Annotated in this window: 51 protein-coding genes, 1 pseudogene and 1 CRISPR repeat array (1 of these 53 running past the window's edge); of the genes and pseudogenes, 32 read left to right on the top strand and 20 right to left on the bottom strand. The window is 71.4% G+C overall.

Features of this window, described 5'->3' with window-relative positions:
- A protein-coding gene (locus ACFYL4_RS05710) for an acyl-CoA dehydrogenase (RefSeq protein WP_357762613.1) crosses the window boundary here: on the top strand, positions 1-701 show its 3' end. The gene continues 1,117 nt to the left of window position 1, outside the view; 701 of the gene's 1,818 nt are visible here — the last part of the coding sequence; its start codon lies beyond the left edge, outside the window; it ends in the stop codon at positions 699-701.
- 146 nt (positions 702-847) lie between these two features.
- Here ACFYL4_RS05710 and ACFYL4_RS05705 read toward each other — a convergent pair whose 3' ends face one another.
- Both ACFYL4_RS05705 and ACFYL4_RS05700 read right to left on the bottom strand, forming a co-directional pair.
- Complete coding sequence (locus tag ACFYL4_RS05705; protein ID WP_387516715.1) at positions 848-1,999, bottom strand: sporulation protein; 1,152 nt, start codon at positions 1,997-1,999, stop codon at positions 848-850.
- A 128-nt stretch (positions 2,000-2,127) separates the two neighbouring features.
- Positions 2,128-3,420, bottom strand: a complete 1,293-nt coding sequence (locus ACFYL4_RS05700) for an MFS transporter (protein ID WP_387516713.1) — start codon at positions 3,418-3,420, stop codon at positions 2,128-2,130.
- A 587-nt stretch (positions 3,421-4,007) separates the two neighbouring features.
- Between ACFYL4_RS05700 and ACFYL4_RS05695 the strand changes: the two genes are divergently transcribed.
- From ACFYL4_RS05695 to ACFYL4_RS05625, 15 genes and pseudogenes are all read left to right on the top strand, one after another.
- Positions 4,008-4,379 (top strand): hypothetical protein, encoded by a 372-nt coding sequence (locus ACFYL4_RS05695; protein WP_357762622.1) that lies wholly within the window; start codon positions 4,008-4,010, stop codon positions 4,377-4,379.
- Positions 4,380-4,881: 502 nt separating this feature from the next.
- Positions 4,882-6,969, top strand: a complete 2,088-nt coding sequence (locus tag ACFYL4_RS05690) for a protein kinase (protein ID WP_387516711.1) — start codon at positions 4,882-4,884, stop codon at positions 6,967-6,969.
- 16 nt (positions 6,970-6,985) lie between these two features.
- Complete coding sequence (locus tag ACFYL4_RS05685) at positions 6,986-9,043, top strand: WD40 repeat domain-containing serine/threonine protein kinase (protein WP_387516709.1); 2,058 nt, start codon at positions 6,986-6,988, stop codon at positions 9,041-9,043.
- Positions 9,044-9,184: 141 nt separating this feature from the next.
- The gene (locus ACFYL4_RS05680) at positions 9,185-11,254 is read left to right on the top strand and encodes a tyrosine protein kinase (RefSeq protein ID WP_387516708.1); all 2,070 of its coding nucleotides are present in this window, start codon (positions 9,185-9,187) and stop codon (positions 11,252-11,254) included.
- Positions 11,254-12,675, top strand: a complete 1,422-nt coding sequence (locus ACFYL4_RS05675; protein ID WP_387516706.1) for a PQQ-binding-like beta-propeller repeat protein — start codon at positions 11,254-11,256, stop codon at positions 12,673-12,675. The genes ACFYL4_RS05680 and ACFYL4_RS05675 overlap by 1 nt, the downstream gene beginning before the upstream one ends.
- A gap of 146 nt (positions 12,676-12,821) precedes the next feature.
- Positions 12,822-14,870 carry a WD40 repeat domain-containing serine/threonine protein kinase gene (locus ACFYL4_RS05670; RefSeq protein ID WP_387516704.1) on the top strand — a complete coding sequence of 683 codons (2,049 nt, stop codon included), beginning with the start codon at positions 12,822-12,824 and terminating at the stop codon, positions 14,868-14,870.
- Between the two features lie 7 nt (positions 14,871-14,877).
- A complete protein-coding gene (locus ACFYL4_RS05665) occupies positions 14,878-17,259 on the top strand; it encodes a WD40 repeat domain-containing serine/threonine protein kinase (RefSeq protein WP_387516702.1) in 2,382 nt (793 codons plus the stop codon).
- A gap of 32 nt (positions 17,260-17,291) precedes the next feature.
- Positions 17,292-19,604, top strand: coding sequence for a tyrosine protein kinase (locus ACFYL4_RS05660; protein WP_387516699.1), 2,313 nt, complete (start codon positions 17,292-17,294; stop codon positions 19,602-19,604).
- A 329-nt stretch (positions 19,605-19,933) separates the two neighbouring features.
- The gene (locus tag ACFYL4_RS05655; RefSeq protein WP_387516697.1) at positions 19,934-20,773 is read left to right on the top strand and encodes a helix-turn-helix domain-containing protein; all 840 of its coding nucleotides are present in this window, start codon (positions 19,934-19,936) and stop codon (positions 20,771-20,773) included.
- 158 nt (positions 20,774-20,931) lie between these two features.
- Positions 20,932-21,021 (top strand): putative RiPP precursor, encoded by a 90-nt coding sequence (locus tag ACFYL4_RS05650; RefSeq protein ID WP_387516695.1) that lies wholly within the window; start codon positions 20,932-20,934, stop codon positions 21,019-21,021.
- Between the two features lie 24 nt (positions 21,022-21,045).
- Positions 21,046-21,246: pseudogene (locus ACFYL4_RS05645) on the top strand (lasso peptide biosynthesis B2 protein); the annotation flags it as partial.
- 22 nt (positions 21,247-21,268) lie between these two features.
- A complete protein-coding gene (locus ACFYL4_RS05640) occupies positions 21,269-22,300 on the top strand; it encodes a protein-L-isoaspartate O-methyltransferase (protein WP_387516693.1) in 1,032 nt (343 codons plus the stop codon).
- A gap of 154 nt (positions 22,301-22,454) precedes the next feature.
- Positions 22,455-22,928, top strand: a complete 474-nt coding sequence (locus ACFYL4_RS05635) for a GerW family sporulation protein (RefSeq protein WP_387516691.1) — start codon at positions 22,455-22,457, stop codon at positions 22,926-22,928.
- 99 nt (positions 22,929-23,027) lie between these two features.
- On the top strand, positions 23,028-23,960 hold the full coding sequence (locus tag ACFYL4_RS05630; RefSeq protein ID WP_357762656.1) for an AEC family transporter: 933 nt from the start codon (positions 23,028-23,030) through the stop codon (positions 23,958-23,960).
- A 284-nt stretch (positions 23,961-24,244) separates the two neighbouring features.
- Entirely contained in the window at positions 24,245-26,218 is a 1,974-nt protein-coding gene (locus tag ACFYL4_RS05625; protein ID WP_387516689.1) for a serine hydrolase domain-containing protein, read from the top strand.
- Between the two features lie 286 nt (positions 26,219-26,504).
- Here the strand turns inward: ACFYL4_RS05625 and ACFYL4_RS05620 are convergent, their stop codons facing one another.
- From ACFYL4_RS05620 to pdhA, 3 genes are read right to left on the bottom strand one after another with little or no spacing between them, the layout of a single operon-like run.
- Positions 26,505-27,950 (bottom strand): dihydrolipoamide acetyltransferase family protein, encoded by a 1,446-nt coding sequence (locus tag ACFYL4_RS05620; RefSeq protein WP_387516687.1) that lies wholly within the window; start codon positions 27,948-27,950, stop codon positions 26,505-26,507.
- Positions 27,951-27,969: 19 nt separating this feature from the next.
- Entirely contained in the window at positions 27,970-28,950 is a 981-nt protein-coding gene (locus ACFYL4_RS05615) for an alpha-ketoacid dehydrogenase subunit beta (protein WP_387516685.1), read from the bottom strand.
- A gap of 3 nt (positions 28,951-28,953) precedes the next feature.
- The gene (gene pdhA / locus ACFYL4_RS05610) at positions 28,954-30,069 is read right to left on the bottom strand and encodes a pyruvate dehydrogenase (acetyl-transferring) E1 component subunit alpha (protein WP_387516683.1); all 1,116 of its coding nucleotides are present in this window, start codon (positions 30,067-30,069) and stop codon (positions 28,954-28,956) included.
- Positions 30,070-30,589: 520 nt separating this feature from the next.
- Between pdhA and ACFYL4_RS05605 the strand changes: the two genes are divergently transcribed.
- Positions 30,590-31,813: a CPBP family intramembrane glutamic endopeptidase gene (locus ACFYL4_RS05605; RefSeq protein ID WP_387516681.1), complete on the top strand. Its 1,224-nt coding sequence runs from the start codon at positions 30,590-30,592 to the stop codon at positions 31,811-31,813.
- 368 nt (positions 31,814-32,181) lie between these two features.
- On the opposite strand, the gene ACFYL4_RS05600 is transcribed toward ACFYL4_RS05605, so the two are convergent.
- Complete coding sequence (locus tag ACFYL4_RS05600) at positions 32,182-32,808, bottom strand: sigma-70 family RNA polymerase sigma factor (RefSeq protein WP_387516679.1); 627 nt, start codon at positions 32,806-32,808, stop codon at positions 32,182-32,184.
- A 277-nt stretch (positions 32,809-33,085) separates the two neighbouring features.
- Here ACFYL4_RS05600 and purS point away from each other — a divergent pair, with 277 nt between their 5' ends.
- The 5 genes from purS to purL all read left to right on the top strand — a co-directional run bounded on the left by purS (position 33,086) and on the right by purL (position 38,110).
- On the top strand, positions 33,086-33,328 hold the full coding sequence (gene purS / locus ACFYL4_RS05595) for a phosphoribosylformylglycinamidine synthase subunit PurS (RefSeq protein WP_357762686.1): 243 nt from the start codon (positions 33,086-33,088) through the stop codon (positions 33,326-33,328).
- 353 nt (positions 33,329-33,681) lie between these two features.
- Entirely contained in the window at positions 33,682-34,161 is a 480-nt protein-coding gene (locus tag ACFYL4_RS05590) for an ATP-binding protein (RefSeq protein ID WP_357762689.1), read from the top strand.
- A 309-nt stretch (positions 34,162-34,470) separates the two neighbouring features.
- A complete protein-coding gene (gene purQ / locus ACFYL4_RS05585; protein WP_357762692.1) occupies positions 34,471-35,160 on the top strand; it encodes a phosphoribosylformylglycinamidine synthase subunit PurQ in 690 nt (229 codons plus the stop codon).
- Positions 35,161-35,202: 42 nt separating this feature from the next.
- A complete protein-coding gene (locus ACFYL4_RS05580) occupies positions 35,203-35,733 on the top strand; it encodes a hypothetical protein (RefSeq protein ID WP_357762695.1) in 531 nt (176 codons plus the stop codon).
- A gap of 82 nt (positions 35,734-35,815) precedes the next feature.
- Positions 35,816-38,110: a phosphoribosylformylglycinamidine synthase subunit PurL gene (gene purL / locus ACFYL4_RS05575; protein ID WP_387516676.1), complete on the top strand. Its 2,295-nt coding sequence runs from the start codon at positions 35,816-35,818 to the stop codon at positions 38,108-38,110.
- A gap of 181 nt (positions 38,111-38,291) precedes the next feature.
- Here purL and ACFYL4_RS05570 read toward each other — a convergent pair whose 3' ends face one another.
- From ACFYL4_RS05570 to ACFYL4_RS05545, 6 genes are all read right to left on the bottom strand, one after another.
- A complete protein-coding gene (locus ACFYL4_RS05570; RefSeq protein ID WP_357762701.1) occupies positions 38,292-38,612 on the bottom strand; it encodes a helix-turn-helix transcriptional regulator in 321 nt (106 codons plus the stop codon).
- Positions 38,605-38,880, bottom strand: a complete 276-nt coding sequence (locus ACFYL4_RS05565) for a type II toxin-antitoxin system RelE/ParE family toxin (RefSeq protein WP_387516674.1) — start codon at positions 38,878-38,880, stop codon at positions 38,605-38,607. The genes ACFYL4_RS05570 and ACFYL4_RS05565 overlap by 8 nt, the downstream gene beginning before the upstream one ends.
- 115 nt (positions 38,881-38,995) lie before the next feature.
- On the bottom strand, positions 38,996-39,190 hold the full coding sequence (locus ACFYL4_RS05560) for a DUF397 domain-containing protein (protein ID WP_387516672.1): 195 nt from the start codon (positions 39,188-39,190) through the stop codon (positions 38,996-38,998).
- Between the two features lie 211 nt (positions 39,191-39,401).
- Positions 39,402-39,593 (bottom strand): DUF397 domain-containing protein, encoded by a 192-nt coding sequence (locus ACFYL4_RS05555; RefSeq protein ID WP_387516670.1) that lies wholly within the window; start codon positions 39,591-39,593, stop codon positions 39,402-39,404.
- A 228-nt stretch (positions 39,594-39,821) separates the two neighbouring features.
- Positions 39,822-40,022, bottom strand: coding sequence for a DUF397 domain-containing protein (locus tag ACFYL4_RS05550; protein WP_387516668.1), 201 nt, complete (start codon positions 40,020-40,022; stop codon positions 39,822-39,824).
- Positions 40,019-40,759, bottom strand: coding sequence for a DUF5753 domain-containing protein (locus ACFYL4_RS05545; RefSeq protein WP_387516666.1), 741 nt, complete (start codon positions 40,757-40,759; stop codon positions 40,019-40,021). The genes ACFYL4_RS05550 and ACFYL4_RS05545 overlap by 4 nt, the downstream gene beginning before the upstream one ends.
- A gap of 761 nt (positions 40,760-41,520) precedes the next feature.
- On the opposite strand from ACFYL4_RS05545, the gene ACFYL4_RS05540 reads away from it, so the two are divergent.
- From ACFYL4_RS05540 to ACFYL4_RS05510, 7 genes are all read left to right on the top strand, one after another.
- Complete coding sequence (locus tag ACFYL4_RS05540; RefSeq protein ID WP_387516664.1) at positions 41,521-42,063, top strand: ATP-binding protein; 543 nt, start codon at positions 41,521-41,523, stop codon at positions 42,061-42,063.
- Positions 42,063-42,383, top strand: coding sequence for a hypothetical protein (locus ACFYL4_RS05535; protein WP_387516662.1), 321 nt, complete (start codon positions 42,063-42,065; stop codon positions 42,381-42,383). Before ACFYL4_RS05540 ends, ACFYL4_RS05535 begins: the two co-directional genes overlap by 1 nt.
- Positions 42,384-42,482: 99 nt before the next feature.
- Complete coding sequence (locus ACFYL4_RS05530; protein WP_387516660.1) at positions 42,483-43,025, top strand: ATP-binding protein; 543 nt, start codon at positions 42,483-42,485, stop codon at positions 43,023-43,025.
- Between the two features lie 137 nt (positions 43,026-43,162).
- Positions 43,163-43,513: a hypothetical protein gene (locus tag ACFYL4_RS05525; RefSeq protein WP_357762724.1), complete on the top strand. Its 351-nt coding sequence runs from the start codon at positions 43,163-43,165 to the stop codon at positions 43,511-43,513.
- Between the two features lie 343 nt (positions 43,514-43,856).
- Positions 43,857-44,151: direct repeats of the CRISPR family, unit length 28 nt; unit sequence CTGCTCCCCGCGCACGCGGGGATGGACC.
- Between the two features lie 224 nt (positions 44,152-44,375).
- Positions 44,376-44,684 (top strand): type II toxin-antitoxin system prevent-host-death family antitoxin, encoded by a 309-nt coding sequence (locus tag ACFYL4_RS05520; RefSeq protein WP_387516658.1) that lies wholly within the window; start codon positions 44,376-44,378, stop codon positions 44,682-44,684.
- A 77-nt stretch (positions 44,685-44,761) separates the two neighbouring features.
- The gene (locus ACFYL4_RS05515) at positions 44,762-44,950 is read left to right on the top strand and encodes a type II toxin-antitoxin system RelE/ParE family toxin (RefSeq protein WP_387517166.1); all 189 of its coding nucleotides are present in this window, start codon (positions 44,762-44,764) and stop codon (positions 44,948-44,950) included.
- Between the two features lie 126 nt (positions 44,951-45,076).
- Entirely contained in the window at positions 45,077-45,325 is a 249-nt protein-coding gene (locus ACFYL4_RS05510; protein ID WP_387516656.1) for a hypothetical protein, read from the top strand.
- Between the two features lie 136 nt (positions 45,326-45,461).
- Here the strand turns inward: ACFYL4_RS05510 and ACFYL4_RS05505 are convergent, their stop codons facing one another.
- The 8 genes from ACFYL4_RS05505 to ACFYL4_RS05470 form a co-directional block, all read right to left on the bottom strand.
- Entirely contained in the window at positions 45,462-45,863 is a 402-nt protein-coding gene (locus ACFYL4_RS05505) for a hypothetical protein (protein WP_387516654.1), read from the bottom strand.
- On the bottom strand, positions 45,860-46,177 hold the full coding sequence (locus tag ACFYL4_RS05500; protein ID WP_387516652.1) for a hypothetical protein: 318 nt from the start codon (positions 46,175-46,177) through the stop codon (positions 45,860-45,862). Before ACFYL4_RS05500 ends, ACFYL4_RS05505 begins: the two co-directional genes overlap by 4 nt.
- A 154-nt stretch (positions 46,178-46,331) precedes the next feature.
- Positions 46,332-47,303, bottom strand: a complete 972-nt coding sequence (locus tag ACFYL4_RS05495; RefSeq protein ID WP_387516650.1) for a glycine betaine ABC transporter substrate-binding protein — start codon at positions 47,301-47,303, stop codon at positions 46,332-46,334.
- Positions 47,296-49,263 carry an ABC transporter permease gene (locus tag ACFYL4_RS05490; protein ID WP_387516648.1) on the bottom strand — a complete coding sequence of 656 codons (1,968 nt, stop codon included), beginning with the start codon at positions 49,261-49,263 and terminating at the stop codon, positions 47,296-47,298. Before ACFYL4_RS05490 ends, ACFYL4_RS05495 begins: the two co-directional genes overlap by 8 nt.
- A 1-nt stretch (position 49,264) precedes the next feature.
- Positions 49,265-50,431: a glycine betaine/L-proline ABC transporter ATP-binding protein gene (locus tag ACFYL4_RS05485; RefSeq protein ID WP_387516646.1), complete on the bottom strand. Its 1,167-nt coding sequence runs from the start codon at positions 50,429-50,431 to the stop codon at positions 49,265-49,267.
- On the bottom strand, positions 50,428-52,005 hold the full coding sequence (locus ACFYL4_RS05480) for a GMC family oxidoreductase (protein ID WP_387516644.1): 1,578 nt from the start codon (positions 52,003-52,005) through the stop codon (positions 50,428-50,430). The genes ACFYL4_RS05485 and ACFYL4_RS05480 overlap by 4 nt, the downstream gene beginning before the upstream one ends.
- A 306-nt stretch (positions 52,006-52,311) precedes the next feature.
- Entirely contained in the window at positions 52,312-53,838 is a 1,527-nt protein-coding gene (locus ACFYL4_RS05475; protein ID WP_357762751.1) for an aldehyde dehydrogenase family protein, read from the bottom strand.
- Positions 53,839-54,351: 513 nt separating this feature from the next.
- Entirely contained in the window at positions 54,352-55,299 is a 948-nt protein-coding gene (locus ACFYL4_RS05470; protein WP_387516642.1) for an alpha/beta fold hydrolase, read from the bottom strand.
- 180 nt (positions 55,300-55,479) lie between these two features.
- Here ACFYL4_RS05470 and ACFYL4_RS05465 point away from each other — a divergent pair, with 180 nt between their 5' ends.
- The 3 genes from ACFYL4_RS05465 to ACFYL4_RS05455 form a co-directional block, all read left to right on the top strand.
- The gene (locus ACFYL4_RS05465; RefSeq protein WP_387516641.1) at positions 55,480-56,619 is read left to right on the top strand and encodes a sensor histidine kinase; all 1,140 of its coding nucleotides are present in this window, start codon (positions 55,480-55,482) and stop codon (positions 56,617-56,619) included.
- Complete coding sequence (locus ACFYL4_RS05460; RefSeq protein WP_387516639.1) at positions 56,616-57,269, top strand: response regulator; 654 nt, start codon at positions 56,616-56,618, stop codon at positions 57,267-57,269. The genes ACFYL4_RS05465 and ACFYL4_RS05460 overlap by 4 nt, the downstream gene beginning before the upstream one ends.
- Before the next feature lie 45 nt (positions 57,270-57,314).
- Positions 57,315-57,671, top strand: a 357-nt coding sequence (locus ACFYL4_RS05455) for a helix-turn-helix domain-containing protein (RefSeq protein WP_387516637.1), incomplete at its 3' end; no start/stop codon positions are given.

Here is a 57,671-nt window from a genome sequence, read left to right as displayed (position 1 = left end):
CGATCCAGATCGCCCACGCCAAGGGCGAGGACGCCACCGCGCTGGAGGCCATGAACGACCTCCTGCTGCCCATCGTCAAGGGCGTGGGCTCGGAGCGCTCCTACGCGCTGCTCGCCGAGTCCCTCCAGACCCTCGGTGGCTCCGGGTTCCTCCAGGAGTACCCGATCGAGCAGTACATCCGTGACGCCAAGATCGACACGCTGTACGAGGGCACCACGGCGATCCAGGCCCAGGACTTCTTCTTCCGCAAGATCGTGAAGAACGGCGGCCAGGCCATCGGCACGCTGTCCGCCGAGATCAAGGCCTTCGCCGAGAGCGAGGCGGGCAACGGCCAGCTCAAGGAGGAGCGCGCGCTCCTGCTGGGCGCCCTCGGCCAGGTCGAGAAGATCGTCGAGATCATGGTCGGCCACGCGATGGGTTCCGCCGAGGACTCCCGCGAGCTGTACAAGGTCGGCCTGAACTCCGTCCGCCTGCTGTTCGCCTTCGGTGACGTCGTGCTCGCCTGGCTGCTGCTCCGCCAGGCCGAGATCGCGCTGAACAGCGTCGACGGCGCCAGCGACGACGACAAGAACTTCTACACCGGCAAGATCGCCGCCGCGCGCTTCTTCGCCGAGCAGTTCCTGCCGCGCGTGGAGTCGGAGCTGAAGATCGCCCAGAACGTGAACCTGGGTCTCATGGAGGTCCCCGAAGAGGCCTTCTAGGCTTCCGAAGCGGGTGAGGGGCGGGACGAGCCATCGTCCCGCCCCTTCTCCTTGTTCCGGGGCGGCCCGGCTCCCTCCGTCACCTCTCGCGCGCGCCCGCGCGCGAGAGGACAAGGCAAGAGGGAACGCGCCCGGCGGCCCCCGCCCTACCTCTGGGTGCTCGGGGAGGCGCCCGAACCGACACGGTCCGTCAGGAGCCGTACCTCGGGTTCCGACCGCCACGGCGCGAACCGGCCGACCAGGTCGTCCAGATAGTCCCGGGCCCGCTGGCTGGCCACGCGACCGAGGATGTCCACGCTGGTGTGCGCGGCGGGCAGGGCGGCCTCCAGATCCCGGGCCTGGACGTGCGCGGAGGAGACCACGGCCATACGGATGCCGTAGGAGCGGGCGAACCGGTCGGCGGGCATGGTCGCCTCCTCGTTCCACCGCAACGCCTCGGCGGGGCGGCCGAGGTCACGGTGGATCTCCACGGCGTCGGCCGCCAGGCGGGCCCGGGTGTGGAAGTCGATCCAGGTCGGATCGTCCCCGGTGCGGGAGTCGGCCCGCTCCAGCAGCCGTTCGGAGACGGCCAGCGCCTGGCCCGCCGCTTTCGGAGACCGGGCACGAGCGTGCACGCGGGCCTCGACGAGGTAGAGGAACGCTCGCACCCGGGGCGGACTGTGCCGGGTGGCGGAGGTGGCGGCGTCGATCATGTCCAGGGCGTCGTCGTGGTAGTCGCGCAGGCACGCCTGCAACGCCATGCACGAGAGGACGTAGCCGCCCAAGGCGACGTCTCCGGCGGCTCGCGACATCCTTAGCGCCTGGATGAACTGGCGTTGGGCACGGGGGTGGTGGCCGGCGTCGAAGTCGGCCCACCCGGCCAGGCGCCCCAGCACCGCGGTGGCGGCGAACAGCTCCTTGCCGACGGCATCGGTGTAGGTGCCGCCGAGCATGGGCGAGGCCACGTCACGCAGGCACACCGCGACCGCCGACACCCCGGCGCTGGCGCCCCCGAATCGGGAGTCGGTGTGACGGGCCTGCTCCGCGAGTTCGCTCAACTCCGTGATGTCGGCGCGGCCGATACGCCGCCCACCGGTGTGGGCGGAGGCGTCGTCGGTGTTCTGGGAGAGCCAACGCAGGGTGGGCGGGCCGAAGGCGGCGGCGCTGAAGGCGGTGGCGGTGAGGAAGTGACGGCGGTCCATGCTGCTCCAGAAGGTACCCGCCGTCTGGAGGGCGGCGGATAGTGATCGTGGGAAGGCCAGCCCCACATGATCGTCAATCGGTTCGGCGGCGGCCAGACCGATCTCGGACAGGGTCACCCGTCGGCCCGTCCACGGGCTTGGGGAACAGGGTCTCGCCCCACGAGGTCACGGAGGGGGTGTTGGCCCCCTCCCCGCGCAGGGGCGGCGCCAACACCCCTACCGCCGCCGTGGTCCCTTCGCCGGGACTACTGGGCCGTGTGGCGGGCGCGGCGGCGGATGAACACGGCCAGCACGCAGCTCGACAACAGCGTCGCGACCGCCATCGGGGTGAACGCCCACTGGTAGGCCGTCGGCCCCTCCGGCACGGCCTGGAGGATCGCCCCGGCCGCCACCGTGCAGACCACGGCCGTGGTGAAGCCGCTCATGTTCACCAACCCCGACGCCACCCCGGTGCGGCTCGCCGGGATGCCGTCACGGGCGAAGTCGAAGGAGACGGTGGGCGCCATGGTCTGCCCCAGGGCGCTCACCGCCAGCACCGCGACCCCCACCGCCACCGGGACTCCGCCGGGCCACACCACGAGCAGTAGCCACCCCGCCGTCAGCGTGCCGCTCAGGGCGAGGGCGAAGTACACCCGCACCCCGGGCCAGCGGCCGACGAGCACGCCCGCGACGGGCGCCAGCCACAGCGCACCGGCGGCCAGTCCCGTGAGGGTGAGGGCCGCGGTGCCCTCGGACAGCCCCAGGCCGCCCACGAGGAAGGGGTAGCCCCACAGCACCATCATCATCGTGAACGGCGCCATGACGGCCGCGTGGTGCGCCATGCCGATCCGGGGCCCGTCCGCCCTCAGCGCCTCCCTGAGCGCCTCCCAGACGGAGATGGGGTCGGCCACCGTGGACCGCCCCGCGGCTCCTGCCGGACGGTCACGGACGACCAGGAGCACCATCAGGGCCATGAGCACCGTGATGCTGGCCGTGGCGAGGAAGGCGGCCTCCCACCCGATCCCGTCGAGCGCCCAGGCCAGCGGGGCCGCGCTGGCCACCTGGCCGGTACCGCCGACGACCCCGGTCAGTCCACTGACCAGCGCGTAGCGGGAGCGCGGGAACCACAGGGCGGCGAGCCGGATGACGTTGAGGAACACGAGCGCGTCGCCGAGGCCGATGAGGAACCGCCCGGCCACCGCCAGTTCGATCCCGGGTGCCAGGGCGAAGAGGAGGGAGCCGACGGCCATGGCGACCATGCCCATTCCCAGCGTGTACCGGGGGCCGAGCCGGTCGGCCAGGAGTCCGGCGGGCACCTGGAGGAGCACGTACACGAGCAGTTGGAGCATCGGCAGGAGGGAGAGGAGCGCCGGGCCGACGTCGAACCTGCTCTGCGCCTCCAGGGCCGCCACGCCCAACCCGTTGCGGTGCAGCATGGCCAGGAAGTAGCCCGCGACCGCGACACCCCATACCAGCCAGGCCCGGGTACCGCCCACCGGCTCCACGGAAACTCGTCCCTTTACGGATGTCCTGTCACCGGATGTGTGGGTCTGCGTCACTTCGCTGCTTCTCTCCTCGTTCGCACCGCTCTCCAGTGTCCTCCAGGTCGCCGAACGCTCATCACACCGGGGTGACCAGGCACGCGACGGGGACGGGAACACGCCCAACGACAGGGGACGCCGGAGGCGGCAAGGAAGCTCCGCGGTACGGCAAAGACCCGGCAAGGCATGTTTGATCACCATGAGTGATCACCAATGCGCCAAGGGTGCGGAAACGGGGTGAGACCCGTGACAACCAGGACGGGACTACGGCTTCTTTATCTCAAAATCATCACGGGTACATCTGTCCGAAAAACCCGAACTGACCTGGACTTTTTGGCCTCAAACACGACCATGCGCAGTTGTTGTGTGTGAGATGCGTCACTCGATGAAGCCTCGACTACGAGGGGTCAGTTACTGCTAGCATCCGGAGCGCGAAGAATAACTACGAGGTAACGACACCGTTCGGGCCTCGCCAACTTCGCGGAGGGATGTCACCAACGCCCGACAACGGCGCGGTGAACGGAACTCACGCCGCGGCGACGTGGCCGCCACAAGCACACACGGTCAGCACACCCGCGGTATCCCGACACACACTGGAGACGACCTTGAGTCACTGGCGCCTGAACAATCCCCGGGCCTCCCGGGCGAAGTCGGCCCTCGCCAGACGAGTCAAGCACAAGCCCCGGCACGCGTTCTGCGCCGAGCGCGCGATCACGGCGCTGCTGGGCGAGCTCGCCGCGGTCGCCTCCCGCCCCCTCTACTGGTCCGGCACCTCCGAGATGGCCGTCGCCTCCGTGATGCGCGACGTCAACGTCTGGTGCCGCGACGGCCGCTTCTTCTGGAACGACCTCTTCCAGGGCGGCACGATCTCGCACCCCGCGAGCGACCCCGCCGGTGCCGCCGCGCTCCTGAACCCGTTCGCCCAGGTTCCCGAGCCCGCGCACTACTACACGCACCGCCAGCCGGTCGCCGCCTGACCCAGGCCTCCCCGGGCGACTCCGTTCGGCCATCCGGCTGACGACGACACCTTCCTCGGCGCCCCGCCCGTTCCCGCGAACCGACGCGACGGCGGGGCCCGCACACCCACCGCACCGCGCCCGCCGCACCGTCGCCGTGCCCACGCGCGCCGAGACGCGGTGACCCGGCGCGCCGAGCCCCGGCGCCCCCCTCACCCGCCCCACGGACCCGTCGCGCGCCCGCCCGGTCCACCCGTGCGCCCTACGCGCCCGCCCGGCCGTGCCCCCGCGTCCCTGCCGCGCCGTCCTCCCGTGCGCCTCCTCGTGCCACGGCAGCCGCACCCGCCGCACCCGCCGCACCCGCCGCACCCGCCGCACCCGACCGGATCAGGCCACACACCTGGGTGGTTTGTCGCGGACCGGCTACATTGGCGGGGTACAACGCCACCCCCGGGGCTCCCCCGGACCTGCCGTAACACTCCACCCAGCACGGCAGTCGCACGCAGTAAGGACCCCCGCCGCCGTGCAGCCCCTCTCCCCCGACGACCCGAACTCCATCGGCCCCCACCGGCTCCTCGCCCGCCTCGGCGCGGGCGGCATGGGCAAGGTGTACCTGGCCCGCACGCCCGAAGGTCACCTGTGCGCCCTGAAGATGGTCAAGGAGGACCTGGCGCACGACAGCCAGTTCCGGGCCCGGTTCGCCCGCGAGGTCCGGGCCGCGCAACGGGTCCGCGGCCCCTTCACCCCGGCGGTCGTGGACGCCGACCCCGACGCCGCCGCGCCGTGGATGGCCACCGAGTACGTTCCCGGCCCCACGCTCAAGGAGGCGGTCCGGGCGAACGGCCCCTTCCCCGAGGAGTCGCTACGGGTCCTGGTCCTGGGGCTGGCCCGCGCGCTCGCCACGATCCACGCCGCAGGGCTCATGCACCGCGACCTCAAGCCCAGCAACATCCTGCTGTCGCCGCGCGGCCCCCAGGTGATCGACTTCGGCATCGCCCGCGCCGTCGAGGGCACCGTGCTCACCCGTACCGGGCAGACCTTCGGCACCCCCTCCTACACCTCCCCCGAACAGGTCACCGGGCAGGGCGTCACCCCGAGCGCCGACGTCTTCTCCCTGGCGGGCGTCGCGGTGTTCGCGGCCAGCGGCGGGCCGCCGTTCGGCGAGGGCAGTCCGGTCAGCACGCTCACCCGGGTGATGAAGGGCGAGCCGAACCTGGGGGCGGTCCCGGAGGGGCCGCTGCGGGACCTGCTCTCCCGCTGTTTCGCCAAGGACCCGGAGCGGCGCCCGGACGCCGACACCCTCCAACGGGAGGCGTCGGTGCTGCCGCTGCCCTCCGCCGAGCACGGGTGGCTGCCCGCCCAGGTCAACGAGCAGATCAGCGCGAAGGCGAACGAGACCCAGCGGGCCGAGGAGGCCCGACCCCCGACGGCCCCGACCAGCGGCACCAGGGGCCGGCAGGACGGCGCTCCGGGGAAGGGGCGCGGCCGCCGAATCGCCCTGGTCACGGGCGCGGCCGTGGCGGCTCTGGTGCTGGTGGGCGGCGGCGCCCTGGCCCTGAACGCGTTCCCCCTCGCTTCGGAGGATTCCGCGAACAGCGCCGACACACCCCCGCAGGAGGGGGCCGCCGACGACCCTGACGGGGACGGCGGGGCGGAGGCAGATCCGGACGAACCCGCTCCGGCCTCCTTCGAGGGCTTCCTCTACGACATCGCCTTCTCCGAGGACGGCGAGCTGATGCACGTCTTCGGCTCCAACACGCTCGCCACCTGGGACTGGCGGGAGGGGACCCGGGTCGACGTCTACTCCCCCACGCCGACAGGGGCCATGATCACCCCGCAGGGGTTCGCGGCGGGCACCACGGCGAACTACGTCGAGGTGTGGGACGGCGGCAGCGACAACCGGGTCGCGGTACTCGGCAACGACGTGGACGAGGTGCGCGGACAGTTCGACATGCCCGCGCTCACCTCCGACGGCGCCCGTGTGGCCACCCTCGGCTCGGCGGACGGCACCGTGGAGGGCGCGCCGCACATCCAGGTGTGGGACGTCGACACCCGGGAGATCGTGCGCGAGTTCCCCGTCGACGGCATGCTGACCGACCTCTTCTACACACCGGACGACTCCGCCCTCGTCGGCGTCGTCACCGAACCCGGCTACTCGACCTACCTCGGCGTGTACGTCTGGGACCCCGAGACCGGCGAGGTGCTCCAGACCTTCCGGGGCGCCTCCTACTACCAGGTCTCCCTGGCCGGTGACGGCCGGACCCTCGCGATGGTCAACGGCCGCGACCGGGTGAGCGTCGCGGACATCGAGACGGGTGAGGTCCGCGACCTGGAGGACCCCGGCACGGACTCCGACGACCTCGTCGACGTGCAGATCTCCGTCGACGGCTCCCGGGTCTACGGCGCCACCTCCGACTTCAGCGACCACCCCGGATTCGTCTGGGACGCGGAGAGCGGCGACCTCGTCCCCACCGACAACCTGGTCCTCAACTCCCCCATGGGGGCCCATCCGGACGGCGAGCTCATCGCCACCGCCTCCCCACCCGAGGCGGGCACGCACACCATCCTCATCCTGGACGACGACCTCGAGGTCGTCGCCGAGGTGAGCTGACACTCCGGAAGGCAGCATGGAGCACCCCTCCCCGAACGACCCCGGCCGGGTCGGCCCCTACCGCGTCGTCGCCCTCCTGGGCTCCGGCGGCATGGGCCGCGTCTACCTCGGGCTGGACCCGTCGGGCTCTCCCGCCGCCGTGAAGCTGGTCCGCGCCGAGTACGCCTACGACCCGGGGTTTCGCGGGCGCTTCGCCCGCGAGCTCGAACTCGCCCGGCGCGTTCACGGCAACTACACGCCGCGCGTGCTGGGCGCCGACACCTCCGGCCAGACCCCGTGGCTGGCCACCGAGTACGTCATGGGCCCCTCGCTCCAGGACCTGGTGCGGCACACCGGTCCCCTGCCCGAGCACACAGTGCGGTTCATGGGGCGGGGCATCGCGCAGGCCCTGGAGCGGGTGCACGCCACCGGGCTGGTCCACCGCGACCTCAAGCCCGGGAACGTGATGGTGTCCGCGACGGGTCCGCAGGTGATCGACTTCGGTATCGCCCGGGCGATGGAGGACCCGGGGGAGGCCGAGGAGGAACGGATCAGCGGCACCCCGGGGTACATGGCCCCCGAGACCGTGAGCGGGCAGGACAGCGGTCCGCCCGCCGACGTCTTCGCGCTCGGCGGAGTGCTGGTCCACGCGCTGACCGGCGACGGCCCCTTCGGTGACGGACACCCCTCGGCGGTGCTGTACCGGATCGGGCACCTGGAGCCCGACCTGGGCGGGGTGCCCGCGTCGCTGCGCGGGATCGTCGCCGCCTGCCTGGAGAAGGACCCCGCGCGCCGCCCCAACGCGGCCCAGGTGCTCCAGGCCCTCGGCGGCCCCACTCCCCCGGCGGCGTCCGCCGCCGACTGGCTGTCGCCAGCCGCCGTCGCGCGGATCGACGCCGTCTCCGAGGAGTACGCGAACACGGTCCGCGCGGCGGGCGCGGGTCGGGGGCGGGGGGCGCTCGGCCGCCGTCTGCTGGTCGCCGGTGCCGCCGCCGTGGCGCTCACCCTGGTGGGCGGGGTCGGCGTGTGGGCGGCGCGGGACGCCGGTCTCCCCGGTTTCGGCACGGGGGCCGCGCCCGAGGAGGAGCCCGGCGCCCCGGACCGCGAGGTGTGTTCCCCCAAGGAGCACCTGGCACCCGCGTACACGGAGGCGGCCCAGGACGAACTGACGGTGCCCAACGACGAGGAGGGCGTCTTCTTCACCGGCTTCTCCAACGACGGCGAGGTGCTCGCGGTCTCCGGGACCGGCGGAGTGGCCCTGTGGGACTGGCGGGAACAGGAGGAGGTCGCCCTCATCGAGGCCGACATCGGCGCCCGGTACGGCCATCCGGTGTTCGGCCCCGACGACTGCGAACTGGCCTACGCCTCCGATGACGGGGCGTACGTGTACTCGTTGGAGAGCGGGGAGGTGACGGTGCTGGCCGAGGGGTTCGAGGCGGGCGCGGTGGCCTTCACCCCGGACGGCGAGCGGCTGGTGGTCGGCAACCGGGACGTGCAGGTCGACTCGGGCGTGTCCGTGTACGACCTGGCCACCGGGGAGCTGGTCGCCACCCACCGCACCGGCAGCAGTACGGTCCTGTCGGTCGCGGTGTCCCCGGAGGGCGGATACCTCGCCGCGCAGGACCTCCTCGGGCGCACGACCGTCTGGGACACCGAGACCGGGGAGACGATCGCCGAGGGAGAGGGCGTCCCGAGCACCAACCCCTCCGCTCTGCGGTTCGTGGACGAGAGGACGCTGGCCTACCCCGACCCGAAGGGTGCGCACGTGCAGGACCTGCTCTCCGAAACCGACGAGCGCACCTCCTACGTCACCGAGAACCTCGACGAGGAGCTCACGCTGTTCGACGTCAAGTACGGCGTGGCGGCAGACCGCGTGTACGCGACCTTCCTCCCGTCGGACCTCGATCCCGCGCTGGGGATCATGAAGGTCTGGGAGTACTCCACCGGGGAGGAGCTGACCGCCGACGCGGACCAGGGCTTCCTGTGGGAGATCAGCGTGCACCCCGAGGGCGAGGTCATCACCGGGGTGCCCGCCACGGGCAACGGCATGTGGGTGGTGGACGCCCAGGAGCTGCGCATCCTCGATCGCTTCTAGCCGCCGCCCCGCCGCACCGCCGCCCCGCCGCGCCGCCGCGCCCCGTGGTGGCACACCTCCCCGCCGCACGCCCCCGCCGTACGCCCCCTCGCCGGGCCCCGCGCCGCCCCTCCGCTTCCGTTCCGCTCCCGGGAAGGCCCCATGTTCCCCCTCCACCCGCACGACCCTCCCTCCGTCGGCCCCCACCGCCTCCGCGCACGCCTGGGCGAGGACGCCTACGCGCGCGTCTACCTGGGTGGCGAGCGCGTGGAGGGCCCGGTGGCGGTCAAGGTGGTCCGGCCGGAGTACGCCACCGACCCGTCCTTCCGCGCCGCCTTCACCCGGCAGGTGGAGGCGGCGCGGGGGCTGGGCGGCGCGTACGTGTGCGGGGTGCGGGACGCCGATCTCGGCGGGGCCGTGCCGTGGGTCGCGGTAGCCCGGCCCCCGGGTCCCAGCCTGGCCGAGCTCGTGGCCGCCCACGGCCCGCTGCCGGTGGAGGACCTGCGCGCGCTCGCGCTGGCGCTCGCCCTGGCCCTGGAGGAGCTGCACGCGGCGGGCCGCGCACACGGTTCGCTCTGGCCGGACGGGGTGTTGGTGTCGGCCGACGCCGCCCGGCTGGCCGACCCCGGCCTGGAGTGGGCGATCAGCGACACCGAACAGCGCGCGCCGCACTCGGCGTTCGCGGCGCCCGAGGGCGGGGCCACCCCGGCCACGGACGTCTTCTCGTGGGCGTCCACCCTGTGTTACGCGGCCAGCGGCGTGGAGGGTCCGGACGGCCTGGCCCGGGTGCCGCTCCAGCTGCGCGGTCTGATCGACACCTGTCTCAAGCGCGATCCCCGGCTGCGCCCCAGCGCGCACGACCTGGTGCGGATGCTGGGCGGCCCGGCCGAACCCGCGGCCTGGGGCTCGGGGGTGCGGGCCCGCGTCGAGCGGGTCGCCGAGGCCCAGGCGGCCGCGTTGGAGAGCGACCCCGGATCGGGGTCCGGTTCGGGTCCGGGCGCCGGCGACGGCTCGGGCGGGACCGGGGGGCGGGGCGCCGACCGCCGTCGACGCGTCGGACCACTGGCCGTGGGGGCGGCGGCCCTGACCCTGGTGGTGCTGGCCGGTGCGGGTGCAGTGGTCGCCCTCCAGGGCTTCGGGGACGACCGTGACCAGGACGGGCCGGACCCCGACCCCCGGGCCGGGACCGCGCTGGTCACCGGAGAGGGATGCCCGGACGACTCCGGGTTCCCCGCCCCGGAGGACCCCCCGCCCGAGGGCACGACGTACTGGGACCCGGTCTTCTCCGGCGACGGGAGGGTGCTCGCCGCGACCTCCTCGGCCGGTCTGACCGCCTGGGACTGGGAGGCGGGCACACTGCTCGCCCTGCCCACCGCGGACGCGTCCGCGGTGGTCCGGCCGGTGTTCTCCCCGGTCGGCTGCACCGTGGCCGCTGGCCAGTCCGTCGACTACGAGGGCCGCGAGCACGCGGTGCGGATCGGCCACACCTACGACCTGGCCACCGGGGAGGCCACCGAGCAGCTGGGCGGCCAGGAGGGTCCCAACGCCGACGGTCTCTGGACGCTGAAACCGAAGGACGTCGAGAACCTGGCCTTCTCCCCGGACGGCGGCCTGCTCGCGGTGACGCTGTACAGCACCCGCCGCGAGGACAGCACCGTGGTGGTCGACACCGCCACCGGCGAGGCGGGCGCGACCATGGCGCCGGGTCTGCACCACAGCACGGTGTTCGTGGACGACCGGCACCTGGCCACCATCGCCAACGGCACCGTCCACGTCTGGGACTCCGGAACCGGCGAGGAGGTCCACTCCCTGACCGGGGCCACCACGACCCGACTGGCGGCGGTACCGGGGCGGACCCAGGTGGCCTTCCTCAAGGACGACCGGGTGGTCGTCTCCGACTACACGACCGGAACGGAGGTCGCCTCGTTCACCCGGGACGAGTTCGAGTCCGACGACTCGCCCGTGCTCACCAGGCTCCAGGTGGACTCCGGGCGCGAGCGCGTGTACGCGACCTGGCAGGTGAGCACGGAGGCCGGAGCGTGGCGGTCCCGGACCTACGTGTGGGACCTGGAGACCGGTGAGGACCTCGCCGAGGGGAACGGGGCCATCGGCGCCTACAGCGCGCTCGTCCCGCACCCGGACGGCACCGTGCTCGCCGCCTCCACCACCGCTGACAGCAGGCTGGTGCTCGTCGACCCGGACACCTTCGAGGAGATCGGAGAACTGGGCTGATGGCGACGGATGGCACGGGATCACCTCCCCCTCCGCGACCGAGAGCACCGAGGGGACTCGCACCAGGGCGGGTGACCGGGATCGCCGCGATCGCCGCTCTCTGCGTAGCCGTCTCCGCATGCGGCGCGGGAGACGGCCCAGGGGACGTCGCGGGCTCCCCGGAACCGCTGGCGGGGAACACGGTCGAACACCGCACGACGGCCACCTCAGCCGACGCGCGTCCCGTTCCCACGACGGTCACCGAGGCGGCCTGGGTGTGGGAGGCACCCGCAGGCCGGACCGTCCGGGCCGTCCACCCCTCCGCCACGGGAGCGGTCATGGAGCTCGACAACGGCGTGGTGGCCCTGGACACCTCCACCGGTGAGGAGACCTGGAGCTTCCTCCTCCCGGACCACCACTCCGGCCACGAGGACACGGACCTCTCCGTGTCCCCCGACGGGTCGGTGGTCGCCTTCTCCCCCGGGCGGACCATGGTCCTTCTCGACGCCGCATCCGGCCAGGAGATCGCGCGACTCGACCACGACGCGTCGGGGCCCTCCCAGTTCACCGTCACGGAAGCGGGGCTGATCGGCGACCACGGACGCTTCACCGCCGACGCCGACCACCGGGCCCGCGTCTCCATGACCCCCTGGGGAGAAGGCCGACAGGGGTGGGAGTCGACGATTCCCGCGTGCGAGGAGGGCGAACTGGGAGAGGTCTCCCAAGGCGTCCTCACGGGCGACCAGGTGGTGGTCGAGTTCTCCTGCCCCTTCCGGGAACCGGTCACGGTGGGCCTGGACCAGACCGACGGAGGGGAACTCTGGCGCCTCGCCCAGGGCACGGACTACAGCCCCGACCCGGACGTCTTCCCCGTACCCAGCCCCTCCGCCGAGGCCGACTTCGGAGTGGTGGGAGATCTTCTCGTCCTCCAGAACATCGCCGCGGAACGGGGGACGGTCGTCATCGACACCGCCTCCGGCCGGGTCCTGGGCGACGACATCCCCAGTACCGTCGAGCATCCGCTCCTCCGTGTCCTGCCCGACGGCTACCTGACCGTCCGAGAGGGAGCCGAAGGGGATTCGGAGGGCCGGGCCCTGACCTACGAGCTGCGGGACTTCGACGGGAGCGTGCGGCACAGGGTCGTGACCAGTACGGAGGTCGCGCGCGGGAGCCTCAACAACTTCCTGGTCCTGGAGGACGCGCTGTTGAAGATCCGCATGGTGGACGCCGGTGAGGACCAGGACATGGCCGTCCTCGGCTGGGACACCGACGAGCATCCGCGCGTTCCCCTCCCCGTCGACGTGGACACGACCGGCATACCGAGCATCGCGCGCGCCGACCGCGAGGTGGGGCCCTCCACCTTCCGCGCGGTGCCGGGTGCCGTCGTCCTCCGGGAGTTCCCCGGGGGAGGGGACCCCCACCGCGTCGTCGGACTGCGGTGAGGCCGTCCCGTCGTCGGCTCGTCCCGGTCCCCTCGCCTCGGCCCCTCGCCCCGGTCCCTCGCCTCGGGCGCTGGGAGGAACCTCCGCCAAGCAGGGCACACTGGTACTCGGCCCCGCCCACGCCGCCCCGGAGGAGCTGACCGCCCTTGCGCCCGCTGTCACCCGACGATCCCCGCCTCATCGGCCCGCACCGGGTGCTGGCCCGGGTCGGCTCGGGCGGGATGGGCCAGGTCTACCTGGCCCGCACCCCGGAAGGTCGGCTGGCCGCGCTGAAGGTGGTCCGGGAGGAGCTCGCCGGGGACCCCGAGTTCCGGGCCCGGTTCGCCCGAGAGGTCCGCACCGCACAGCGGGTGCGCGGACCGTTCACCCCGGCCGTGCTCAGCGCCGACCCCGACGCCGCCGCGCCGTGGATGGCCACCGAGTACGTTCCCGGCCCCACGCTCAGGGAGGCGGTCCGCCGGGACGGCCCGCTGCCCGAGGGCTCCCTGCGGGTCCTCACCCTGGGCCTGGCCACCGCCGTCCGCGCGGTCCACGACGCCGGTCTGATGCACCGCGACCTCAAACCGGGCAACGTGCTGCTGTCGCCGCGCGGCCCCCAGGTGATCGACTTCGGCATCGCCCGCGCCGTCGAGGGCACCGTGCTCACCCGTGCCGGGCAGACCTTCGGCACCCCCTCCTACACCTCCCCCGAACAGGTGACGGGCGGCGAGGCCACCCCGGCCAGCGACGTGTTCTCCCTCGCCGGGGTGGTGGTCTTCGCCGCCACGGGTCGGCCCCCGTTCGGCACCGGCCGACCGGCCGACGTCCTGCGCCGCGTGGTGGGCGGCGACCCCGTCCTCGACGGCGTTCCGGACGACCTGCGCCCGCTCCTGGCCCGGTGCCTGGCCAAGGACCCCGCCGGGCGCCCCCGCGCCGAGGCCGTCGCGCGCGAGCTCGCCTCGGTCCCCGCCACCACCGCCGAGCACGGCTGGCTGCCCGCCCCGGTGCACCGGTCCGTCGCCGCCCACGAGGAGGAGGCCGACCAGGTCGTCCGGGACTCCGTGGCCCACTCGGAGCACCCGTCCGCCGCACCGCGTCGGCGCCGACGCGCCCCGTTGTTCGCCGGCGCGGTCGCGGCCGCCCTCGTCCTGGCCGCCGGGGCGGGCCTGGCCGCGGCCTCCCCCTGGTCCACCGGCGGGGAGGCCGGTCACGACGACGGGAACGAGCGCCGCTCCGCTCCGGTCCCGGGGAACCCCGACGCCTCCGAGACGGCGGACGATCCGGCCGAGGAGTGGGACGGTGAGACCGGGTTCGGCTCCTTCGTCAACGCCATGGCCTTCACCCCGGACGGCTCCGGCGTGTACGTGCACACCACGGACGCGATGACGCTCTGGGACTGGGAGAGCGGCCGGTTCCGGCACCGCTTCGATCCCAAACCGTCCTCCTTCGACGTCGCCGACGACGGCACCGTGGTCGGCACCTACGCGGACACCACGACGGTCTTCGGCCCCGACCACGGCGTCCTCGCTCTGTTCGATCCCGGCGGCGGGGCTCCGGAACCCGAGGAGTACGGCGCGGTCTCCGTGAGCCCGGACGGCTCCCTCGTCGCCATGGTGGCCTCCCACCCCGACGCGCCCCGCCTGTACGTCTGGGACTGGGAGGAGGACGAGGTCGTGTTCACCACCGCGCAGGAGGGCCCGGTGTCCGGCACGCACTTCACGCCGGACGGCCGGTACCTGCTGGTCAGGCACCAGTACGACCAACCCCTGGTGACGATGTACGAGGTGGCGTCGCTGGGCGGGGACCCCAGGGTGCTGGGCGGGCTCGGTGAGCTGGGGGCCGACTGGGGTCCGCACGCCTTCTCCCCCACCGAACCGATCGTGGCCGTGCGGCTGCCGGACGACGACATCGCCCTGTACGACTACGAGTCGGGCGAGACCGTGCGCACGATCGGGACCGAACGCGGCTACCGGGCGACGGCCTTCTCCTCGGACGGGCGCACCCTCTACTCCTCCGGTCTGCGGCTCACCGCGTCGGGCCCGTCGGGGGGCCGTGTCTGGGACGTGGCCACCGGGGAGGAACAGGTCACCGGCGACACCCTGCTGGTCGAGATCCTCGCCGTGCACCCCCGCGACGAGGTGATCGCGACCTTCGCGGGAGACACCCTGCTGCTCCTGGCCCCCGACACCCTCGACGTCGTCAACGAGATCGGCTGAGGCCACCGTGTACACACCCGCATCGGGAGCCCCCGACCGCGTCGGCCCCTACCGGATCGTCTCCCCCCTGGGATCGGGCGGCATGGGTCACGTGTACCTCGCCCTGGACACCGACGACCGGCCCGTGGCCGTCAAGGTGGTGCGGCCGGAGTTCGTGTTCGAGCCCGAGTACCGTGCGCGCTTCGCCCACGAGGTCCGCAGGTCACGGCAGCTCGGCGGGGTGCGTGAGGCTGACGGGGCGCGCGCGAACGGCGGGGCGCAGGAGAGCGACGGGGCGATCAGGGAGCGCGCGAACGGCGGGACGCGAGGGGCGACCGGAGCGCGCGCGAACGACGGGGCCCTGGACGGCGGGGTCGTGGACGGCGGGGCGCGCGCGAACGGCGGGGCACGAGAGGCGACCGGGGCCCTGGACGGCGGGGGCGGCTTCCCCCGGGTCCTGGACGCCGACACCCGCGCGCCCGCGCCGTGGTCGGCCACCGAGTTCGTGCCCGGCCCCTCCCTCCGCGAGGTGGTGCGCCGGTCGGGGGCCCTGCCCGAACCCGCCGTGCGACGCCTGGGCAGGGGGATCGCACAGGCCCTCGTCGGACTGCACTCGGCCGGGGTGGTCCACCGCGACCTGAAGCCGGGCAACGTGCTGATCACCGCCGACGGCGCGCGGGTGATCGATCTCGGGATCTCCGGCACCGTGGCGGCGGCACCCACCGAGAACACCGCCGACGACCCCACCGGCAGTTCCACCAGGAGGACCGGAGCGGTTGGCGGCCCCACGCGGATCGACACCCCCGCGGACGTCGAGGCGACGGGGTTCGCCGGGACCCCCGGTTACGCGGCCCCCGAGACCTCCCGCGGGGAACCGTCCGGACCCGCCGCCGACGTGTTCTCCCTCGGCGCCGTCCTGGTCTTCGCCCTCACCGGGCACGGGCCCTTCGGTGACGGGCACCCGTCCGCGGTGCTCTACCGGGTCGAGCACCGGGGCCCCGACCTGGACGGTGTGCCTCCCTCGCTGATCCGGCAGGTCTCCGCCTGCCTGGACAAGGACCCGGATCGCAGACCCACCGCGCGGGATCTCCTGCGCGCCCTGGGCGACCCGGTTCCGGCCGCCCCCTCGGACGCGTGGCTTCCCCCGGCCGCCGTCGACGTGCTGGACGGGTTCACGCGGCACCACGAGGCCGCCGTGCGCCACTACCTGTCGTCCCACCCCCGCGCCCGCGCGGCCCACCGGGACCGCTCCGGGCCGCGCACCCGCACCCTTCTCGGTGTCTGCGCCGCAGCGCTCGTGCTGCTGGCGGGAGCGGGGTTGTGGGCCGTCAGCGACCCCCTCGACAGCGCGGGTCCGGTCCCCCTCACGGCGGAGCGCAGGAACCCGGAGCAGGACGGAGGGGACCCCGACCCGCCGGAGGACTGCGCCCCCACCCTCCACCTGGCCCCCGAGTACACGCGGGCCGCGGCCGACGCACCGGCGGTCCCCTCCGACGCCGCCTCGGTCCGTTTCTCCAGTGACGGGTCGGTACTGGCCGTCCACCTCCAGAACAACGTCGTCCACCTGTGGGACTGGCGGGAGCGGACCGCGCTCGCCGCCGTCGAACTGGACGGCGACGTCCCCTTCCGGGAGATCGAGTTCAGCCCCGACGACTGCTACCTGGCGCACGGCTCGCGCGACGGCGCCCAGGTGTACTCGCTGCGGACCGGAGAGCGCACCGTGCACCTGGCGGGGCGCGACATCCGCTCCGTGGCCTTCTCTCCGGACGGAACGACCCTGGCCATGGCCGACCGCACCACCCGCGACGACAACGGCGGGATCTACACGGCGGACCTGGCCTCCGGGGAGGTCACGCGGTACGAGACCGAGAGCCCGCGCGGCCACGGTGTCGCGTACTCGCCCTCGGGGGCCCGCCTCGCCGCCCAGGACGGCAAGGGCGACCTCCGGGTCTGGGACACCACCAGCGGCGAGGAACTCCGCATGGCCCGGAACCTGCCGTTCCCCCGGTTCCGGGCGCTGGACTTCCTGGACGAGGACGTGGTGTTCACCCTGCACGCGCTGGGTCCGCTCGTGGTCGACGTGGGCGAGGACGAGGGCGGGCTCTACTACGAGCCCGACGAACCGCCTCCCGGCGACACCGCCAAGGTCGCGGTCAACCCCGTGCACCGACTCGCGTACGCCCTCTACATGTCCGACGTCGACGACGAGGGCGGGGCGACCCTGGGGCACCGGGTGCTCGACCTCGACACCGCCGAGGACGTCACACCGGAGGTGGAGGAGGGAAGCGTCGGCTTCGCGCTCCTGGACGTGCACCCGGACGGGGACGTCATCGCCACCCTCCCGCCGCAGGTGGACGAGGTCCAGATCCGGGACGCGGTCACCCTCGAACTCCTCGACACCTTCACGTGAACCCGCACCTACCAGCGAGACGGACGGAGACCATGCTTCCCCTGCGTCCCCATGACCCGCCCGGTGCGGGCCCCCACCGGTTCCTGGCCCGGCTGGGCGAGGACCCCCACACCCGCTCCTACCTGGCTGCGGCACTCGGCGACCCAGCGCACGGCGAACCCGTCCGGCTTGGACGGCCCGCCCTCCGGATCAGCGTCCTGCGGGCGTCCCGGGCCACCGACCCCGCCGCCCGCGCCGCCTTCGTCCATCGGGTGGAGGCCGCCACCGGGCTGGGAGGTCCGTACGTGGCCGTGGTGCGGGACGCCGACCTGCGCTCCCCCGTGCCGTGGGTCGCCGTCGAGCGGCCGCTCGGACCGGACCTCGCGTCCCTGGTGGGTGCGCACGGCCCGCTGCCGGTGGCGGCGCTGTCCGCCTTCGCCTCGGCCACGGCCCGTGCGCTGGCCTCCCTGCACGCGGCTGGTCACGCACACGGTTCCCTCACACCTGCGGGGGTGCTGCTGGCCGGTGACCGGGCCCTGATCGCCGATCCCGGGCTCCTCCCGCCTGGCGAAACGGGCGACGTGGAGACGGAGGCCGAGGGGGAAACGACGCGGCGGGCGTCGCGGGGAGCGGAGCCACCCGGGGCGGCGACTCGCGACTCCTCGGAAGGGGGCACCGCAGCGAGAAGCGCGGCGGAACGGCGTACGGCGGGGCGGAGCGTGTTCGAACCGGCTGAGGGCGGCGGCACCCCGGCGGGTGACGTCTTCTCCTGGGCCGCCGTGCTGTGCTTCGCGGCCAGCGGGACCGAGGGGCCGGGCGGTCTCGACGGCGTTCCGCCGCAACTGCGCGGCGTGGTGGACGTCTGCCTGCGAGAGGACCCGTCGCTGCGGCCGAGCGCGGTCGACCTCGTCGACATGCTCGGCGGCGGCACGGACCCGGTGGCGCCCTGGCCGCCGGAGCTGGCCGAGGCGATCCGGGCCGAGTCCGACCCCCTGCGCACGGCCCTGTCGGCCGGGTCCACTCCCCCGGCTGCGGCTTCCGGTTCCACTCCCCCGGCTCCGGTCCGCGGACCGTCCGCTTCCTCGGACGCGCTCTCCGGGTCGCCCCCGGCTCCGGCTCCGCAGACTGCTCCTGCGGCTCCTCCCGCCCGGAGGAGGTTCCTCGCGCTGACGGCGGGCGCCCTGGCCCTGACAGCGGTCGCGGCGGCGGGGGGCGCCGAAGCGCTGCGGATGTACGGCCCGCCCTGGCCGCCCGGTTCGACGACCGCCGACGAGGGGGCGCCCGCGCGGACGCCCGGGCTGATCACGGACGCCTCCTGCCTGGACGGTTCCGGGTTCCCCGAACCCGTGGATCTGCCCGACGACCTCGACGTCAGTGAGGCCGTGTTCTCTCCTGACGGCGACGTGCTGGCCCTGGCCGGGGACGGCCACGGGCTGAGCCTGTGGGACTGGCGGACGGGCGAGCCGCTCGCCACCCCCGTCCCCGACCGCGAGCTGGTGCGGGACGTGGCCTTCGCGCCGGTCGGGTGCGCCCTGTCGGTGACCTGGGCGGAGGACGTCGACGGGGCCCGGGAGGAGGAACGGCCGCCGCACCGGGTGGCCAGCACCATCGACGTCCCCAGTGGTGAGGTGCTGGACCACCTCGGGGCCCAACCCGCACCGCGCCCGGACGGGAGCCGACGGCGTACGTCCGTGTCGGCCAACGCGTTCAGCCCGGACGGGCGGTGGCTGGCGCTCGCCTCCTGGACGGGGTACGCGGTCGACCGGGACGACTCCATCGGAGTGGTGGACCTGGAGACCGGGGAGCTGGTGCGCACCTTCAACGACCGGGACAGCACGAGCGACCTCGGTTTCCTCGACGAGGACCGGCTCGCGAGTTCCTCGGGTGACACCGTCTTCGTCTGGGACCCGGAGAGCGGTGAACGCGTCGGAGCGGTTCGCAACGTCTCCGTCAGCACCATGGCGACGGTTCCGGGACGGAACCAGGTGCTCTTCGTCCGCGACGACGAGGTGGTGTGGCACGACCTGGGGAACGGAACCGACCTGGGGGCGTTCCGGCTGGACGAGTTCGCGGAACGGCCGTTCGCCGCGCAGGTCAGGGCCCTGACTCCCGATCCGGAACGCGGGTGGGTGCATGTCAGCTGGTACTACTCCACGACGGAGGAGGACCCGGCCGACCGCACCACGATCCACCGCGCCCACCTGTGGGACGTGGAGACCGGCGAGGACCTCCTCACGGGGGACGAGGAGAGCCCCGTGCTCAGGGGGGTGGCCTTCCACCCGGAGGTGATCGCGGGGATCGACGCCGACGGGAACGTGGGGATCATCGACCCCGACACCCTGGAGGTCGTGCGCACCCTTGGGTGAGACCGGGGTTCGGGGGGAGACGCTGGACATCCGGGCCGGGCGCGATGGCCCGCGGTAGGAGGAGCGAAGGAGGCGTGAAGAGGGGCGCCGAGAAGTGCGGGACGGCGGACACAGGGGGCGAGTGGTGGGTTCGAGTAGATGCCCGATTCTCCACAACGCACGAAGACGTCATCCCATGGCCGACAGACGCGCAGATCAGCAAAACTGCTGCCCGCACCTCCAGACGTGCCTGACCCGGAGCACTACCGAGCCCAGCGTGACCTGGCCATGAAACAGGTCGTACCCTTCAACGAGTATTGGAGAGCGCATCCGCAGTATCACCGGGGCTGATGGACACACCTGCATCGTTCGAACGTGACCGCGCGGAGCTGGCCGAAGAGATTCGGCGGCTTCGCGCGGATTCCGGCATGTCCGGGGTGCTCGTCGCCGAGAGGCTCGGGTGGAGCCAGTCCAAGGTTTCCAAGCTCGAGACCGGCAAAGTCACCCCCTCCTTGGAGGATGTACGGAAGCTGGTCGACCTCTACCGGGTGGGGCAGCAAAAGCGCGACGCCCTCGAAACGGCGACTGCGGATCTGAACGACCGCTACCGATCTTTGCGCATGTTGCGCAAGCGTGGACTCGAGCAAGAGCAGCAGGGCATCAAGCGCGTGGAGTCCTCCACAACCCTTCTGCGGGTCTTCGAGCCGAGCACCATCCCGGGGTTGCTACAAACGGCTGAGTACGCACGTGAGGTGTTCAGCCGTCCTCTCTCTGGCGCCGGTGTCGACGTACCCGGCGCCGTGGTCGCCAGAATCGATCGGCAGTCCGTACTCTTCCGGCCTGAGCGTAGGTTCCACTTCGTCGTCACAGAGGCCGCTCTTCGCTGGCGCATGGGTGGCTCCTCGACCATGACGGCCCAGATGGACCGCTTGGCCACCCTCTCGACTCTCTCGAACGTGCGTCTGGGGCTGCTGCCCTGGCGGGTCGAAGTCGCCGAGTTCCCCAACAACGGCTTCGACATCCGGGATGATCGGGAGGTCGCCGTCGAGAACTTCACGACGCATCGGGTTCTCACAGACCACAGGGACATCGACTTCCACCTGAGGATCTTCCAGCTGTTCGCCAATGCCGCGATCTACGATGACGAGGCGCGCACCTTCCTCGCGGACCTGGTCCGCGAGCACGCCTGACGTTCATCACCTGAATCCCGCCCCGCCGGTCGCGAGAGAACATTTCACTATTCCTTGAACTTTGTTATTTCCAGGAATAGTCTGGCCATGCTGGAGGCAGACCGTCCCCCCGGACTCTCAGGGAGTGAACCTGCAGGAAGAAGAGGCGTACGAGCTCGGTGCTGATCGACCTCGACGATGCTCGTGAGGTCATCCTCGGCAACGGGGCGCAGGACACGGCGGACCTCAACACCTCCCACTACTACTGACCGACACCGTGCCGCGCCGCGCGCTGGTTCCCCGGCCGTGCGGCCTGTCTGGAGAACTCCCTCGCGGCCGCGCTCGCCGCGCTGCTGACACGGCGCTCCGTGGACTGGTGCATCGGAGCCCGTCTGATGCCCTACACGGCTCATGCCTGGATCGAGGTGGAAGGGGCTCGCGTCGGTGAGCCCTCCGAGCCCGATCGCCCCTATCTGCTGCTGCAACGGACATGACCACCACTGGTGAAGGGAAACGATGGACAAGACGAACGTGACCGCCGCGCTCGCGGCCGTCGACGAGGACCTCTACACGCTTCGGCCGGACGGGAACCTCGTCACGCAGAGCACCGCTACCTCGGCCATCGCCGAGCTGTTGGAGCGCCTGGAGGTGCGGGCCGGAATGCGAGTGCTGGAGATCGGTACCGGCTCGGGCTTCTCCAGCGCGCTGCTGAGCCACCTCGTGGGACCGGCGGGTTCGGTGGTGTCGGTGGACGTGGTTGCGGAGCTCACCACCCGGGCGCGTGATCTGCACGCATCCCAAGGGCGAACCAACGTCGCGGTCATCACTGGCGACGGCGCACTGGGGGCTCCGGGCTCGGGAGATTTCGATCGGGTCGTGGCCTGGACGACACCGAGCCTCCTTCCCCGGGCCTGGGTGGAGCAAGCGGCGCCGAACGCCGTGATCGTCACTCCCGTCGAACTGGCGCCGAGTGTGCGCAGTGCCGCGATCCTGCGCGCTCGTGTGGACCCCGAACTCGGTCCCGAAGGTGTGGAGCTCTTCGCGGGACGCTATGTGGAGATGCACGACGTGGAGCTGGAGCAGTGGTTGGTCCCACCGCGTGGAGTGGACGCCCTGGTGCGCTCCGAAGACGGCCTGGACCTGTGGATCTCCGCGCCCTGGGCGGGCCGGGACGGCGGAGCCGCACGTGGCCTGCTCAAGGCGTTGGCCGACGAGGGCACTGCGCGGACCGGTGTGTTGGAAACGGGGGAGTCGGCCGTGGATCTGACCGCCTACCTCTACGCCCGCCGCCCCGAGGAGATCAGCGTGGTGGGCCTGGGCGGCCCGCTCTGGGGCGTGGGGTACGCGGACCGCGATGGTGCGGCGGTGTTCACGGCCGCGAACACGGGCAGCGCCCTGCACGGCGGAGCTTCCGGTTCGCTGGAACGTCTGAGTACGTGGGTCGAGGACTGGCGCCGAGAGGGTCGCCCCGGCTACCCCGACCTGAGCCCGGTGCTCACTCGCGAGGATGACGGGTGGCGTGTGCGCGCCGAACTCGCCGGAGGCTGAGGGCACCCGGCACCCCCACTCCCCCGGATATCCCGGGCGCCGCTCCCCGCGCGTCCTGGGGCTGACGGACACACCCAGGGGTCGTTCCTCATCGCGTTCTCCGAGAACCCCCTATAGCGTGAAATCCCGCGACCCCACTGAAGGGACACCTCGGATGCCCAGGAACAGGGACCGGCGAGGCACCATGGCCGCACTCACCTCTCTCCTCGACAACACCCGCGCGGTCGCCGGTTCGGCGACCGCCTTCGGCACCCCGGTCACCTCCGGTGGCACCACGGTGGTCCCGGTCGCCCGGGTCAGCACCCTCAGCACCATGGGCGGGGGCACCGGCAGGCTCCCCTTCCTCGGTGGCGGCGACGGAGCGGGCGGCGCCGGTTACACCCGGGTCCGCCCGTCGGGTTTCCTCGTGGTCAGCCCCGACTCCGCGCACTACCGCCCCATCCGCCAGCCCGCCGCGGCCCTGGCGATCCCGCTCGCCCTGATCACCGCGGCCGCCGTCACCCGCATCGTCTCCGTCTCCGTGAAGGAGGCGCGGCGCCGAAAGATGGTCGCCGCCCTCGACTCCCGCCAGGAGTGCTCGCACGACGACCACGGGGGCTGCCGCGATCAGGACTCCGCCGAGGCCTGACCGGTCACTTTCCGTGGTGTGACGTGGGCCGTTTCGTTCCGGCGCCGACTCCGTTAGCCTCTGCGGGTCACGGCCGCACGGTTGTTCGGAGGGCGTTCCTTGTCCGGGGTCATCGTCGGTTTCGGGGTCATCGCCAGCATCGTCGTCATCGGTTACATGCTGGGCCGCATACCCCTACTCGGACCGGGGGCCCGGGAGGTCCTCAGCAAGCTGGCGTTCTTCGTCGCCAGCCCCGCCCTGCTGTTCACCATCCTGGCCCGCACCGACCTGTCCATCCTGGTCTCCGGCCCGGTCCTGGTGAGCGTGCTGGCCGTGGTCATCACCGCCCTCCTCTTCCTGGTGGTGGGCGTCGTCCGGCGCTGGGGCGTGGGCCGCACCACCGTGGGCGTGCTCGGGTCCTCGTACGTGAACGCGGGCAACCTCGGCATCCCGATCTCCGTGTACGTCCTCGGGGACGCCTCGCTGGTCGCCCCGATCCTGCTCTTCCAGCTCCTCGTGCTCGCCCCGGTCTCGCTCACCGTCCTGGACCTGGCCAACGGCACCGTTCGGGGCTTCTGGCCGGTCCTGCGCCGCTCGCTCGGCACCCCCGTGCGCAACCCGGTGGTCATCGCCTCGATCGCCGGTGTCGCGCTGTCCGCCTCCGGCTGGACCCCGCCCGCCCCGCTGATGGAACCGTTCGACCTGATCGGCGGCATGGCCGTCCCGGCGATGCTCCTGGCGTTCGGGATCTCCCTGCACGGCAGTTCCCTGCCCGGCCGCGCGGGCCCGGACCAGGTGCCGGTGCTGCTGGCGGTGGCCCTGAAGTCGGTGGGTCTGCCGGTGATCGCCTGGGCGCTGGGCTCCCTGGTGTTCGGGCTGGAGGGCGCCGCCCTGTTCTCGGTGGTGGTCCTGGCCGCCCTGCCCACGGCGCAGAACGTGTTCAACTACGCCACTCTGTACCGCACCGGTGAGACCCTCACCCGTGAGGTGATCCTGCTGACCACGTTCCTCACGGTCCCGGTGCTGTTCGCCATCACGTTCCTGCTGGGCTGACCGGGCGCCTCCCGGGCCCGCATCCGGGTTCCCCGGCGGGACACCCGCGCATCGCGCGTCGCCCACACCGACCCGTCATCGGGCGCGTCATCGGGCGGGCGCCGACCCGGCACCCGGTCGGCACGGCGTCGGAGTTCCGCTGATCGGAGTCCCACGGACCAGGGTTCCACCACCGGGCGTACTACAGCTGGCCGTACCCCAAGACGGTCGAGGACGCCAGTGCCCGGAAGGGGCCGGATTCCTAGCGTTGGTGGTGACACCGAACAGCCCGCTTGGAGCCCACCGTGCCCGCATCCTCCCTCCGCCTCCTCACCGCGCCGATCGGCCTCGCCCTCGCCGCCGGACTGGCCCTGGCCCCCGCCGCGGCGAGCGCCGCGCCAGCGGAGCCTCCACCCCCCTCTCCCGGACCCACCGAACGGACGGCCCGCGCGTTCGTCGAGGAACGCGTCCCGGAACTGCTGGAACGGCACGGAGCGCCCGGCGTGGTGGTCTCGGTCGTCGGTGACGGGCGCACCCTGGCCACCGCCGCGCACGGCACGGCCGACCTCGCCGCCGGAACCCCCATGGACGCCGGGGCGTACGGCCTGCCCACCGCGTCGGTCTCCAAGTCGTTCACGGCCATGGCCGTCCTCCAGCTCGCCGAACGCGGTGAGGTGGACCTCGACGAGGACGTCAACACCTACCTCCCCGACGACATGCGTCTCCCCGAGGCGTACGAGGACCATCCCGTCACCCTCCACCACCTGCTCACCCACAGCCCCGGGTTCGAGGAGGTCACCGAGATGGACGACCCCGAGGACCCCGCCGGTCAGCGCGGCCTGGAGGAGTTCCTGCGCGAGACCGTCCCCGAACGCGTCTTCCCGCCCGGCCGGTACGCCGCCTATTCCAACTACGGCACCGCCCTGGCCGGATACGTGGTGCAGGAGGTCAGCGGTGAGCCCTTCGAGGAGTACGTACGGCGCCACGTGTTCACGCCGCTGGGCATGGACGGCTCCCGCTTCCAGCAGCTCCACGAGGAGACCGGTCTGGTCACCTCGCACCGGGCGGACGGCACCGTCGCCCCCTACCCGCACATCCCGCTGGTGCCCGCCGGGGCCGCGGTGACCACCGAGGACGACATGGGGAGGTTCATGCTGGCACTGCTCGGAGGCGGCGAGCTGGACGGCGAGCGCGTGCTCGGCACCGAGTGGGCCGAGGCCATGCTCGACCGCCGGTTCGAGGTCCACCCGGGCGCCAACGCCATGGGATACGGCACCTACGAGTTCCGGAGCGACGCTCCCCGGGTCGTCGGCCACGGCGGTGACCTCGACGGTTACCACTCCGGCTACCTGGTCGTGCCGGAGATCGGCGCCGGGGTGTTCGTGTCGGTCAACGGAGACGACTCCGGGCCCGGCGCCGGAGCCAACCCGCTCCTGGACCTGCGCTTCGCGGTGCTGAACGCGTTCACCGACACGTTCGCCGCGCCCGAGGCTGGTTCGGGCGCCGCCGAAGGTGCCGGCGGCGCGGGTGGCGGCGCCGACGACGCCGGTTCGACGGACGCGGCGGACACCGCGAACACGCAGGCGGGCGACCTCGGCGCCTACTCCGGCGACTACGTCACCAACCGCCGCTCCACCTCCGGCATCGGCCAGATCATCACCCTCTTCGACAACGTCACCGTGCGGGACGCGGGGGACGGCTCCCTGCGCGTGCGGGGCGGCATCATCCCCGAGGAGCGCTGGCTCCCCGAGGGCGACGGCGTGTTCACGGCCCCGGAGAGCGGTGAACGGCTCGCGTTCGTCATGGAGGACGACCGCGCCGTGGCGCTGTACCTGGACGCCAACCCCACCAGCGGCTACGACCGGGTGCACGCCTGGGGCAGCCCCGGCGCGCACCTGGCCACCGTCGTCGTGTCCCTGCTGATCCTGCTGAGCGGCACGGTGCGGCTGCGCCGACCGCGCGGCGCCGCGCACGTCGCCGCCGCCGTCTCCGCCGGTCTCACCGCACTGGCCTGCCTGGCCGGGGTCGGCCTGGTCGTCTACGCGCTCCTGGACCCGAACCGGCTCCAGGAGTGGGTGCTCGGCGGGTCCGTGATCCTGAGCCTGCCGCTGGGGGCGGCCGTACCGCTGACCCTGGCCACCGCCGGGTTCGCCGTGACCGCCTGGCTGCGGGACTGGTGGGGCCCGGTGCGCCGGGCGCACTACTCGCTGCTGCCGGTCGCCGGTGCGGCCGTCATCGCGGTGGGGACCCAGTACGGTCTGGTCTGGCCCTTCTCCTAGACCGCCCTCCCCCGCCGGGTTCCCGCCACCGACCCCTGGTGAGCTGGGATGTCCCCGAGTCCCGACAGGTCGGCGGCGCCGCACGCGAAAAAGCGGGGGGTCAAGGGTTGGTCACACCCCCGGAACGGGAACACCAACGAGTAGGGCCCGCCCCCACCCCCTTGGGGGCGGGCCCGCCACACACGACGCGGCGCCGCCACACACGAGGGCGCGCGGTGACGCACGAGGGCCGGTGCGGTCGGGACCTCCCCCGACCGCACCGGCCCTCACCGTCAGCCCGGCTCGGCTACCCCCAGGCCAGAGCGGTCAGCTCCGGGTCCTCCAGGGCGGTGCCGATGTCCCGCAGCACCTTGGAGCCCAGCTCGCCGTCGACCAGGCGGTGGTCGAACGAGAGCGACAGGGTCGTCACCTTGCGGATCTTCAGCTTGCCCTTGTGCACCCACGGCATGTCGCGGATCTGCCCGAAGGCGAGGATCGCCGCCTCACCGGGGTTGATGATCGGCGTACCGGCGTCGACGCCGAACACACCGACATTGGTGATGGTGATGGTGCCGCCGGACATGTCGGCCGGGCTGGTCTTGCCCGACCGCGCGGTGTCGGTCAGCGCCTTCAGGGACGCCGCCAGCTCCGGCAGGGTCTGCGCGTCGGCGTCCTTGATGTTGGGCACCACCAGACCGCGCTCGGTGGCCGCCGCGATCCCCAGGTTCACGTAGTCCTTGACCACGATCTCCTGCGCCTCCTCGTCCCACGAGGCGTTCACCTCGGGGTGGCGGCGCACCGCCATGAGCAGGGCCTTGGCCACCAACAGCAGCGGCGACACCCGCACGTCCGCGAAGTCGCGGCGCTCGCGCAGGCGGGCCACCGCCTTCATCGTCTTCGTGACGTCGACCTGGAGGAACTCGGTGACGTGCGGCGCGGTGAACGCGCTGTTCACCATGGCGGCGGCCGTGTGCTTGCGCACGCCCTTGATCGGGACGCGGCGCTCGCGGGCGGCACGGTCCGTCGCCGGAGGCGTCTGCGGGGCGGTGTGCGTCGCGGCGGGCTCCGCAGGAGCCGTCGCGGCGGTGCCCCCGGCGGCGGCGCGCACGTCCTCCCGGGTGACGATCCCGCCCTTGCCGGTGGGCGCGACCGCGCCCAGATCGACCCCGAGGTCCTTGGCCAGCTTGCGGACCGGGGGCTTGGCCAGCGGCCGCCCCGTCACGGGGGCGGGCGCCGCCGCGGCCGGAGCGGGCTCGGGAGCGGGCTCGAAGGACCGGGGCACCGGCGGTGACACCGGACCGGACGGGGTCGGGCGGCGGCGGGCGCGGCGCTGCGTGGCGGCGGCCTTCTCGCCGTAGCCCACGAGGGGCTTCTCCCGGACCTCGGTCTCCTCGGCACCGGCCGCACCGTTCCCGGCACCGTCAGCTCCGGCACCGGTGTCGGCGGTGCCGGTGTCGGTGTCGGTGGCACCAGATCCGCCGGTGCCGTCGTCCACGGTGATGATCACCGAACCGACCTCGACCGTCTCGCCCTCGGCCGCGAGCAGCTCCCGCACCGTCCCGGAGAACGGGCACGGCAGCTCCACGACGGCCTTGGCGGTCTCGATCTCACAGATCATCTGACCGTCGGCGACGGTGTCACCGGGCTTGACGTACCAAGTGAGGAGCTCGGCCTCGACCAGGCCCTCACCGACGTCGGGCAGTTTGAACGCGTGCACGCCGTCGACCGCGGGCGTGCTCTTCTGAATCGCCATGTCTTGCGGTATCCCCGATCTAGTACGCGAACGCCCGGTCGACGCCGTCCAGGACCCGGTCCAGGTCCGGCAGGTAGTGCTCCTCCAGCCGGGACTGCGGGTAGGGGGTGTCGAACGCGGCCACACGGATGACCGGCGACTCCAGGTGGTAGAAGCACTCCTCGGTGACCCGGGCGGCGATCTCCGCGCCGGGGCCGCCGGTGAGCGTGGCCTCGTGCGCCACCACCAGACGACCCGTGCGCTTCACCGACGCGGTGATGGTCGCGTAGTCGACCGGCGCGAGCGAGCGCACGTCGATGACCTCGATGGAGTGGTCGGTGTCGGCCTCGGCCGCCTGGAGGGCGGTCTTGACCATCGGGCCGTAGGCCAGCAGCGTGCAGTCCGTGCCGGGGCGGGCGACGCGCGCGGCGCCCATCGGGGTGGCCTCGGCGATGGAGGCCTCGGTGTCGACCTCGGCCTTCTCGTAGTAGCGCCGCTTGGGCTCCAGGAAGATCACCGGGTCGTCCGAACGGATGGCCTGCTGGATCATCCAGTAGGCGTCCTCCGGGTTGGCGACGCTCACCACGCGCAGACCGGCCGTGTGCTGGAAGTACGCCTCGGGGGACTCGCTGTGGTGCTCCACGGCGCCGATGCCGCCGCCGTAGGGGATGCGCATGACCACGGGGACGCTGAGGGTGCCCGCCGAACGCCGGCGCATCTTGGCGAGCTGGGTGAAGGTCTGGTTGGCGGCCGGGAAGAAGAAGCCGTCGAACTGGATCTCCACCACCGGGCGGTAGCCGCGCAGGGCCATGCCGATCGCGGTGCCGACGATGCCGGACTCCGCGAGGGGGGTGTCGATGACGCGGTCGGCCCCGAAGTCCTTGTGCAGACCGTCGGTGACCCGGAAGACGCCGCCGAGACGGCCGACGTCCTCGCCCATGACCAGGACCTTCGGGTCGTGCTCCATGGCGGCGCGCAGGCCCGCGTTGATGGCCTTGCCGATCGTGAGGTTGGTGCCCATGGCCTAACGGCCCCCTTCCGCGCCAGCGCCCTCGAAGGAGGACAGGTAGTCGGCGAACTCGGACCGCTGCTGATCGATGAGGACGTGGGGGTCGGCGTAGACCTCGTGGAAGATGTCCAGCGGCTCGGGGTCGGCCATGGAGCGGCACTGGGTGCGCACCGTCTCGCCGACCCGGTCGGACTCCTCGTCCACGGCGTTGAAGAACGCCTCGTCCGCGAGCTCGTTGAGCTCCAGGTACCGGCGCACGCGCAGGATCGGGTCCTTGGCCTTCCACTCGTCGAGCTCGGCCGTGTCCCGGTAGCGGGTGGGGTCGTCGTTCGTGGTGTGGGCGCCCATCCGGTAGGTGAACGCCTCGACCAGTGTGGGGCCCTGGCCGGTGCGCGCGTTGTCGAGGGCGGCGCGGGTGACCGCGAGGCACGCCAGGACGTCGTTGCCGTCCACGCGCACGCCCGGGAAGCCGAAGCCCGCCGCGCGCCGGTAGATCGGCACACGGGACTGCCGCTCCAGCGGCTCGGAGATGGCCCACTGGTTGTTCTGGCAGAAGAAGACCACGGGGGCGTTGTTCACCGACGCGAAGTTGAACGCCTCGTTGGTGTCGCCCTGGCTGGTGGCCCCGTCGCCGAAGTAGGAGATGACGGCGCTGCCGTCCTCGCCGACCGCGCCGTCGCGCTGGACGCCCATGGCGTAGCCGGTCGCGTGCAGCGCCTGGCTGCCGATGACGATCGTGTAGAGGTGGAAGCCGTGCTCGTGCGGGTCCCAGCCCCCGTTGGTGACCCCGCGGAACATGCCGAGGAGTTCCTTGGGCTCGATCCCGCGGCACCAGGCGACGCCGTGCTCGCGGTAGGAGGGGAAGGCCATGTCGCCGTCGCGGAGCGCGCGGCCGGAGCCGATCTGCGCCGCCTCCTGGCCCAGCAGCGAGGCCCACAGGCCCAGCTCGCCCTGGCGCTGGAGGGAGACGGCCTCACTGTCGACCCGACGGACCAGGACCAGGTCCCGGTAGAGCGCGCGGATCTCCTCCGCGCTGATGTCCAGGGGGTAGTCGGGGTGCTCGGTCAGCTCCCCTTCCGGTGTCAGGAGCTGAATGAGCTCCGGTTCCTCGTGCGCGGCGATGTGCGACACGTCGCTCCTCGGGTTCTCGGGGCCGACTTCGCGTGGGTGAACGCTGGTCGGCCGAATCACGGTCCGTCCACCCGGGGTGTTGGGCGGGTGCGGACAGCCCTCCCCATATCGTGACAGAACTCACTATGGAGAGCGCAAGCCCCCAGCGGCACCTTTTCCCCTGCCCGACCATGATCCCGGACCCTGACGACAGCGCAAGTACCAGGGCTTCCTAGCTTTTACAAGGTCTTCCAACTACTTTGTGGCAACGTGTCCGCGACAGGACCGACCGCCGCCCCACGCGGACGCGAACGAGCCTCAAGGGACCTGACGGGCGCCGGACGAGGCGGGTGCGGACGGGCGGGGCACTACACGGGCCCCGCTCCGGACACGCCGGACGCGCCGGACACGCCGGGGGAACACCGGACCGGACGCCCACTACCCGATGACACCTGTCATACGGCGGACCATGTGTTTCGCAGCGAAAACGCGTGATGCGCGCGACTGCCGCGCGGACGTCCGCCGGACCTAGATTCGAACCATGCACCGCGACGACGACCACGCACCAGCGCACCCCGCCCACGCACATCCGGCCCCCTCCGCCCCCGGCCCGTTCACCGCGCCCCCGGGGGCGGTCCCCCACGGGGCGGCCCCGCCTCCGGGCGCCCCCGCACCGCGCCGACGCGGCCCGCGCCCGGTTCCCCCGGGACGCGAGTACCACCAGGTGCTCGCCACGGACCGGCGGCAGGTGTGGCGCGGGATCGCCGCGCTCGCGCTCCTCATGGGCGGGATGCTGGTCTTCACCTTCGGTTTCGCGTTCGTCGGGCTGTTCGTCGACCTCATGCTGGGCCGCGACACCATCATGCTCGGCGGCGACGAGTACACGCCGGTGCTGCACGCCAGCACCCTCGGTGGCCTCGTCCTGCTCCTGCCGTGGAGCATGCTCATCCAGCGGTGGCTGTACGGGGTGCGCGGCGCCTCGCTGCACTCCGTGCTGTCGGCCTTCCGCATGGAGGTCTTCGGTCGCGCGCTCCTGGTGATCCTGCCGATCTGGACGGTCTACATGGCCGTGTTCACCGCGCTCACCCCGACGCCGGAGGCGGACTGGCCGTTCCGGGACCTCGTCGCGATCTTCGCCCTCACGGTGCTGCTGGCGCCCCTCCAGTCGGCGGGCGAGGAGTACGGGTTCCGGGGTCTGGCGTTCCGGGTGGCCGCGAGCTGGGGCCGGGGGCCGCGCACCGCGCTGGTGCTGGGCGCGGTCGTGTCGAGCCTGCTGTTCATGACGGCGCACCTGGCGCTCGACCCGTGGCTCAACGTCTACTACTTCACGATGGGCGTCACCCTGAGCCTGATCACCTGGCGCACGGGCGGCCTGGAGGTCGCGGTGGTCATCCACGCGGTGAACAACACGATCGCCTTCCTGCTCAGCGTCGTCCTGCGCAGCGACTTCGCGGCGGGCTTCGACCGGTCGGCGGGCGCCGGGTCGGTCGCCATGCTGGTGCCGTGCGCGCTGCTCGTCGCCATCACGGCGGTGGTGTGGTTCCGCACCCGGAGGACCGGGCCCGCGCTCACCCCGGCGGAGTACGGCGGGTCCGCCCCGGGTGCGAACGCAGGTGCGGAGGCGGGCCACCGAACGGGGGACGGCGTTGAGGCAGCGGGCGCGGGAGGCGGGGCTCCGGGCTCGGGCGCCTGGGGACCGGGCGGACCGGCTCCGTCGGGGAGCGCTGGCGGCCGCGGCGGGCGTCTGCCGGATCACGGTTCCTGAGTCCGCGAAAGCCCCGTCCGTTCGCGAAGACGGAGAATGCGCCGGCGCCTCCCGAGGGGGTTTCCGGTGCTTTTTCCGTGGCGGCGGAGCGCGTGGGGCGAACTCGGGCCGCGGGCCGCGCGGGCCCGCCCATTCCCTCGCAACACGGGCCGTTGGGGCACGAGGCCTCGGTGCCATTCCACGCGGTTTTCCGGTGCGTTCGCGGTCGTTCTCCGGGCGTGTACCGACGCCCGTCCGGGAGCGTATCCGCACCCCTTTCCCGGAGCCGTCTCCGATGTCGCGGAGTGCGCTCCGGGCTCCGGCGCGGGGCGTTTCGGCGCACCGGTTCCGGCCACGGTCGCGGCCGGTCGGTCGCGGGCTCCGGCCGGTTACTCGGACGCGGCGGGAGCGGGTATGCGCATTCCGCGCTCACGGCCGTAGTCGGCGAGCATCTCGCGGAGCTGGCGGCGCGCCCGGTGCAGCCGGGACATCACGGTGCCCAGAGGCGTACCCATGCGCGCGGCGACCTCCTTGTAGGCGTAGCCCTCGATGTCCACGAGGTAGATGACCTCCTGGAACTCCTCCGGAAGGCGGGCCAGGGCCTGCTTGATGTCGGAGTCGGGCAGGTGGTCCAGGACCTCGGTCTCGGCCGAGCGCATTCCGGACGAGGTGTGCGTCTCGGCCGCGGCCAGCTGCCAGTCCTTGATCTCGTCCGTGGTCTCCTGGCGCGGTTCCCGCTGCTTCTTGCGATAGCTGTTGATAAAGGTGTTGGTCAGGATGCGGTAAAGCCAGGCCCGTAGATTGGTTCCGGCACGGAACTGGTGAAAATTCGCGAAGGCCTTGGCGAAGGTCTCCTGGACCAGGTCCTCGGCGTCGGCCGGATTGCGGGTCATCCGCAGGGCCGTCGGGTACAGCTGGTCGGCGAACGGTGTCACCTCGGTGGCGAAGTCCAGTGTCTGCGCCTCGTCACGGGCCCCACCGGTCGTGGAGATCTGATCCTTTTCGAGAGTCGTCAAGATTCCCCCTCGGGACGACCGAACGATCACTTCCACCCTGTAAGACGCCGCCACACGCTGCCAATGATGACATCAATTGTGGTGATACGGGTCACGGGAGCCTCCAATCCGTCCCCCGCCCCGGCAAGGGCGGGGCAAAGACCCCGCGTGGCACCTGGCCAGGACGCGCGCCCGCCGCCGGGTGTCATACGCTGGCGACGCCCGCCAGGCGCGTCCGAACGAGGCGCCCGACAGAACGGCGGACCAGTGGCATACCCATTTTTCCTGTGGAGGACCTGTGGCCCGCGTCGTGGTTGACGTCATGCTCAAGCCCGAGATCCTGGACCCGCAGGGCCAGGCCATCGCCGGCGCCTGCCCCCGCCTCGGATTCGAGGGGATCGGACAGGTCCGCCAGGGCAAGCGCTTCGAGGTCGAGGTCGAGGGCGAGGTGGACGAGGCCAAGCTCGCCGACGTCCGGCGCCTGGCCGAGACCCTGCTCGCCAACACCGTGATCGAGGACTTCGAGGTCCGTCCCGCCTGATCCCGACCCCCGGAACCGGCGCCGGTTCGTGCTCACACCGGGCTGGCCGGAAGCGGCCCCAGCGTCACCGCGGGCCACCGGATCACCGGGGTGACCGCACCCACCGGCACCACCGGGGAGCACCGGACCGCCCGAGACACCCATGGGTCACCCGCGTTCACCTGCGGGAACGTCACCCGGGCCGAAATCGGTCGGTACCCACCGCTCCCTGGGTTCCATGAGTGTCGGAAGTGTCCTGAATGTGCGGTCGCGTCCCCTTGGGGGCGCGGCCGTTCGTTTTACCCGGAGCGGCTCCGGGAAGGGTTCCTGACGTGCCGAGCCGATCACCGACACGGAGCACGAGAGGTGCACGGATGGACACCGCTTTCTCGATCTCCCTCCCCAGGCAGGCGTACACGGTCGCCGTCGTACGCGACGTCCTCGGCGCGCTGCTCCGCCGATCGGGCCTGTGCGCCGAGTGCGTCGACGACCTGCTCCTGGCCGCCTCCGAGGCCTGTTCCAACGCCGTCGAACACGGGGAGACCTCCCCCGACTACGAGGTGGGAGTCGACCTCGCCTCGCACTGGTGCGAGCTGCGCGTCTCACAGACGGGACGGGCACCCGACACCGAGGCGCTCGTACGCAGGTTCACCTCGGAACACACGCCCCTCCCGGGTCTGACGTCGGAATCGGGCAGGGGCATCTCACTGATGCGGTACCTCATGGACGAGGTGGGACTGGACATCGAACCCCACACCACGGTGACGCTGCGCAAACGGGTGACCACCTGCGATCCGGCCCACCGGACGGACGCGGAGCGGGGAAGCTCCTCGCCGCGGTTCGTGCTGCTGTAGGGCACGGCTGCCAGAGCGCGGACCGCCCCGCCTCCGTGCCGCAGGTCGCCAGTGACGTACGCCTCGCGACCTGTCGAGTCGCACACCCGCACCCCTCCCGTACGGGCCTTCCTTGGGAGGATCACACAGTCGTCACCCCCTCGAAGGGGGTGAGGGTCGTACCCGAACACAGGTGAGCGGGTACGCTGCGGGAGTAGGGCGCGCTTTCCGTGGAATCCTCCGCGCTCGCGTCGCCAGGCTGCCTTCCGGTCCCGGCGACGGGCCGTCCGCCGACTCCTCCCCGTCGAACAACCAACTCGGAGTGTGCTCATGACAGCCCGTGTGGGCGTCGTCACCTTCCCAGGCTCCCTTGACGACAAGGACGCCGCTCGCGCGGTCTCCCTGGCGGGTGCCGAACCCGTCGCGCTCTGGCACGCGGACAGCGACCTCAAGGGGGTCGACGCGGTGGTCCTGCCCGGCGGCTTCTCCTACGGGGACTACCTCCGCTGCGGCGCCATCGCCCGGTTCGCCCCGCTGATGTCCGAGCTGGTCCCGGCCGCGCGTTCGGGCGCACTGCCGGTCCTGGGCATCTGCAACGGCTTCCAGATCCTGTGCGAGAGCCACCTGCTCCCCGGTGCCCTCACCCGCAACTCCTCGCTGCGGTTCGTCAACCGCGACCAGGTCCTGCGGATGGAGAACACCCGGACCGCGTGGACCAACGGCTACGACGAGGGCCAGGAGATCCTGGTCGTCCTCAAGAGCGGCGAGGGCAGTTACGTCGCCGACGAGGAGACCCTCGACCAGCTGGAGTCCGAGGGCCGGGTCATCGCCCGCTACGTCGGGGACAACCCCAACGGCTCGCGGCGCGACATCGCGGGCGTCACCAACGAGCACGGCAACGTGGTCGGGCTGATGCCGCACCCCGAGCACGCCGTGGAGGCGCTCACCGGACCCTCCACCGAGGGACTGGGCTTCTTCACCTCCATCCTCGGTCACCTGGCCGCTCCGGCCCGGGCCTGACCCGCACCGAACCGACGCACCCGACAGGGGGACATCCTCGCGATGATGGCGCTGCTGCGCTCGCGGAAGCTGCTGTACGTACTGGTGGGCCTGGTCGTGGTCGGCCTCGTGGTCTCCGGGGCCATCGGCCTCTTCCAGTCGTTCAACTCGCCCCCCGTCGTCTCCCCCGGTAACGGCCAGGGGGCGCAGGGGCAGCCCGGCCCCGGGCAGCAGGGCGCCCAGCCCCCTCCGGACGTCGACGCGCTCGGCAGTCCGCCCCCCGGGTTCACCTACGTCGACGAGGACGAGGCGCAGTGCGCCCAGGGGCAGTGCTTCCGCCTCGTCACGATCGGCGGTGAGGACGGCGAGGAGCTCGACGGAGACCCCCGGGAGGCCGTCCGGGCCGTGTACGAGCACCTGACCGACCACGGCTGGAACCCGGTGCTTCCGCCGGGGACCGAGTCCTCCGACGACGTCCCGCTCGTGGACACCGTCCTCACCGACGAGACGACCCTGGTGGCCGACTCCACCGCCGACGACTCCGACGCCGTGCCGGTGCTCATGCTCGGCAACGCGAGCCCGTCCGCAGACTGACCCGGTGCCGGGCGGCGGACACAGCCAAGGCTCGGCCTCCACCCTCTCCGCGCAATCCGCGACACCCGAACGGAACCACCGCATGTCTGAAGCACCCGGCCTCGACACCGTCGCCACGGCGACCGACAGCCCGGACACACCCCAGCCGTACGCCGAACTGGGCATGGCCAAGGACGAGTACGAGCGGGTCCGCGAGATCCTGGGCCGCCGACCCACCTCCGCCGAGCTGGCCATCTACTCGGTGATGTGGAGCGAGCACTGCTCCTACAAGTCGTCCAAGGTGCACCTGCGGCAGTTCGGGGAGAAGGCCCCCGAGAACGACGCTCTTCTGGTCGGCATGGGCGAGAACGCGGGCGTGGTGGACGTCGGCGACGGACGGGCGGTCACGTTCAAGATCGAGTCGCACAACCACCCCTCCTACGTCGAGCCGCACCAGGGCGCGGCCACCGGTGTGGGCGGCATCGTCCGCGACATCCTCACCATGGGCGCCCGCCCGGTCGCCGTGATGGACGCGCTGCGCTTCGGCCCCGCCGACGCCGACGACACCAAGCGCGTGCTGCCCGGAGTGGTCTCGGGCATCTCGTTCTACGGCAACTGCCTGGGTCTGCCCAACATCGGCGGCGAGATCGGCTTCGGCGCCGGGTACATCGGCAATCCGCTGGTCAACGCCCTGTGCGTGGGTGTGATGAAGCACGAGGACATCAAGCTGGCCCAGGCCCCCGGCCCCGGCAACAAGGTGGTCCTGTTCGGTTCCACCACCGGCCCCGACGGGATCGGCGGCGCCTCGGTGCTGGCCAGCGCCACCTTCGACGACGAGTCGCACGCCAAGCGGCCCAGCGTGCAGGTCGGCGACCCGTTCATGGAGAAGCTGCTCATCGAGTGCAGCCTGGAGCTGTACGCCCAGGACATGGTGGTGGGCATCCAGGACCTCGGCGCGGCGGGCGTCTCCTGCGCCACCACCGAGCTGGCCGCGGGCGGCACCGGCGGCATGAACATCCAGCTGGACCGGGTCCCACTGCGCGACCACCGGCTCACTCCCGAGGAGATCCTCATGAGTGAGTCGCAGGAGCGCATGATGGCGATCGTCGAGCCCGCCAAGATGGACGACTTCCTCGCGGTCTGCGACAAGTGGGGCATCGTCGCCACCGAGATCGGCGAGGTCACCGACGTCACTGCCGAGGAGGCCGAGCGCGGCGGACGTCTGGTGATGACCTGGCACGGCGAGACCGTGGTGGACATGCCGCCCCGGACCGCCTCCGACGAGGGCCCGGTCTACCAGCGCCCCTACGCCCGCCCCGACAGCCAGGACGCCCTCCAGGCCGACGACGCCGCGAAGCTGCCCCGCCCCGAGGGCGACGCCGAACTGCGCGAGCAGCTCCTGAGGGTCCTGGGCGCCCCCGGCGTGTGCGACCCCACCTGGGTCACCCAGCAGTACGACAGCTACGTGCGCGGCGACACGGTCGTGTCCACCCCGCACGACTCCGGCATGATCCGGATCGCCGACGACTCCGACCGGGGCGTGGCGCTGGCCACCGACGGCAACGGCCGGTTCACCCGCCTGGACCCGTACACGGGTACCCAGCTGGCGTACGCCGAGGCGTTCCGCAACGTCGCGGCCACCGGCGCGCGGCCGCTCGCCGTCACCAACTGCCTCAACTTCGGTTCGCCGGAGGACTCCGGGGTCATGTGGCAGTTCGCGGAGACCACCCGCGGGCTGGCCGACGCCTGCCAACAGCTCGGCACCCCGGTGACCGGCGGCAACGTCAGCTTCTACAACCAGACCGGCGACGTCGCGATCAACCCGACCCCGGTGATCGGTGTGCTCGGCGTGATCGACGACGTCAACACCCGCCTGCGCTCGGGCTTCGACACCGACGGCTCCCGCGTGTTCCTGCTGGGCGAGACCCGCGCCGAGTTCGGCGGCTCCGCCTGGGCCGACACCGTCCACGGGCACCTGGGCGGACTGCCGCCCCAGGTCGACCTGCCCGCCGAGGCCTCCCTCGCCGAGGTGCTGGCCTCCTCCGCCGAACAGGGCCTCGCCGTGGCGGCGCACGACCTGTCGGACGGCGGCCTGGCCGTCGCCCTGGCCGAGGCGGCCCTGCGCGGGCGCCGCGGCCTGCGGGTGGAGGTGGACGGCGACGCCTTCACGTCGCTGTTCAGCGAGTCCGCCGCCCGCGCGATCGTCGCGGTGCGGCCCGGTCAGGAGGAGGCCTTCGTGGCCCTGGCCGACCAGCACGGCGTGCCCGTCGCCCAGATCGGCACGGTCGGCGGCGACAGCCTGTCAGTGAGCCACCCGGGCGGTGTGCTGGAGGTCGGCCTGGACGAGCTGCGGTCCACCTACGAGCGGACGCTGCCCGCCCTGATGGACGGCGTGTAGTCGACGACGCGTGTGAGGAGGCGCCCCGCCAGGGGCGCCTCCTTTCGTTTCCGGGGGCTCCGCACACCAGCCTCTGCCCATTCTCGTGCGGGGCACCGCTGTGGCCGGTCGGAGGCGGGAACGCCCGACGGAGCTCCCGTGGGCGTCCACCTTCGCGTTCTCCGGGCGACCGGACCACGGCTCAGCCGACCTTGAGCTGCTCGTCCCCGAAGTCCGCGATGATCATCAACGTTCCGCCGAGAGCCGAGACGTAGCGGTCGAGGACGTCGCGCGTGGAGACGTCGCCGGACTCGATCTGCGAGACCCTGGCGACCGACACCCCCATCCGTTCGGCCACCTGGGACTGGCTCATCCCCCGGTGCTTGCGCATCTCCACCAGGCGCCAGGCCTGCGCCCGGTCCCGCAGGCGGGCCACACCCTCCTCGAAGGCCTCGTCCCCGCCCGCCCCGGCCACCGCCCGTTCCAGGTGCCCGCTGTCCCGCCAGCTCAGATAGTCACCCATCAGTCGGCCTCCCCTCACGTTCCTTCAGATACTTCCCGTAGAGGCGCTCCGCCTCGGGAACAGCCACGCGATACCACCTTCTCCAGTGTCCGGACTTGTCACCGGCCACGAGGAGGATCGCCGACCGCCAGGGATCGAAGGCGAACAGAACGCGTACCTCGCTACCAGCGGCCGAACCCGGTCGTAGCTCCTTGAGGTTGGCCATGATCGATCCGGCGACCGTGTCCACCAGGGGGCGTCCCTCCGCTGGCCCGTTCCGTTCCAGCACTGCGGTGTCCCTTCATGGTCGTGTGTAACGAAGCGCAGTCAGTTCGGGGTGGACTCGCACCGGATGTTCCACTGCGAGCACTCAGGTGCGAAGGCGCCCACCACGTCCTTGAGTCTTACTGGTCGGCGCGGATGGCGCCGAGGGCGGCGGCCCACTCCGGACCGGCGAACCCCAGAGCGCCAAGCTCCCGGTTCTGGGTGTCACGAACGGCGGCACCGTTGGGGAGGTCGGCGATCTCCACGCAGTTCTGGCCGGTCGCGCTGCTGTAGCTGCTCTTGCGGAAGGTGAGTTCGTTGGTGTGGGGGTGCATGGGTGGGACCTCCGCTGGGGGTGGGGACACTGACGCATACAGAGTCCTTCCCGAAAACGGGACCCGCGCTTAGAGGAAAACGTCCCTAGGAGCCGAAGGTAACGCTTCGCGAGGAGCGCTTTGCTGGTACGAGGGAGGACGCTCTGTAACAGAGCGCTCAGGTGCAACAGGCCCCCGGCCAGAGCGGAGGGCCTGTTTGCTTCCCAGGGGTCTACTGGTCGGCGCGGATGGCGCCGAGGACAGCGGACCACTCGGGCCCGGCGAACCCCAACGTGCCGAGATCCCGGTTCTGGGTGTCACGGACCAGGTGCTCACCGGGGAGGTCGGCGACCTCCACGCAGTTCTGGGACGCACCGCTGTAGCTGGACTTGCGGAAGGTGAGTTCGGTGGTGTGGGGATGCATGTGTGGGACCTCCGCTGGGGGTGGGAGACACGGATTGACTCACACACTGTCCTGCCCACCTTCGGGCCACTGCTCAGAGGAGAACGTCCCGAACCCCTGTCCGGCTGCGGACAGCCCATGCTGCTTCCCCCGTGCAGGCCGGGGAAGTACAGTGCGCGCGCTTTCAGGAAAGCGCAGCGAAGACCCCCAGCACGTGCATGAGCTGAGGGCCTGTTTGCTTCCCGGCAGTTACTCCTCGGTGCGGGCTGTGGAGAGCAGAGCGGCCCACTCGCGGCCGGGGAACAGGATGTGCCCCAAGCTGCGGTTCTGAGTGTCGCGCACAGCCGACACTCCGGCGAGGTCTGCGACCTCGACGCAGTTCCCAGCACTGCCGCTGTATGAGGAAGTACGGAAAACCAGGGCAGCGGGTGTAGAGGTGTGCGTGCTCATGTGAGCCCTTCCAGAATTTCAGTGATCAGCGCCCGGGAGTCGGACGAATTCATCGCCGCTTTGCGCAGGTGCTCGAAAACACGGCGGTAGGTACCGAGGTCCTCGGGGGAATCCATGAAGAAGTCGGACGTCGGTCCTTCGAGATAGACACTCGAAAGTTCAGCCTCCTTAACTGTGAGGATGGCGAAACTCGCGAGCTCCGTCGCGGCGTGTGCCCCGGCCGAGAACGGGAGCACTTGCAAGGTCAGTATGTCGTGCTGATCTGCGAGGGTGAGCAGGTGGTCGAGTTGCTCGCGCATGATGTCGGGCCCGCCCACCAGGGTTCGGAGCGCGGTCTCACCCACGATGGCCCAGAGGTGGGGTGTTCGCCGCTCGGCCCAGCGCTGCTGCCTTCGCAGACGAACCGCCACGCGGTCCGTGATGTCCTCGATCGGCACTCGGGAAGGCGCATGGGCTGCGAGCGTCACCGCGCGTGAGTACCGCTCAGTCTGGAGTAGCCCAGGCACGAAGGACTGCTCGAACGAACTGATCTCGTTCGAAGCATCTTCAAGCCCGATAAACGTGCCGTACGGTTTCTGGACGTCGTGGCCTTGCCACCATCCGGGAGTGCGAGCGATCTCCCGAAGCGCCATCAGCCGCGCGGCTTCGCTCTCGCTGACTTCGTAGACCCGCAGCAGCCCTTCCAGGCGGGCGACACCGGGGACTTGCCCGGCGGGGCCTCCGTCTTCCCAGCGCATGAGAGACGTTTGCTGCGCGCGGAGCGGCCGGACGACATCGGCGGGGGATCGGTCCCCACGGAGCCTACGCAGCTCGCGTGCGAGGACCCATCGGGCCACAGTCGGGCCCTGTGTCGTGCTGGTCATGGGCCCAAGGATGCCATATGTCCTGTTCGGCAGTCTGCCCTAGCAGACAGTCAAAGCAAAATACGAAAGCAGATTGCTTTTTAGGGTGTGAAGGGTGACACTTGAACCTCCTTCAAGGACGTCAAGAAGCCCTGAGGCCTGGCACGCCTGGGGCTTGGCCAACGCTGCGATCAAAGGGAGCGCTGCCATGCCCGACGATACCTCTGACATCTGGGACAAGTTGCTCGCCATCCTCCCGTTGGTCCCCCTCACTGCTGGAGGAGGCCGGTCCCCCCAGGTCCGGCCCTGCGCCGCCTTCATCCAGTGGCCCCTACTACCAGGAGGTGTGCGCTGATGGCGCCCCGTTACCTGAAACTCTGCGAGCTGGCGTGTACGCGCTACCTCGCTTCCGAGGCGATACGTCATCGTCGTCCCCGGCAGGCGGCCCGTGTGCGGGCTTTTGCCGCGAACCCTCGCCGCCACCACCCGTCCCGCTCTTGGGTCCCGGTGGTCCCTTCTCCCCGGCGGCCGATCGACGCGGTCCCGGTGGAGGTCCTGCGGGCCGTGCTCGCTGGGTTGCGGCGTTTGGTGGTGGTCCCGTGAGGCCCGCTCCGCCGTTCTCCCCTGAGCTTGCTCGCCGTGAGGTGGTGGCTCCGGTGGCGAGTTTCATCAAGCCGTTCCACTCGCACTACTTCTCCCGCACCGTCGGCCCGCCCTACCGGAAGCGGCAGTACTCCTTCGCCGGACTCCCCGGACTCATGCCCTTGGTCCGCGCATTCCTGGACACCAGCGCCGCCGAACGGTGTGAGGAGTACCAGTTCCTGTTCACCCTGCTCGGATCGGAGTTGGCGAACAACGCCATCGCCCACAGCAAGTCCAGTGAACGCGGCAGTACGTACACGTTGACGGTGGATCGGGGTGCTAAGGGGATGACGTTGATCTGCCGCGACCGGGGCAGCCGTCTCCCGCAGGAGAAGGGCAACTCCACCGCCGCCACGTTCGCCGACATCGAAGCCGGAACCGCGACGGGTCGGGGGTTGGCGCTGATCGACGCGTTGGCGGACCGGTGGGGCGACAACGGGGACCCCAAGTTCCGGCAGGTGTGGTTCTTCCTGGCCTACGACCTCACGGACAACCCGTGGATGCAGATCGACACCGAAGACACCGAAAAATTCCTCAAGAACGAGGTGGAGTGCTGATGTTGGACATCGACACCAGGGACCTGCTCGAAAGCGCCGAAAACGCCCTCACCGCACCCGCACACCTGACTCCCGCGCAGGAGGACGTGTGGCACAACCACACCCTGCGCAACCGCATCCCCCTGATCCAGGAGGCGCTGCGGATCGCCCGCGAAGAAGGCGACGCCGAACGGGCCATGCAGTTGATCGACCAGGCGGTACATGACTACCCCGCCCCCACCCGGATTCCTGGGAACAGGCCGGTACCGGGGTCCCGGCTGCTCTCCCAGCGTCACCGCGCCGATCACAACGACGACCCGGAACCCCCGACCGCCGCCTGAAGCCTGACCAAGGCGTTCATGAAAAGGCTCTGGCGGGTGCGACAACACCCCCAGAGCAGGCCGACAACCCACACCCGTTCAAGAGATGAGTTTGCCGACATGGCCATTGTGCCGCACACCCCTGCCCTGAACCACACGAACAACCCTCCCTCCGGCGGGCACCGGTGGGAGTGCCGGGTCTACCCCGGACAGCTCTCCCACACCAGCCGAGTCCGGACCGACCTGAACACCGACCTCAACCGCCTGCTCACCCTCCCGTCCGAGGTGAGGGAGGAGATGGTGTTGTGCGTGAGCGAGATGTTCGCTAACGCCTGCGAGCACTCCCGCTCCGGACGGGACCCCGAAGGCCGGGTGGTCCGCACCCTGGAGACACCGGTCCCGGGCCTGGTGAGGGTGTCGATCATCGACGACGGCACCCGCACCGACACCACCACCGACTCCCTCCCGAGGGTCCCGCGCAGGCGCACCCGCAAGGACTGGGAGCAGGCCGAACGCGGCCGAGGCCTGCTGATGGTCGGCCACCTCGCGTCCCGGTGGGGGTTCCGGCCCGTGCTGGACTTCCCCTTCTGCCAAGGGCTGGGCACCGTCATCTGGGCCGAGTTCACCCTCCCGGCCTCGGCCACCGCTGGGGGAACCCGATGACGGCGCACGTCAGCGCCCAGGTGCGGTCGGTCCTGACCGCACCCCGAGGCCACCGCTTCACCCGACCGGCCGGGCGTCCGCTCCGGGCTCTCCCCGTTCCGCCGAAGGCACCCCAAGCGGAGGCAACCCGTTCGGAGATGCCCTGGGAGGAGACCCACGAGGAACGCCAGGAACGCCTGCTGCGCCAGATGCACGGCAACCCCCGAGTGGCCTACATGCTCCAACATGGCCCGGTGCCGCACTGGGTCAAGGTCGCCCGTCAACACCGCGAACAGAAGGCCCGCGAAGCCCGACAGGCCGCCGCTCACGCTCGGGCTGAACCCGAGACAGAACCACAGCCCGCCGCACGCACCCGGGGCCGCCACCGGGCACCCCGCCGCTGGTGGGGTTGGCCCGCCACCGCGCTCGGAGCCGTTCTCCTCCTCGGACAGACCGCCATGGAAACCCTCGGAGCGAGCCTGGCCCCCGACATCGGCATCCCGATCTAACCCGACAACCACAAGCGGGGCCCGGTATGCGCCGGGCCCCACGCACGTTCTGGGACGGGTCCATGCGCTGTGTGTAGCGTCCGTCGTCGCAGTTGAGGTCCGCGACCAGCTGTCGGTGGGGCGGCCGAACGCTGACCAGTGGTGAAATCGGCACGCTGGGAAGGTCGGTCCTGATGTACGGTCCCAAGGAGTCCCGGTCCGTCCGAAGCAAGACATCCAACCGACGCAGATTCGGGAAACGCTGAGCCCTATGGAGATTGCTGTCCGTATGTTTCCAGTGTCCGTATTCCGAGAAGTTGGAAAAACGGCCACTTGCCGCTGGTAAGTTACCAGGTCGAAGAGTCTACTCCCCGCGCACGCGGGGATGGACCCTGCCACTCCTGGCCGCACTCGTGGCAGATCAGCTGCTCCCCGCGCACGCGGGGATGGACCTCCAGTCGATGAGCCCGGTGATGACCCCGCCCCCGGACCCGCGAGCGGCAATCCTGCTCCCCGCGCACGCGGGGATGGACCCTCCACGTCCTCCGGCTGGGTTTCGTGCCAGAGGCTGCTCCCCGCGCACGCGGGGATGGACCCTGGAGGAGGGCACGCTCGTCGCCCAGGCCCGTACTGCTCCCCGCGCACGCGGGGATGGACCCAGCTCAACAAAGCAGGACATACACGGGCCAGCGGGCGCTCGTGTACGCGTTCGGAGTGGGGTGACGGTAGCGGGTGCGTCACTGACACACCAGCGTTGTCCTGGCCTCGTGAGGGATGCACGGGCGTGTGGGTGTCGGCCCCTGGGCCGCCGCACTGGATTGAGCATTCGCGCCAAGAACACCAACTACGCCATGTTGGCGTTCAAATGGGCACGATGGGAGCCATGGGTACTGATACCAGCGATGCGCACGAGCTGTCCGTGACCGAGGCCCGCAATCACTTCTCCGATCGGGTCAACCGCGCTGTCTACGGCGGGGAGGTCACCTTCGTCACCCGTGGCCGTCGCCACCAGCGAGCCGCAGCGATCGTCCCGGCCGACATGGTCGAGCACTACGAGGAGCTGTTGGACGAACGTGACGCTCGCATCGCCGCCGAACGTCTGGCCGACATCGATGCCGGGCGGTCCACGACCGTGCCCTTCGACGAGGTCATGCGCCGGATCGGTCTGAGCGCGGACGAGCTGGGTCAGTGAGCGAGTTCTACGCCGTTTCCTTCGCTGAACAGGCGTACAAGCAGCTCGACAAGCTCGACAAGCCAGTGCGGTTGTGAATCGCCCGCAAGATTCACGAGCTGGCGGCCGATCCTCGCCCGGCCGGGAGCATCCCGCCCAAGGGCGGAAGTGATTCCTGGCGGGTCGGAGTGGGTGACTACCGGATCGTGTACGCGATCCGTGACGGTGAGCTGCTCGTGCTCGTGTTGAGCGTGGCGCACCACCGCGAGGTTCACCGCGACCTCTGACCGTCTCGACCTCGAGGGCGTTGGGGTGTCGGGAGACTTGACCACTGGCGAACCGCCTTTCGCGTACCCCGGACCGTAGGACGCGCGGGGGCGGGGTAGGACTGTTCACAGGGAGGTGTCTACGACATGGAACGTGCCAGACGCGGCAGGTTGAAGGGGGCGCTGGGCACCCACGACCGCCCGGCGAGCGCGCTGGGGTTCCGCCTGGTCCTGGCGGTGTTCGGCGCCGTGGTCATGCTGGTGGGAACGATCGCGGCCATCGTGATGACCCACCTGGCCTGGCTGGTGGTCGTCCTGGGGGTCGGGTTCGTCGCGACGTGCGTGAACGTCTACTGGGTGAGCCGCCGCCTCCACTACGAGCGCCCCGCCCGCTGAGCGACCGCGCCGAGCGGTGAGGCCTTCGGGGCCGGTCCCGGCGTCGACGGTGTCCTCGGCTGACGCCGTTGGCCGGGGATCGACCCGCGACCCCCGACGCAGGGTGGGGGCGGGCCCTTCCGGACCCGCCCCCTACTCAGACCGTCACCAAGGGCACGTCCCCCTGGACGGAATCCACCAGCTTCGCGAGGTCCACCGGGTCCGACGTGATCACCGCGGCACCCGCTTCCATCGCCACGAGGGCCACCATGGCGTCCACGACGTCGGTGGTCCCGGACATGCCCAGGAGCGTGCCGATCCTGCGCGCCATGCGCTCGTCGAGTTCGACGGTCTCGGTCACCTTGACCACGCGGGCGATCGCGGCCTGTCGGGCTCCTCCACGCCAGATCTGGGCCAGCACGGCGGACGGGAGCAGGGGTTGGCGGCCAGCCTGGTTCTCCCTGCGGCACAGGGACCACACCACCCCTCGGGGGTTGGCCTCGGCCTCACGGAGCGCGCCCGCGTCCAGGACGAACCCCTGGGGCCGCAGTACCTTCACTGGTCACTCGCTTCGTCGAGCCGGTCGAGGTGGGCCAACGCGGCCTGGTTCGCCCGTGCCCTGTCCATGGGGATCGGGCGACCGACACCGGTCCGTTCGGTGACCCGCTCAGCCTCAGCCTCGGCCTCGGCCGTGGGTTCCCCGTGTTCGGCGAAGTGCTCTTCGAGGGCGATCGACCCCTCCTCCAGGTCCGCTGCTCTGCGCGCGGCCCTGTTCAGCCATCTGGAGAGCGGCACCCCCTCCCGGGCGGCCGCGCGCCGGGCGCGCTCCAGGGTCTCGGTCTCCAGGGAAACGGACAGCTTCTCAGCGGACATGCGACCAGAGTACGCGAAAGGTAGCACCCTGGTAGCACCAATCGCGCGAAGGGTCACCCCCGGCCTCCCGAAACCGCTCACGTGCCAGTCACCGCGACCCCCGACACGTAGTGGGGGCGGGCCCTCACGGACCCGCCCCCACCGCACCGCGCCGCTACCGGTGCTCGTGACCCTCCGGGAGCCACGGCTCCCAGACGTCACGGTTCTCGTCGACCCAGATCTCCGCGGCCTCGGGCGGCGAGATCCCCTGGTCGGCGATCATCTGCGCGACCTCGTTCTGCTGGGAGTTGGTCCACTTCCAGTTGTCCAGGAAGCGGTACGCGTAGTCGTCCTCCTCCACGAAACCGGCCCGGAAGATCTTGTTCAGGTCGTAGACCGGGTAGTCGCAGGGCACGTCGTCCAGGTTGGCGTCGCAGCCCTCGTGGTAGTCGGGGAAGTCGACCTTGACCAGGTCAACCTCCTCCTGGAACCACTGCGGATCGTAGAAGTAGAAGAGCACCGGCTCCTCGTTGGCGTAGCGGCGCCGCACCTCGGTGATCTGCGCGGCCTCCGAACCGGCGTAGACGATCTCCAGGTCCAGACCGAAGGCGTTGATCATGCCCTGGTCCTGGCTGACGAACCCCGGAGCGCCCGCGAGGAACTCGCCCCTGTCACCGGTCTGGGCGGTCCGGAACAGGTCGGTGTTGGCCTTGAGCCCCTCCAGGGTGGTGATCTCGGGAACCTCCTCCGCCAGGTAGGCGGGGACGTACCAGCCGATGACCCCCTCGTTGCCGTTGGGGCCGCCGTCCACGGCGGTGCCGTTACCGTCGGGCCCGTAGAGCTCGAACAGGTCCTCGTGGCCCCAGTTCTCCACGATGACGTCCATGACGCCCTGGTCGAGCGCCTGCCAGGAGGGCTGTTCGTCCACGCGCACGAGCTGGACCTCGTAGCCCATCTCCTCACGCAGGATGTTCGCCAGCACCTCGGCGCTGGCCTCGTAGCCCACCCACCCGTTCACCGCGATGCGCACGGTGTTGGGGTCGCGGGCGATCTGGTCGGTGCGCACCGCGCAGGAGCTCACCATCACCAGGGCCAGCCCGGCGGCGAGCAGCCGGAGCAGGGCGCCCCTCCTCGTCAACCTAGGCACGGGGTGCCCTCCTTCCCTGCGTCACCCGGTCCAGGAACAGACCCAGGAACACGATCGCCAGACCCGAGGCCAGACCCAGCCCGAGCTCGTTCTGCGCCAGTCCGAGCACCACGTCGTTGCCGAGCGCTCCGGCGCCCACCAGCGCGCCCATGACCACCATCGAGAGCACCAGGATGATGCCCTGGTTGACCGCCAGCAGCAGGGAGCCCCGCGCCATGGGCAGCTCCACCTTGGTGAGCAGCTGCCACTTGGTGGACCCCTGCGACACCGCGGCCTCCAGCGTGCCGCCCGGGACACCCCGGATGCCATCGTTGACGAGCCTGATCACGGGTGGCAGGGCGAAGATCACCGCGGCGGCGAGGGCGGGGACGGGCCCCAGGCCGAGCAGGGCCACCGCGGGGATCAGGTACACGAAGGGCGGCAGGGTCTGCATGAAGTCGAGCACCGGCCGCAGCAGAGCCGCGAACACGTCACCGCGCGACATCAGCACGCCGACGACCACACCCAGTGCGATGGTGACGACCGTGGCCACCAGCACCTGGGACAGGGTGTCCATCGCGTTGTCCCACACCCCGAGCAGGCCGATGGCCAGGAACGACAGCGCGGAGACCACAGCGACCCGCCACCCCGCGAAGATCAGGCCGAGCGCGGCGGCCACCAGCACCACCAACCACCAGGGCGAACCGGTGAGCAGGGTGTCCAGCGGCCCGAGGACCCAGGTCTGTGTCCAGGAGCCCAGGGCGGCGGCGGCCGGGCCGATCGCCGATTCGATGGCCCGGTCCACGGCGTTGACCGGGATGTCGACGCGGACCGACAGGTCGCGCGGCCAGCCGCCCAGGCCGAGGAGTCGGCCCACGGCGGCCGCGCCGACGGCCAGGGCGAGCATCCCGCCCAGGAGCGGCATCCGGTACCGCGACGGAACCCGGGGCGTGTGCGCTCCGTGGCCGACGGCGCCGGTGACCCGGTCCATCGCGATCGCGAGCATGACGATCGCCAGGCCCGCCTGGAACGCCTGGCCGACGTTGATCTTGGTCAGGGCCTGGTAGATGGCGTCGCCGAGACCGCCCGCGCCGATCACCGAGGCGATCACGACCATCGACACGGCCAGCATGATGGTCTGGTTGACGCCGAGCAGGATCGTGCGCTTGGCCAGCGGAAGCTGCACCTTGGTGAGGATCTGCCACGGGGTGGAGCCCAGCGAGGTGGTCGCCTCGACGGCGCCCTTGTTCACCTCGCGGATGCCCAGCGCGGTGATGCGCACGACCGGCGGGAGGGCGTAGACGGCCGTCACGACGGCGGCCGACGCGTTACCGATGCCGAACAGCAGCACGAACGGCAGCAGGTACGCGAAGGCCGGCATGATCTGCATGAAGTCCAGCACCGGGCGGACGGCCCGGTAGAACCCGGCGCTGCGCCCGGCGAGGACGCCGAGCGGGATGCCGAACAGCAGGGCGATGAACACCGAGGTGATGATGAGCGACAGGGTCGTCATCGACTCGTTCCACAGCCCCGTGAGCGCGAACACGCCGAACGTGGCCAGGACCAGCAGCGCCACCCGCCACCCGGCGACCCGCCAGGAGGCGACGACGCCGATGACGGTCACGCCGAGCCAGGTGAGCCCGTTCAGGAGCTGGTTGATCAGCACCACGGCCGATCCGAGCCCCACGGATATGTAGTTGAAGAAGTAGAGGAACAGCGGGCTGTCGTTGCGGTTGGCGACGATCCACGCGTAGACCCCGTCCAGCCACGCCATGAACGCGTCGCCGATCCCGGTCGGGAACGCCCCGGCCCAGGCCGGATGGCCCAGCGCGCGGTTCACCCAGTAGCCCGCGACCAGCACCGCGACCGCGACCAGCGCCTGGAACCACGTGCTGCGTACGAGGCCTCCGGTGTCTCCCCGGTCTGCCGGTCCTCCCGCGCCGGTGCCCGCGGCCCCGGCGGTTTCGGTCACCGCGGCCATGTCACCCACCGTCCCCGGTCGGCTTCGGGGAGGCGTGGTCGGTGGCCTCGTCGGAGATCTCCTCCACCGTCTCCTCCTCGATCGCCGCCACCTGGTCGGCGTCGTCCAGCTGGTCCTCGGCGATGGCGCGCAGCACGTCGTCGCGGCCCACGTAGCCGAGGAGCGTGTCGCCCTCCACGACCCGGACCGGGGCGGTGCTCGCGGCGAGCATGGGCAGAACCTCGGCCAGGACGGTGCCGGGTTCGGTGGTGGGGCCGTCGGTGCGCTCGTCGGGGTAGGCGTCGCGGACCAGCCACCGGGCGGTGAGCACGGTGGTGCGGGCGACGTCGGAGGTGAAGTCGGCGACGTAGGCGTTGGCCGGGCGGCCCACGACCTCCTCCGGGGTGCCCACCTGGACGAGTTCGCCGTCACGCATGATGGCGATGCGGTCGCCCAGCTTGAGCGCCTCCTGGAGGTCGTGGGTGATGAACACGGAGGTCTTGTTCAGTTCGCGCTGGAGCCGTACGACCTCGTTCTGCATGTCGCGGCGGATCAACGGGTCGAGCGCGCTGAAGGGCTCGTCGAACAGCAGTACCTGCGGGTCGACGGCCAGGGCGCGAGCCAGGCCCACGCGCTGCTGCATACCGCCGGAGAGTTCGCCGGGGCGGGACCTCTCGTAGCCGGAGAGCCCGACCATGTCGATCATCTCCATGGCCCGCTCGTAGCGTTCGGCGCGCGGCATCCCGCGCACCTCCAGCCCGTAGGCGACGTTGTCGATGATCCTCCGGTTGGGCAGGAGCCCGAAGTGCTGGAAGACCATGGCCATCTTGTGCCTGCGCAGCTCGCGCAGCCGCTGTTCGGTGGCGTTCTCGATGTCCTCGCCGTCGAGCAGGACGGACCCGGCGGTGGGTTCGATCAGGCGGGTCAGGCAGCGGATCAGGGTGGACTTACCGGACCCGGACAGGCCCATGACGACGAAGATCTCACCGGGGCGGACGTCGAAGCTGACGTCGCGCACCGCCACGGTGCAGCCGGTGCGCTCCTTGATGAGGTCGCGGTCGGCCCGTTCGAGGTCGGTGCCCACGATGGAGTCGGCGTTCTTCCCGAACACCTTCCACAGGTTGCGGACGGAGAAGGTGACGTCGGTGGGGCCGGTCGCGGGGGCCGTTTCGGCGGCCGGGGCGCTCATCGGGCCTCCCCCTCGGCGGCGGCCCGATCCTCTCGGATGAGGTCGGCGGCGCGCTCGCCCAGGGCGAGCACCATCACCATCGGGTTGGGGGTGGGCAGGGTCGGGAAGACCGAGGCGTCGGCGATCCGCAGGCCGCGCAGGCCGCGCACCCGCAGGCGGGGGTCGACGACGGCGGTGTCGTCGTCGGCGGCGCCCATCTTGCAGGTGCCCGCCGGGTGGTAGACGGTGTGCGCGGCGCGGCGCCCGTACTCGGACAGCTCCTCGTCGGTCCGGACCTGCGGGCCGGGGGCGACCTCGCGCTTGATCCAGGAGCGGAACGGCTCGGTGGCGGCGACGTCGCGGGCGATCTTCAGCCCGTCCACGATGGTGCGCTCGTCGTACCCGTCGGGGTCGGTGAAGTACCGGAAGTCGAGGGCGGGCTGGGCGGCCGGGTCGCTGCTGGTGAGGTAGAGCTTGCCGCGCGAGCGCGAACGCGGGATGTTCGGGGTCATGCAGACCGCGTAGCCGTCCTCGGGCGAGTCGTAGCCGAGCCGCTTCGTGTTGTCGTCGAAGGGGATCTGGTAGATGTGGAACATCAGGTCCGGGCGGGGGTCGCCGCCGTCCTCGCGCCGCACGAACAGGGCCGCGTCGGAGTCCATCACGGTGTTCTCGGGGACCCTCCTGGTGGTCTCCCACATGATGATCGACTCGGGGTGGTCCTGGAGGTTCTCGCCCACGCCGGGCAGGTGGTGGCTGCTCTCGATGCCGATCGCGCCCAGCTCCTCGGCGTCGCCCACACCCGACAACATGAGCAGGCGGGGGCTGTCGACGGCCCCGGCGGCCACGATGACCTCCTGACGGGCACGGACGGTGATCCGCTCGCCGTCCTTGGTGGTGGCGCTGACCCCGGTGGCGCGGTCGCCGTCGAACAGCACGCGGCCGACCCAGGTCTCCAGGAGCACGGTGAGGTTGGTCCGCACGTCCATGATCGGGTGCAGGTAGGCCACGGAGGCCGAGGAGCGGTAGCCCGTGTAGGGGTCGTAGGCGATGGACAGGAACCCGGCGCCCCCGGAGAAGCCGTCGCCGTGGGAGGTCAGGGCGTTGAAGTCCTCGATGACCGGGACGTCGGCCGCCTCGGAGGCGGAGGACACCCAGTCCTTGACCATCGCGTTCCGGTCCTTCTCCGCGATGGGGATGATGTTGCACTTGATGCGGTCGGCGTAGGACTGCACGGTGGCGTTGTCCCAGCCCTCGGCACCGGCCGCCACCCAGTCGTCGAGGTCCTCGGCGAACGGCCGGAAGCTGATCAGCGTGTTGTGCGAGGAACAGCCGCCGAGGACCCGCGCGCGCGAGTGCAGGATGTGCGAGTTGCCCCGGGGCTGTTCGGTGGTGGTGTACCCGTAGTCGAGGTCGCTGTCGAGGACGCTCAGCCAGTCGCGGAGCCGGAGCACGTGCTCCAGGTCGCGGTCGTCCGGCCCGCCCTCGATGACGCAGACGGTGGTGCCGGGGTCCTCGGTGAGGCGGTTGGCGATCACCGACCCCGCGGTGCCTCCGCCGACGATGACGTAGTCGTAGGTGGTTTCGTTCGTGGACACGGGCCGAATCCTCTCGTTCGTGTTGCTCAGGGGGATGCCGGGGGGAAACCGACCCGCGTGCACTCGGTTGGCATGTGCGTCGGGGTGCCGCGACGGTCGCGGCACGGGTTCGGGAGGGCACCCGTCGGCGCGGAGGACGGAACCGCGCCGACGGGTGGCCTGGGGTCTTCCGGGCGCCCCCGCCGCCCGGACTCCGGAGGCCGGTGGTCAGGTGGTCCCGCGTCCCCGTCGTGCTGAGGTCGGCGGGCCCCGGACCGGGTTCCGGTGGTCTGGTGGCCTGGTGGTCTGGTGGTCTGGTGGTCCGGGCTAGCCGAACCAGCGCTGCGGCTGCGGCGACAGGTTCCGGTAGACGTGCTTGGCCTCGCGGTACTCGTCCAGTCCGGCCAGGCCGAGCTCGCGGCCGACTCCGCTGCGGCCGAACCCGCCCCACTCGGCGCCCGGGAAGTAGGGGCCGTAGTCGTTGATCCACACCGTGCCGTGGCGCAGGGCGGCGGCCACGCGCTCGCCCCGGGCGGTGTCGTTGGTCCACACGCCGCCGGAGAGTCCGTAGTCGGTGTCGTTGCCCAGCTCGATCGCCTGCGCCTCGGTCTCGAAGCGCTCGACGGTGACGACGGGGCCGAACACCTCGGTCTGGACGATGTCCATGGTGCGGTCGCAGTCCACGAACACGGTGGGCCGGTAGAAGTAACCGTCCCGGAGCCCGTCCTCGTCGGGGCGCCTGCCGCCCGCGATGATCCGGGCGCCCTCCTCGACACCGCGCGCCACGGCCTTCTCCACCTTGGCGCGGTGCTCGGCGGAGACCAGCGGCCCGCAGCGGACGCCCTCGTCCTGGCCCCGGCCGATGCGGACGGCCTCGGCTCGGCGGGCGAGTTCGGCGGTGAAGGCGTCGTGGATGTCGTTGTGCACGATGAGGCGCGCACCGGCCGAGCACACCTGGCCGGAGTGGAAGAACGCGGCACTGAGCGCGTAGTCCACGGCCGTGTCCAGGTCCACGTCGGGGAAGATGATGTTGGGGTTCTTCCCGCCCAGCTCCAGGGCGATCTTCTTGACCGTCTCGGAGGCGGCCGCCATGATCCGGCGCCCGGTCACCAGGCCCCCGGTGAAGGAGACCAGGTCGACGTCGGGGTGCTCGGACAGCGGTGCGCCCGCGTCGGGCCCGCTGCCCAGGACCAGGTTGACCACACCGGCGGGAACCCCCGCCTCGGTGGTGAGCTCCACCAGTTTGGCGGTGGTCACGGGGGTGACCTCGCTGGGCTTGACCACCATGGTGTTGCCCGCCGCGATGGCCGGGGCCATCTTCCAGGCCAGCTGGAGGAGCGGGTAGTTCCAGGGTGTGATCATGCCGCAGACGCCCACGGGCTCGTAGACGATCCGGCTGTGGACGCCCTCGGGGGCGGACACCAGGCGGCCGGCGTCCTTGTCGGCCAGTCCCGCGTAGTAACGGAAGACGTTGGTGACGTCGTCGACGTCGATCCCGCCCTCCTCGATCGTCTTGCCGGTGTCCAGCGACTCCATGACCGCGATCTCCTCGCGGTCGCGCTGGAGCAGGTCGGCGATCCGTTCGAGGACGCGCCCGCGCTCCTCGGCGGTGGTGCCGCGCCAGTCGCCCTGGTCGAACGCGCGCCGCGCCGCCGCGATGGCGTCCTCGGTGTCGGCCCTGCCGCCCTCGCTGACGATGGTCAGAACGGAGGCGTCGGCCGGGTCGAGGATCTCCCGGACGCGTCCGTTGCGCGCCGCCCGCCACTCGCCGTCGATGTACAGGCTGGTGGCGGTGGCCGCTCCCGGTTCGGACAGGTAGGGCACGGTCGGCAGGGTTACACGGGTCTGGTTCACGGACCCCTTCTGCCCAGGTTCGCTCGTCACAAACAGCCTCGTCTCGTAGGTCGCATACGCCACAACGTTCCCATAACCCCCGCTGAACAGGAGAAACGGTGCGCCCGGGGGCATATCGGCCGTGGCTCATATCACCAGACCACGTGGACAGACCTACGCCCCGGCCCGCTCCACGAAGCGGCGGACACACCGCGCTGGGAAAGACCGCGACGAGTCTTTGACGTGCGTTTGTGTGGAACTCCGGTGGTTCGTCGGCGCCCGTACGCGGCACCCGGACGGATGCCGCGCTGGACCGCAGGTCCCGAGGGCCGGGAGGCCGTCGCCGCCGACCTCAACAGCCGACCTCAACAGCCGCCCTCAACAGCCGCCCTCAACAGCCGCCCACGCACAACGCTCGGCTGGGAAACCCCAGCCGAGCGCCTCGCCAAGCCACCGGACCCGGCCAGCCGACCAGCGGTGTCGCAACGACCCCTCGACTTCGCCCGGTGACGGGGCCCCTTCGAACCCGGAAGGTCAGGCGGCGGCCTCGTCCACGACCCGGCGGACGGCGTCGACCGCGACGTCGGGCTCGTCGACGTGGATGTAGTGGCCGCTCCCCTCGGCGGTGCTGAGCCGACTGCGGTCGGAGAGCGCCAGCCACTTCTCCTGACCCTCGGACCACACCCGCTCCAGGTCGTCCCCGTACTCGGCGATCTCACCGAGGTAGGGAACCCCGTGCTGGACGACCTCCACCGGGACCTCACCCGCCGAGCGGACCTCCGGGTCGCTGTCGATCACGATGGCCTCCGGGTTCTCCCCTTCGAAGATCGCCATGTTCTGAGCGCGCACCTCGGCTCCCTCGCCCGTGGCCGACTCCGGGATCACGTCGCTGATGTCGTCGATCATCGTCGGCGACGTGGCGTCGAGCAGCACCAGCCCGCTCACCCGGTCCTGGTGGTCCGGGGCGTAGCGCGCGGCGATCAGGCCGCCCAGCGAGTGCCCCACCAGGACCACCGGGCCGTCACCGGCGACATCCTCCAGGACGACGGTCAGCGTCCGGCCCGCGTCGTCGATGCTCTGCCGCCCCTCCGGCTGGTCGCTCTCGCCCTCGCCGAGCCGGTCGTAGGAGCAGACCCGCTCGTCCTCGGCCAGGGTCTCCTGGAGCCCCTCCAGCGTGTCGAGGCCGTCCCCCATCCCGGCCATCAGCACCACCACCGGCCGACCGTCCGACGGCGTCCCGGAGCAGGAGACGTGCACGGAGGCGCCGTCGACGTCGAGCGTCTTCGTCCCGGTGAACAGCTGTCCCTCGGTCAGCACCTCCCTGGCGGCGTCCTCCAGTTCCGACTGCACCTCGTCGGCGGCCGATCCCAGCTCCGACCCCACCTCGGAGAACACACCGCAGCCGACCAGCCCCGGGAACACCGCCGCGCAGCACAGGGCGGTCAGGGCGGTGGTCCGGGCGGAACGGACGGTGCGGAACATGGGGTGCCTCCAGGCAGCGGGTCCGGCCGAGCGGTGGGCGGCCGGGAGGGGTCTTCGTGACACCGGAAACGCTACGGAACCAGGGGCCGGGAGTCGTCACCGCCGAGTGGACACCCGCCCGTAGCTCGCATGGGGGACAAAGGGAGCGGAGCCGTCCCTCCGCGCCACTACACTGCGTCCGTGACCTGGTACCGACGTCTCCCCCTGCTGTGGCGGCGGCTCGACGTCACCGTCCGAGACCTCCCCCTCGCCCTGGTCCTCCTGGCCGCCTCCTGCGTTCCGTCCCTGCACGGGTACGGGACCCAGGTCGGCGGGGTCGCGGACCGCCCCATGGACGCGCTGGGGGTCGTCGCGCTCGCCCTCCAGTGCCTGCCGCTGGCCGGGCGACGGCGGTGGCCCGCGCTGACCCTGGCCCTGGTCGCGGTCGGCTTCGCCCTCGACCAGCTGAGCGGCTACCACCTGATCGCCGGGACCGCGATGCCCCTCGCCCTGATGAGCGCGGGCGTGCACCTGGAACGCCACCGGCGCGCCACCCTGCTGGTCGGCAGCATCGCGTTCGTCGCCCTGGCCCTGGCACTGACCCGGCTGGGCGAGGGAGAGACCCCCGCGGAGTGGGTGGTCTTCTACCTCGCGCACGGTCTCGCCTGGGGAATCGGATCATGGGTGCGCTCCACCCGTGTCGCCGAGGCCGAACGCCGCCGCCGACTGGCGGCCGACACCCTCGCCGCCGAACGCGCCCGCATCGCCCGCGAACTCCACGACGTCGTCACTCACCACGTCACGGCGATGGTCGTGCAGACCGAGGCCGCCCGCTACCTCACCGCCGCCCCCGAGCACCTCGACCGCACCCTGGGGACCGTCAGCGAGACCGGCCGCCAGGCCATCACCGACCTCCGGCAGCTCCTCGACGTGCTCGACCCCGCCAACCCCGCACCCGAGAACGACGAGGCGATGCTCGACGTCGTGGAGCGCACCCGCCGGGCCGGTCAGCCGGTGCGCTTCAGCGAGGAGGGCGTGCCCGCCCAGACGCGCGGCGGCGCCGAACTCGTCGCGCAGCGGGTCGTGCGGGAGGCGCTGACCAACGCCCTCAAGTACGCGCACGGGAGCCCCACCACCGTGAACGTCCGGCACCGACCCGAGGAGATCACCGTGAACGTCAACACCGAGCGCCCCGGCCCCCGGGGCGTCTCGCCCGGCGGAAGCGGGCGCGGGCTCACGGGTCTGCGCGAACGCGTCGAGGTGCTGGGCGGCGACTTCACCGCCGGTCCCCGAGGCGACGGCGGTTTCACCGTGCACGCCCGTATCCCCTCCGCGCGATGAGCGTCCGGGTGCTGGTCTGCGACGACCAGGTGCTGATCCGCACCGGGCTGGTGACGATCATCGGAGCGCAGCCCGACATGGAGGTCGTCGGCGAGTGCGGCGATGGTCGGACCGCCGTGGAGATGGCGCGGGACCTGCGGCCCGACGTCGTCGTGATGGACGTGCGGATGCCCGAACTCGACGGGATCGAGGCCACCCGGCTGTTGGCGGGCGAAGGGGTGGAACATCCGGTGAAGGTGCTGGTGGTCACCACGTTCAGCCTCGACGAGTACGTGTACGAGGCGCTGCGGGCGGGCGCCAGCGGGTTCCTGCTCAAGGACGCGCCGCCCGACCAGCTGCTGAACGGTATCCGGACCGTCGCCACCGGCGCGGCCCTGCTGGACCCCGAGGTCACCCGTCAGCTGGTGGGCCGGTTCGCCGCCCGCATCCGGCCCTCACACGGTGCCGGTGCGGAACTCCCCCTCACCCCGCGGGAACGGGAGGTGCTGGGGCTGATCGCGGACGGGTTGTCCAACAGCGAGATCGCCGCGAGCCTGTTCATCAGCCAGGAGACCGTGAAGACCTTCGTCTCGCGCATCCTGACCAAACTCGACCTGCGCGACCGCGTACAGGCGGTGGTGTTCGCCTACCGGCACGGGCTGGTCGCCTAGTGTTCTGAGTCGTTAATTCGATGAAGAATTGGTTACGATGGTCTCATGGCGCAACGCGGCAGGAAGAAGAGACCCCTGGTAGTCAGTGACGAGGACCGGCGCACGCTGGAACAGATCGCACGTCGGCGCACGTCGGCGCAGGTCATGGCCCAGCGTGCACGGATCATCCTGCGCTGCGCCGAGGGCGGCACCGATGCCGAGGTCGCCCGGAAACTGGGGGTCTGGCCGCAGACGGTGGGCAAGTGGCGCAACCGCTACATCGACGGCGGACTCCAAGCTCTCTCAGACAAGGAGCGTCCGGGCCAATCTCGCAAGATCACCGACGCCCACGTCGAAGAGGTCATCCGGCAGACCCTGGAGCAGCCCCCACCGGACGGGGGTACGCACTGGTCGACCCGGTCG

It is taken from the genome of Nocardiopsis sp. NPDC006938 (genome assembly GCF_042869555.1).
Lineage (GTDB): Bacteria > Actinomycetota > Actinomycetes > Streptosporangiales > Streptosporangiaceae > Nocardiopsis.
This window is presented reverse-complemented; position numbering and strand designations above follow the sequence as displayed.

Coding starts and splice junctions, on each gene's coding strand:
- ACFYL4_RS05685 (WP_387516709.1), top strand. CDS start 6,986: ATGGAGCACCCCTCCCCGAACGACCCCGGCCGGGTCGGCCCCTACCGC.
- ACFYL4_RS05680 (WP_387516708.1), top strand. CDS start 9,185: ATGTTCCCCCTCCACCCGCACGACCCTCCCTCCGTCGGCCCCCACCGC.
- ACFYL4_RS05675 (WP_387516706.1), top strand. CDS start 11,254: ATGGCGACGGATGGCACGGGATCACCTCCCCCTCCGCGACCGAGAGCA.
- ACFYL4_RS05660 (WP_387516699.1), top strand. CDS start 17,292: ATGCTTCCCCTGCGTCCCCATGACCCGCCCGGTGCGGGCCCCCACCGG.
- ACFYL4_RS05655 (WP_387516697.1), top strand. CDS start 19,934: ATGGACACACCTGCATCGTTCGAACGTGACCGCGCGGAGCTGGCCGAA.
- ACFYL4_RS05640 (WP_387516693.1), top strand. CDS start 21,269: ATGGACAAGACGAACGTGACCGCCGCGCTCGCGGCCGTCGACGAGGAC.
- ACFYL4_RS05635 (WP_387516691.1), top strand. CDS start 22,455: ATGCCCAGGAACAGGGACCGGCGAGGCACCATGGCCGCACTCACCTCT.
- ACFYL4_RS05620 (WP_387516687.1), bottom strand. CDS start 27,950: ATGGCGATTCAGAAGAGCACGCCCGCGGTCGACGGCGTGCACGCGTTC.
- ACFYL4_RS05615 (WP_387516685.1), bottom strand. CDS start 28,950: ATGGGCACCAACCTCACGATCGGCAAGGCCATCAACGCGGGCCTGCGC.
- ACFYL4_RS05605 (WP_387516681.1), top strand. CDS start 30,590: ATGCACCGCGACGACGACCACGCACCAGCGCACCCCGCCCACGCACAT.
- ACFYL4_RS05590 (WP_357762689.1), top strand. CDS start 33,682: ATGGACACCGCTTTCTCGATCTCCCTCCCCAGGCAGGCGTACACGGTC.
- purQ (WP_357762692.1), top strand. CDS start 34,471: ATGACAGCCCGTGTGGGCGTCGTCACCTTCCCAGGCTCCCTTGACGAC.
- ACFYL4_RS05580 (WP_357762695.1), top strand. CDS start 35,203: ATGATGGCGCTGCTGCGCTCGCGGAAGCTGCTGTACGTACTGGTGGGC.
- purL (WP_387516676.1), top strand. CDS start 35,816: ATGTCTGAAGCACCCGGCCTCGACACCGTCGCCACGGCGACCGACAGC.
- ACFYL4_RS05570 (WP_357762701.1), bottom strand. CDS start 38,612: ATGGGTGACTATCTGAGCTGGCGGGACAGCGGGCACCTGGAACGGGCG.
- ACFYL4_RS05560 (WP_387516672.1), bottom strand. CDS start 39,190: ATGCACCCCCACACCAACGAACTCACCTTCCGCAAGAGCAGCTACAGC.
- ACFYL4_RS05555 (WP_387516670.1), bottom strand. CDS start 39,593: ATGCATCCCCACACCACCGAACTCACCTTCCGCAAGTCCAGCTACAGC.
- ACFYL4_RS05550 (WP_387516668.1), bottom strand. CDS start 40,022: ATGAGCACGCACACCTCTACACCCGCTGCCCTGGTTTTCCGTACTTCC.
- ACFYL4_RS05545 (WP_387516666.1), bottom strand. CDS start 40,759: ATGCGCTGGGAAGACGGAGGCCCCGCCGGGCAAGTCCCCGGTGTCGCC.
- ACFYL4_RS05535 (WP_387516662.1), top strand. CDS start 42,063: ATGTTGGACATCGACACCAGGGACCTGCTCGAAAGCGCCGAAAACGCC.
- ACFYL4_RS05530 (WP_387516660.1), top strand. CDS start 42,483: ATGGCCATTGTGCCGCACACCCCTGCCCTGAACCACACGAACAACCCT.
- ACFYL4_RS05525 (WP_357762724.1), top strand. CDS start 43,163: ATGCCCTGGGAGGAGACCCACGAGGAACGCCAGGAACGCCTGCTGCGC.
- ACFYL4_RS05520 (WP_387516658.1), top strand. CDS start 44,376: ATGGGTACTGATACCAGCGATGCGCACGAGCTGTCCGTGACCGAGGCC.
- ACFYL4_RS05510 (WP_387516656.1), top strand. CDS start 45,077: ATGGAACGTGCCAGACGCGGCAGGTTGAAGGGGGCGCTGGGCACCCAC.
- ACFYL4_RS05500 (WP_387516652.1), bottom strand. CDS start 46,177: ATGTCCGCTGAGAAGCTGTCCGTTTCCCTGGAGACCGAGACCCTGGAG.
- ACFYL4_RS05490 (WP_387516648.1), bottom strand. CDS start 49,263: ATGGCCGCGGTGACCGAAACCGCCGGGGCCGCGGGCACCGGCGCGGGA.
- ACFYL4_RS05485 (WP_387516646.1), bottom strand. CDS start 50,431: ATGAGCGCCCCGGCCGCCGAAACGGCCCCCGCGACCGGCCCCACCGAC.
- ACFYL4_RS05470 (WP_387516642.1), bottom strand. CDS start 55,299: ATGTTCCGCACCGTCCGTTCCGCCCGGACCACCGCCCTGACCGCCCTG.
- ACFYL4_RS05460 (WP_387516639.1), top strand. CDS start 56,616: ATGAGCGTCCGGGTGCTGGTCTGCGACGACCAGGTGCTGATCCGCACC.